This window comes from Micromonospora sp. NPDC052213, from assembly GCF_040679695.1.
GTDB lineage: Bacteria > Actinomycetota > Actinomycetes > Mycobacteriales > Micromonosporaceae > Micromonospora.
The window spans coordinates 1-57,671 of record NZ_JBFAVI010000017.1; the positions used below are offsets into that span (position 1 = coordinate 1).

The window sequence follows — 57,671 nt, forward strand, 5'->3', positions numbered from 1 at the left end:
GGGCGGTCGGCCGTAACGGCCGACCGCCCCGAAGCTCGGCCGTCGCCGCCAGCACCCAACAGCTCGCCGACTTCACCGAAGCCGTCGCGGAGCACGACCTGACCAGGCCGCTCGAGTACGCATGAATGGCGGCTCTGCGCTTCGGCCTCGATGCGGGGGGCGTCGGGTCAGGTGACGTCGCGGCGCATGGGGATGATGACGGCGATCAGTGAGGCGGCGAGCGCGTACGCGGTGAGCAGTGGTGCGCCGGTGGCTGGTGGCAGTAGTTGGACGGCTCTGCTGCCGACCTGTTCGGACATGGCGTCGGCGAGGTATGTGAAGTCGGTGAGGGAGGCGGTGGCACCACCGGGCAGGACCGGATAGAGCGCGTTGATGCGGGGGATCATCATGAGCAGCGTCTCGCCCAGGTACAGGTAGCCGATCACGACGCACAGGGCTGCGACCTGGTGGCGGAGCAGGGCGCCCACGCCACGCCGATCAGCAGGTACACGACCATGGCCAGGCCGATGCGGGCCAGCAACGCCAGCACCGTGCTGGCCGGCAGACCGAGCGCGACGCCGCGGGCGGCGGCGACCGCGAAGAGGGCTGCGGCGGCGGTGCCGGCGAGGATCAGCCCGTACGCCAGTCCGGCGACGCCGTACGTGGCGAGCTTGGCCGCCAACACCTGCCACCGGCGCGGCGCGAACAGGAACGTGACGGCGGCGGTGCGACACCACCATCCCGCGCCGGGCGCCCCGCGCCAGGCCCGGCGGGTCGGCCACAACGGCCACACTCCGCACCGCGGTGACGGGGACAGCCAGCCGCGCACGCCCGATCCAGAGCCGGGAGGCGGACAGGTGTGCCCGGCGCGCGCGTGGGTACCCGTCCGGCCGACCCGGAGGAGACTGCGGTGACGGACGAGGCGCCCGACTACTTCCAGCCCGAGCGCGGGCTGGTGCTCACCCACCTGTTGATCGTGCGGGACGTGGACCGTTCGCGGGAGTTCTACCGCAACGTGCTGGGAGCGACGGTGGTGCGCGAGCGGCAACCGGCCATCCTCCGACTGCACAACGGCTACATCGTGATCAACGACGAGGGCGGTCCGACCGACGACAAGCCGACCGTCCGGGCGCAGGCGCCGGCGGACCCGAACGTGCTCAGCGGCGCGCTCAACATCCGGGTCACCGACGTACGCGCCGTCTACGAGCTGTGGCGTTCCCGCGGCGGACAGTTCCTGACCGAACCGAAGGATCACGGGGTGGAGATCCGCTGCTACCTGCGTGATCCGGACGGCTACCTCATCGAACTCGGTCAGGGCACCGGAATCCTCGCTGAGATGGGACGATCGGCCCCCACCCAGCGGTGACCCTCACGCGTCGACTTCCAAGCGGACGGTCTGGGTCGAAACGCCGCTCGGTCGAGACACAGCCCCGCGGACCTGGCTGCGGCGGTGTGCCGCCGGGCGCGGGGATGGCTATCCCGTCGTCAGGCCGACGATGAACGGGAGCGTGGCGATCGAGAGTAGCGTCTGCGCGCCGGTGATGGACGCGATGAGGTGCGTGTCGCCGCCCATCCGCCTGGCGAGGACGTAGGCGGATGGTGCGGTCGGGACAGCGCAGATGATCGCGATGCTGGTGAGCGTCGCGCCGCTGACGCCGAGTGCTGTGGCGATGGCGACCGCCGCGAGGGGCAGGGCGACGAGCTTGAGTGCGGATGTCGAGAGGACGTCGACGACATCACGCCGCCGCAGGCGGAAGGTGATTGCCGCACCTGCCGCCAGCGTTCCGCACACCAGCGCGGGCGCGGCGAGCATGTCGAGGGTGGTGGCCAGGAACGCGGGCAGATCGATGTGGAGCAGGCTCAGGGCGAGGCCGGCCACGCAGCCCTGGATGAGGGGGTTGCCGAGGAGTTCGCGCCAGAGCGTGGGCGGGTCGCGGTCGTCCCGGTCGCCGTGTTTCGACAGAACGCTCACCGATATGACGTTGACGAGCGGGACCATGACGGCGGCGGCCAGGGCGAAGGCCGCGACGCCTTCCGGGCCGAAGGCGGCGGACGCGAACACGAGCCCGATATAGGTGTTGATGCGGATGCTGCCCTGGACCAGCGAGGTCAGTTGCGGGCCGTTCGCGCGGAGCGGGCGACGCAGCGCGATGACGAGCACGGAGACGACGACGACCGGTACGGCCAGGCTGGGCAGCAATGCCGCTGGCGAGGCCGCGGTCAGGTCGGTCGCGGCGATCGAGGTGACGAACAGCGCGGGCGTGAAGACGCGATAGCTCATCCACTCGATGCCGCGCCAGAATCCCGGGTCGGTCACCAGCCGCCGGCGCAGCACCGTGCCGAGTCCGAGCAGCAGCACGATCGGAACGACCGCCATGACGACGAGATGCATGTCAACGACTGTGTTGCAATGGGTCAGTGCAGTTCAACCATGACAACATGACCGGGGTCCGGCTCGCCGCCGATCTCGCCAACCTCGTGGTCGAGGGCCGGCCCGGCGTGGGCGGGATCGGGGCGGGTGAGATCGAGGCGGTCCTGCGTACGCACGAGATCCGCCGACCGGCGCTCACGGCCCGGCAGGCTGAGATCCTGCGGGTGTGGGGTGTGCGGCTGCGAGCCGTGTTCGAGGCGCCCGGGACCGACGAGCGCTGCGCGGCGATCAACGCGCTGCTGGTCGAGGGGACTGCCGGGGCGTTTCTGACCACCCACGACGGGCTGCGTCCTCACCTGCACTTCACGCCCGAGGACGATGATGTCGCCGGCCGGGTCCGAGCGGTCACGGCCGGCGGTCTGGCGATCTTCGCGGTCGAGGCGGAAGGGCGGCGTCTGGGCGTCTGCGCCCGGTCGACATGCGTGACGGTGTTCGTCGACACCAGCCGCAACGGGCGTCGCGAATACTGCTCGACCCGGTGCGGCAACCACGACGCTGTGCATCGCCACCGGACCCGGCACCGAGCAGGCAGGTGATCGACGATCAGACCACGCACCGGGCGGCAGGACCCCCGCGTCGGCCGGAACCTGCCCTCATATCGAGAAAAGCGCAGCTCTCTATTGCGTCCGCCGTCCGCGCAGGTCAAGATCCTCGGAAGCAAGAGTGGTCCGCTCCCCGAGCGTCACCAGCGCTCTTCTGCGCCCCGCTCGGTGGTCGGTGGATCCACGAGAGGAGTTACGCGTGCACGTGAATACGAAGTCGACGATCCTTCGATCCCGCGGGGCCCTGGCCGCCGCCGTGACGGCCGCGCTGGCCGGTTCCCTCCTCACCGCTCCGGCCGTCTCCGCCGCCGCTCCCGAGGGACCGGGGCAGGGCAGCTGCAAGATCGCCGAGGACCCGTCCTGGTCGGGCTGGAGCAACCACGAGCAGGTCGGCGACCAGCTGGCGCAGATCGAGCGCACCAGCGGCGGCCGGGTGGACGTCGAGGTGGTCGGGCACTCGCCGGAGGGCCGGGAGCTGTACACGGCCCGGGTCGGCACCGGCGACAAGGTGCTGCTGGTCACCAGCGCGATCCACGGCAACGAGCGGACCGGCACCGAGGCGCTGCTCGGGATCCTCAAGCGCCTGGGCAGCGCCGGTGACGCGCAGACCCGACAGATCCTCACCGAGGTCACCTTCGTCGCCATGCCGATGGTCAACCCCGACGGCGGCGAGCTCAACCGGCGCATGAACGTACGGTCCTGGGACGACACGGTCGCGGAGTTCCCGCAGCTGGCCGGCGCCCCGCGCGCCTGGTACCACCGGCTCAACGGGGACGGCATCAACCTGCCCGGCTACGACCTGAACCGCGACTTCAACCCCGACCTCGACTACGTGCCGCGCGCCGCCGACCTTCCGGGCCGCGACACCGACGCCGGGTTCTTCCTCTCCCCCGAGTCGCGGGCCATCCGCGACGTCTACGTGGGTCTGCGGGCGGAGAAGGGCGCCGTCGACGCGTACATCGACCTGCACCACATGGGGCCGTGCGACCGGATCACCGGCGGTGAGCAGGACGGCAACCTCATCTCCGTCTCGCTCGACTACCCGCCGCTCGGCGTGCAGGACGGCGCCGCGTACAAGGCGACGTGGCCGGCGCTGGACCAGGACAAGTCCCGCCGCTACGCCCTCACCGTGGCCAACGGCATGACCGCGAAGTACGGCGACCAGTCGAAGCTCGCCGCTATCGGCCGGTACTACCACCCGGACAACCGGGAGTACGCGGGCCAGGGCCGCTCGGCGTTCGCCCTGAACGGCACCGGCACGGTGCTGTTCGAGGTGCGCGGCCAGCAGGACGACCTGGGCCAGAAGCAGCACGGCATGCTCGTGCAGAGCGTGCAGACCGGCGTGGAGTCGCTGCTCGACGGCTTGGCCGACGGCACCGTCGACCGGGTCGACGGTGACGACTTCTTCGACCTGCCCGACTACGGCTGGGACACCACCAACGACTGACGATCATTGACGGCTGGCGGCCCCGGGGCAGGAGCTCCGGGGCCGCTGGCGTCGGCGGGATGGTGCCCCGTTCCAGGCCGAGTTGCTCGTCTGGCCGGTGACGGGGAGGTGTTGCTGGACCGCGCGGGCCACGCAGATCCTGGCGTCGAGGCGGGGCCCGGCCTCGTAGAGCATGTAACTCACGCCGCCGTCGGTGCCGAACGTCGGTGCCGCGACGCGGCCGTTGTCCGACGCGATCGGCCGGTGGAACACTCCGAGGTGGACCTCGCGGTCGAAGTTGTTGCCGATCTCGGTCAGATACATGTTGCCGCTGTTGCCGTGATACGCGAGATACGCGGTGCCGTTGTGTTTCAACAGGTGCGCCGCGGAGATGTCGGTGAGCCCGTCGCCCGACGGTGACACCAGCGGGTTCGGGTCGAACTGCCAACCGCTCCAGCCGTTCGGCGACCAGCCCCAGAAGATCTTCCGGGCGCCCGGCCCGATCGTGTGGAGGCCCATGAACACCATCACGTAGCGGTTGCCCTTGCCGGCCACGGAGTGCTCGAAGACCCGTGCGTACGAGGTCTCGGTGGTGTTGGGCACCAGCCTCGTCGACAGGATCGGCGTCTCGTCGGTGAAGTGGATGCCGTCGGTCGAGCGGGCGACCCGGGTCGTGTAGTTCTCGCCGTGGAAATACAGGTAGAACTGCCGGGTCGGCGCGTCCCATACCACGTGGGGCGACGACACGTGGCTCACCGTCGTGGTCGGCAGCACCCGGTCGATGATGGGGTTGTTGGCGTACTCGGTGTAGGGGCCTTCGAGCCGGTCGGCGTAGGCGAGGCAGATCCCGCCGGGCGCGTCGTGTGGCGCGTAGTAGAGGTAGTAGCGGCCGAGATAGCCGCTGACGAACGCGGCCTCGCCGTGCACGGCGACCCCCGAGCAGACCAGGGCTGCGCCGGCGTCACCACCGGCAGTCACGCAGACACCGCCACCGGCGGTTCCGCTGCCGATGAGCAAGGACGCGCCCGCTCGCCGCCGACGACGACGCGGAACAGGCACGCGCTGCCGTCCGACGCGAGTCCCGGCTGGTGCCGGACTGACCGGGCTGGTTGCCGCGGGTCGTCCCGTCCGGGCCGGTCCGGTAAGGCACGTACGGTCACGTCGTCACGGATCATCCATGAGCGGTTACGAGCGTGATGTAGCCGGTGGAGTATACGGTTGTCGCCGCGTTCGGTCCGAGCGTGACGCGTCCCGCCGGCACCTTCTTGGCGAACACGACGAAGTGGCGCTGGTCCTTGTCGTTGGTGGTGATGATCATGTCAGTGCGTTTGAAGCCCTGCTGGTTCAGCCACGCCGGCCACCAGTTGTACACCTCCGGTGCTCCGCGTCTGTCGAAGGCGACGTGCACGGTGGCGTCGCGTGCGACATCGAAGACCAGGTAGTCCGCCGGGGAGGTCAGTCGCTTGTCGTCGCTGGCGCCGGGGATCAGCACTGCTCCGGTGAGGGGGTCGGGAAGGCTGGTGAAGACGGGCGACCGGTCGACGAAATGCTTGGCACCTACTACCGCGGGTCGGACCGTCGTCAGCTTCGACGGTTTGTGGACCTGGACGTTCTCCAGTTTGAGCATTGGCCGTTTGCTCGGGATGTTGGTTTCGGGCGTTGCTCTGGGCGCCTGCGGCCGTTTGCTCGGGGTGTTGGTTCCGGGCGTTGCGCTGGGCGCCGGTGTCTGGTCGCTCGGGGCGTTGGTTCCGGACGCCTGTGTCTGGTTGCTCGGGGCGTTGGTTTCGGACGTTGCGCTGGACACCTGTGGCTGGCGGCTCGGGGCGTCGTTCCCGTACACGAGCGCTACGCCCAGCAGGCCGAAGACCGCGACCAGCGCGACGACGACGCGCGCGTTCGCGAGCCGTGACCACCGCCGCCGCGCCGGGGGCGGCACGTCCGCCGGGTGGGTGTCTCCGGCAGGGCCGCTGACCGGCTGTGTCGGCTTGGCCGGCGGCTGCGCCCGGTGCTTCGCGCCGCGCTTCGCCTTGAGGGCTGGCGCGCCCGCGGGCGCAGGCGTGACCGATCCGGGTGCTGCGTGTCGACTAACAACATGGTGCTCGCCGCTGTCGCGTTTGGTCGCCGCGGATGGAGTGCCGGTTCGGGCCGCCGTGGTGGTCGGTGTGGTGGGCGCGGACCGCCGGGGTGCCGGGATGCCGTGCGCTGTGTGGGTGTCGGAGCTGAGCATGGCGGCGCCGAGCGCGACCGCGTGTTTCGGGTGGGTGTTGATCAGGACTGGTCGGCGTAGTGTGTCCCGCAGCAGCTGGGTGACCAGGGGGATCTGGGACGATCCGCCGACCAGAAGCACGGCGGTGAGGTCCTGCAGGGTGATGCCGGCGGCGGTCAGGGTCCGCCGGAACGTCTCCATGGTGGTCTCCACGGACGGCGTGATCATCTGCTCGAACGCTTTCCGAGTCACGGTCACGTGCCGGACCGAGCCGGGTAGCGGCACGGTGATGTCCGCCTGCTCGCGGGTGGACAGCGCCTCCTTCGCGAGCATGCAGTCGCGCTGCACGGTGGCCAGGATCGAGGCGGTACCGGGATCGGTCGGGTCCAGCGCGGTGATCGCACCGTCCAGTTGGCGGTCGACGTGGTCCATGATCGCCTGGTCGAAGTCGGCGCCGCCGAGCCATTCGATGCCCTCGGGGGTTCCGACGATCTCCAGTCCGTCTCGGCCGTTGCGTACCACCGCGCTGTCGAATGTGCCCCCGCCCAGGTCGTAGACCGCGAGCAGGCCGTCCGGGGGCAGTGGCTGGGTGGAGCAGTAGTAGGTGGCCGCGGCCACCGGCTCCGTGGTGGTGATGACGGTCGGGCCGTCCGACCCGGCCACGGACCCCGGCTCGGCCTGCGGGCGGGGCAGGCCGGCCAGGTGCGGGATGGCGGCGAACTGCTCTCGCCGGTACGGGCCCCACACCGCCGGGTGGGTCAGCACGATCCGGTCGGGCGGGCCGCCCTGCGCCTGGCTGACGGTGTCCACCACGGAACGGAGCAGGGCGGCCATCAAGGCGGTGGGGGAGTACGGCGCCCCGTCCAGGATCACGGGGGTGGGATCACCGAGGCGGCGCTTGAACTCCCGCGCCGCCCGGCTGGGATCCTGCAGACCGAGGCGGTCGGCCGCCTCACCCGTCAGCAGCGCGCCCTTCTCGTCAACGCAGGCGACCGACGGGGTGACGACCGCCTGCCCAGCCAGCGGCACCATGTCCAGGGCCCAGGCGGAGGCGGTCGCTGCGGCGGTGAAGCTGGTACCCAGGTCGATACCCACCCCGTACATACTCAGAGTCCCCTCGCCGAGCCCGCCGCCGTTACCATGCACAACGTTGTAGCTGGTTGACGGCGCCATCACGATACGCCGCCGTATTCGGGGTCACAAGATCGTCGGTGTTGACATCGGGAGGCCAGAAAGTGGACGTTGCGGTGGCCGACGACGGCGCGCTGTTCCGGGAGGGGCTGCAACTGCTGCTGTCCGCCGCGGGGCACCAGGTGGTCGGCTGCGTGGAGGACGGCGACCGACTGCTGGAGTTGTTGGCCCGTACCCGCGTCGACGTGGCCATCCTGGACATCCGGATGCCGCCAGGCGCGGACGGCGGACTGCAGACCGCCCAGCGTATACGGGCGAGACACCCCGACGTCGGGCTGCTGCTGCTGTCCCAGCACGCCGAGGCGCACTACCTGTTCCGCCTGCTGGAGATCGGCACCGAGCGGATCGGGTACCGGCTCAAGGACCAGGTAGCCGGGGTGGGCGTGCTCGCCGACACGCTGGTGCGCATCGCCGCTGGTGAGCTCGTGATCGAGCCGGCGCTGGCCGCCAATCTGGTGGACCGGCCGAGTCCCCCGGTACGGAGTGTGCTGGCCGATCTCACCGAGCAGGAACGCGCCGTGCTGCGACTCATGGCGGAAGGACGGTCGAACTCCGGGATCGCGACGGGGTTGTTCCTGTCGGTCAAGACGGTCGAGAAGCGTATCGCGAGCATATTCACCAAGCTGGACCTGCCGGGTGAGCCGACCGCGCACCACCGGCGGGTCCTGGCGGTGCTCGCGTACCTGCGCTCGAACCAGATGGCGGGCTAGGGGCCGTGCCCCGGACCGCAGGCGGCGAGCTGGCGCACCCACCCCGCCCAGCCGGGCCGTTCACCGCCCTGGTCCGGCTGGCGTCCTCGGGTGCGCTGCCCGCGCCGGCCGGGCCGCAGGACCCACTGGGCGGATACCGGCCGATCCTGCGCACGCTGCTGCGCGAGCTCGCCCGGGCCCACGCGGTGCGCTACGCGGCGCTGTGGCTGCCGGCAGAGACGGCACCCGGCACCGGCACTCCATCGTGGACATCCGCGATCACGTGGCGGTCCCGGCGCTGGGTGCCGGGATCGCTGCCGGACCCGATAGCCGACCCGGACCTGCTGCTGGGCACGGCCGGTGTGGTCGCGACCGCGGATGTGACCGACGGCGGGGCCCGGTACGGGGTCCTGGTGCTGGCACACCCGGAGGAGTCCCGGTATCCGCTGGCCACGGCGGCGCCGCTGGGCGAGACGGCGGTCTGCGTCGGCCTGCTGCTGCGCCAGGCGGGCCACCGCGCCACGTGCACCGCCGCGCGGGCCCGGGCCGACCGGGCGGTACAGCGGGTCAGCGCGACCCAGCTGGAGCTGCTCACCGTGCAGGCGGTGGAACGCGACCGGCTCGCCACCGCGGTCACCGCGACGCCCGGCCGGCAGCTGCGGGCGATCCTGGACCGCACCGCGGACCTGGAGCGGGCGCTGCGCGCCGGCTCACCGCAGGCCACGGCGATCGCCGGCGGCATCCGGGCCGGGCTGGGCGAGATGATCGAGCAGTTCCGGTCCGTTGTCCGCGGGGTGTACCCGCAGGTGCTGCGCAGCGCCGGCGTGCGCGCGGCGCTGGAGGAGGTCACCGCGGCGCTGCCGGTACCGGTGGTCCTCCGCGGCGAACTGGGCCGGCGCCCGGGCTGGGAGGTCGAGTCCGGGCTGTACCAGGCCGGTGCGTCCGCGGCGGCCGCGCTGGGCGCCAGCGGCGGCGAGCAGCCGGTGCACCTGGAACTGGGCCGGTCCCACGGCGTGCTGACGATCCGCGCGCAGCGGATCGACGCCGAGCCGGCCCGGGTCGCCGCGGCGCTGCGGGACGACTCCCGGCGGCTGGCCGCGCTGGGCGGCCGGCTGCGGGTGGAGCGGGCCGGTCGGGGCGCGGCGACCGTGGTGGACATCCTGCTGCCGGAGCGGCTCGGCGGCGGCTGGCCGGAGCCCGCGCGTACCGCCGCGCCGGAGCCGGCAGGGCCGCGGCCGGGCGAGGCCGACGCCGCCGCACCCGAGCTGTTGGTCGGTGTTTCCGCGCGCCGCCTGCTGACCCTGCTCATGACCAGCCGGGAGGCGCCCGCGGACAGCCCTCCGCTACGGGTCGCGGTCGACCGGCAGGACGGTCAGGCCCGCGTGGTGGTGGTCGGGGTCTCGGCACCCGAGTTCGTGTCGGTGCTGTACGGGCCGGTCGGTACCGCCCGATGGGAGCCGTCGGTCGGGATGGTCCCGCCGACCGGTTACCAGTACCAGCCGTACCCGCGGATCACGCTGGACCCGGCTCGCGGGGCACCGCCGTGGCGGCCGGTCCGGCTGCCCGGCTGGTCCGGCGCCGCGTGGCCGGGCGCAGCGGTCGGGGTGGACCGGATCCTGGTCGAGGGACCCGTGGACGCGCTGCGCGGGCTGCGGCTGCTGCACCACCGCGACCGGGTCGACGCCGACCTCGCGGCCCGGCTGCGCCGCTGGTCGGGTACTGCCGATGGGCCCCCCGACGCGGTCGTGCTGGTGCTGTCCAGGCCGCCCAGCGCGGCGGAGTGGGAGTTCCTGACCGCCCTGCGGGCGCCGGGCGGGGACGGGTTCTCCCCGGTGGCGATCTGTGCGCTGGAGGAGGGTACCGCCGCGACGGCGGGAGTACAGCAGCGGCTGCGGCCGATGTGCGACACGATCGTGGACTGGCGTGCGGCCCCGGGCGGCGGTACCGCGGTCGAGGCGGCGCTGCACACCGGGGTACGCGCCTGGGCGGGGGTACTGGCCGCCCGGTGGGCGCTGCGCGCACTGGTGGCCTGCCTGGCCGCCGGGCAGCTGGACGACCGGTTCGGCCGGGCGGTGGAGGCGGCCGTCGCGGGCGCGTACGAGGTGGCCGAGCTGGACCTGTTGCAGGCGTTGCAGGGCCGACGGATCCGGCTGCCGCGCGGGCGCGAGGAGGCGTTGCGCCTGCTGGGCGCCCACGGTCCCGACTCGCGGTCCCGGCTCGGCCTGACCGGTGACGCCGGCTCCGGGGAGGTGACCCGGGCCGCGACCCGGGCGCTGGTGTTCTGGCGGAACCAGTCCATGGCGCCGGACTCGGGACCGGCCGGGCGCAGTGCGTGCGCGCTGCTGGTACGGGCGTGCGAGCGGCTGCTCAACGACGGCGTCGAGTGACCGGCGCGAGGCGCGGGTGGGCGGCCCGGCGGTGCCGGCAGGCCGGCTCAGACCGCCACGAACCCGCTGACCCGGGTACCGGTGGTCGGGCTCGACGCTACTGTCAACGTGCCGTCGACCGAGGCCAGACGGGCGGCGAGCTGGCGTAGCGGCATCCGCCCGTCGGTGTCGAAGCCCGGCCCGGTGTCGGCCACCTCGAAGCTCAGCCCCCGGGGGGAGGTGCGCAGCGTCAGCGTGACCGCGGCGCCCGGGGCGTGCTTGTGCGTGTTGCTGACCGCCTCCAGGCAGGCCAGGTAGACGGCGGTCTCCACCTCGGGCGGGTACCGATGGCCGGCCAGTTGCGGGTCGATGTCCAGGGTGACCGTGTCGAGCGTGCCCAGCCGGGCCGCCAACGCGGTCACCAGACCGTGGTCGGCCAGCGGTGCCAGCAGGCCGGTCGCGGTGGTGTGCAACACCTCCTCGGTGCTGGCCAGCAGCTCCCGCAGCCGGTCGAGGTGCCGGCCCGCCTCAGCGGCGTTGCCGGCGCCCAGTTGGTGCTCCACCATGGCCAGCGACATCTGCAACGCGACCATGTGGTGCTGGGCGCCGTCGTGCAGGTCGCGCTCCAGTTGGTGCCGCTGGTGCTCCATCTCGCCCGCGGCCCGCAGCCGGGCGTCGGCCAGCAGCAGGTCGCTCTGGCCGATCAGCCGCTCGGCGCTGCCGGTGACCAGCTGGGCCTGGATGTCGCTGACCAGCAGGCGGGTCACCGCGTGCAGCTCGGGCCACCGGCGCAGCCGCTCGGCCGCCGCCGGCGGCTCGACCACGAGGTCGGCCAGGACCTGCGCACCGTCGCACAGCCGCACCGGCGTCGTCTCCGCCGCGGGTACCGCCGCCTCGGCGTCGGCGGCGGGCCAGCGGTACTCCTCGACCGTGTGTTCGGCCGGCGCGTGGGCGTCGTGGCTCGCCGGCAGGGGCAGCCACAGCGCGATGGTGACCGTGGCGGCCTCCAGGCATCCACCCAGCGCCCGGGCCAGGGCTTCGGCCTGCGCTCCCGGCAGCGGCCGACCCGGCAGGCCGTGCACCGCGTCGACCACCCGTGCCACATTGTCCGACGGGCCCGGCACCGGGGATGGCCCGTCGGCTCGCTGCGTCGAGCGGCGCATGCCCGCCACTGTAGGCGGCTCCGGTCGGGCCGGCTGCCCCGGCTCGCGCACCGCGACGGCCGTCCGCCACGTCGCGTCCAGGGGCTCACGCGGCGCAGAGCAGGTGGCCGGAGGTCGCCTTGCGGGCCGCCCGCAGCGCGTAGTGCAACCGACTCTTGACCGTGCCGACCGGCACCCCGAGCGTCGCGCTGATCTCGGCCGCGGTCCGGCCGTTCAGGTACGTCTCCACCAGCGCGGCCCGGTGCTCCGGCCACAGCCCGCGCAGCACCTGCTCGACCAGCAGGGAGTCCACCACACCGGCCATCGGGTCCGCCGTGGACACCTCGGCGGCGTTCTCGATCTCCACCTCGGTCGGCCGGGCCTTCCTCATGCGGTACCCGTCCATCACCAGGTTGTGCACCACCCGACGCAGCCAGCCCAGCACCGACCCCCGATCGGCGGTGAGCTGGTCCAGGTGCCGCCACGCCCGCAGGAACGCCTCCTGCACCACGTCCTCGGCGCGCCCGGTGTCGCCGTCGGTCAGCCGCTGCGCGTACCGCAGCAGCGGCTGCTGGTAGGTGTCCATCAGATCGCGGAGGCGGGAATCGCTCTCCAGCGCGTTGTTCTGCCGCCTGCTCTGTGCCCGTTCGCCCATGCCCAAGACAGTGCCGCCGCGGGCCGGTCGCTCGACATGGTGCGGCCCCTGTTCCTGGGGGGTGCCACCCCGCGGGTTGGGGAGGGTTGTCCCTACGCCCCGCCCGGGACCTGCGGCTACGTCGCGCCGGGCGACGGCTCGCGGAACGCCCGGTGAACCCGACGGTGCCGTGGTGCCGTGACCCACGTGGACGCCCTCGCACCCGACGGCGGTACGGGCAGGCGGCGCGTGGCCGTCCGGCACCGCCGCGACGACCGGTACCACGGCCGGGCGGTGGCGGCCCCGAGCGACGGCGCCGTGGCGCCCCGACCGAAGAGGTGGGCATGGAGGAGACGGACTTCCCGACGGTGGGCATCGGGGTCACGACGCACAACCGGGGCGTCGTGCTGCGTACCGCCCTGGAGGCGATCCGCAAGTACGCGCCGAGCGGCGCCGCGATCGTCGTGGTCGACGACGCCAGCGACGAGCCGGTGGAGGAGGCGACGTTCCGTTTCGACACCAACGTCGGTATCGCCCGGGCCAAGAACAAGTGTCTGGAGCTGCTGGTGGAGCGGGGCTGTACGCACCTGTTCCTGTTCGACGACGACTGCTGGCCGATCGTGGACGGCTGGGAACGGCCGTACATCGAGAGTTCCGAGCCGCATCTGATGTACATGTTCACCGACACCCCGATTGGCCGGCTGACCGACTCGATGGAGATCTACCGGGACGCGGAGCTCCGGGCGTACACCCATCCGCGCGGCTGCATGCTCTACCTGGAGCGGCGGGTGCTGGACCGGGTGGGCGGGTACGACACCCGGTACGGCCGGTGGGGGTACGAGCACCTGGACCTCTCCAACCGGATCTACAACGCCGGCCTGACCTCGTTCCGGTTCGCCGACGTGGTCGGCAGCGGAGACCTCATCTTCAGTTGCGACGAACGCACCGGGGTCGGCTCCAGCGTGTCCGACATCGAGCGCTTCACCCTGGTGCGCAATCTCAAGACTCGGTCGGAGGCCAGCTACACCTCGACCGAGTACCGCGAGTTCCGCACCGTCCCGGTCGGTGCGGCGGCGACGCGGAACGTGGTGCTGACCACGTACCTCACGGCGCAGGCCGACCCGCAGCGCGGCGTCGCCTGGACACCGAACTACGCCGACCTGGCGGAGCTGCGCAGCTCCGTCGAGCGGCACGGGCAGCGGTTGGTGGTGCTGCACGACTGTTTCGACGACGTGCCGGACACCGACCTGGTCACGCACGTGCGCGTGACACCGGGTGGGGAGGGCGGCTCGCCGTACTTCCACCGCTGGCTGTGCTGCTGGCGGTACCTGCGCGAGCACCCCGAGATCGAGCAGGTGTGGTGCGTCGACGGCACCGACGTGGAGATGCTGCGCGATCCGTTCCCGGAGATGGACGACCGCCTGTACGTGGGCGACGAGCCGGCGCCGCTGTGCATCCCGTGGATGGTGTACCAGCACGGCGGCAGCGCCAAGCTGGTGCAGTTCCTGTCCGACAACCGGGGTACCCAGCTGCTCAACGCCGGGCTCGTCGGCGGCCGACGGGAGACGGTGCTGGAGTTCTGCCGGGACCTGTTCGAGTTCTGCGTCACCAACGCCCGGGAGGCCGGCCCACTCGACATGGGGCCGTTCAACTACGTGGCCCGCACCTGGTACGCGGGAATGGTCGTGCACGGCCGCCAGGTCAGCACGGAGTTCCGTAAGGACGACCGGACCAGCACCGAGTCGTGGTGGCGGCACAAGTAGGCGAATCCGGGCCGGGGCAGGCGTGAACCCTGCTGGCGCGCGGGGCGTGCCACAGATGAACCCTGGACACGGCGAAGGAGGGCGGTGACCGTGGACACGGACCTGGACGTGGCACCGGAGGTGACCCGGGACGACGACCGTGACGGTCAACGTGACGAGTCGATGCACGCGTTGCTGCTGCGCTTGGCCGGCTCGCTGTCGGACCGGGTGCTGACCGACGCCCGGGACGCGCTGGCCGCCGGCCGGCGGCTGGACGTCGTACAGGCGGTCGCCTTCGAGGCGGTCTCCCAGCCGCTGCAACTGGACGCCGACGAGATCGCGGCGCTGCGCGAGGAACTGGCACTCAGCGGCGGGGACGTCGACCTCGGCATGGCGCTGGAGGAGCTGCGCGGGGAGCGTCCGCCGGCACCGTGGCAGTTCCTGTCCGACCTGCCGACCACCCAGGAAGAGCTGGCCTCGATGGTGCTCCCGCAGGACCGCACCACCGACCCGGTCGACCGTCTCGACCCGATCGACCGGGCGATGCTGGCGGAGGCGTCCGCGATCCCGACGGCACGCGCGGTGTGGCGGGCCTGGCGGATGCCGTCCACCGCCCGCCCCTGGCAGGACCCGGTACGGGTGGTCGTGGTCAGCGTGGACGACACCTCGAACTCCCTGCCCGCCATCGGCGCCCAGCTACGACAGGTCATGGTCGAGGCCGGGGACGACGAGGCCCAGGTCGAGGTCTGCTGGGCCGGGGTGGAGGCGCCGTTCTACCAGACCCTGGCCCGCTCGTCCGGCTCCCTGCTGTGGGCGGCGCGGCCGGCCGCGCCGGTGGCCACCGCCCGGCTCTTCGACGGCGTCGATCCGGAGCGCGGCCCGTGGTTCGCCACCAACCGGCCAGTGGTCTCCGATGCCACGGAACGCGGCGACCTGCTCGAAGCACTGCGCGGGGGGGTGGTCATCGCGTGGAGCAGCGCCGCGATGCCCGACATCCTGGCCCCGGACCGGGGCGACGTGGTACCGATGCACCTACGTACCGACGGGACCTGGCTGTGGAGCGAGGCGGTCGGTTACTACCTGGAACACTACGGCCTGGCGCCGGACCCGCAGTTGGTCGCGCACCTGACCGGGGACGAGCCCGTCGAGCCCCTGGACGAGATCTCCGTGCACCGTGCCCTGGTGCACCTGTGCCGACCGGACGCCGAGGCGGTCGTCTGGTCGCCGTCCGGTGCCGACGACGACCCGGTGGCACCGGCCGACGCCCCCTCGCCCGACCTCCCGTCGCCCGACGGCGTGGCGCCGGCCCACCCGGAGCGGCCGGACGTGACACCCGAGGCAAGGCCGGAGGCCGGTACGCCCCGGCCGGTGTCGCCGTGACCGAAATGCTCGCCCTGCGGCAGTGGGCACCCCTGCCGTCGTCCTGGACGGTGTCGCAGCAGGCCCAGGGCGAACCGGTCGGGAGGCACGTGGCGCGGTACCTGCGCCAGGCGTCGCAGGCGGTGGGCGCCGCCGTGGCGCGCATCCTGCCGGACGCCGGTGCGCGGGTGCCGGTGCTCGACCCGGGGCCGTGGGAGGCACCGGGATCGGTCACCCCCGGTCCGGCGGGTTGGTTCGCGCTCGCGGTCGAGGCCGGCCCGTCCGGCTTCCGGCTGGACGGCCGGCCGGTGGCCGCCGCCGACCTGGCCCGGGCGATCTGGCACTGCCCCCGCTGGCGGGGCCGGCCGGTGCTGCTGGTCACCCAGCGGTCCGCGTCGGCCGACGGGGTCGGACCGGTGCTGCACCAGCTCGCGGCCGACCTGGGGGCCCCGGTCTACGCCTCGGACTCCGGGATCCGCTTCACCTTCGGGCGCGCCTCCGCGAACGGGCTGTTCTGGTGCTGGCATCCGGGCGGCGGGGACGAACCGGAGCCGGCGGGCAACGTGCTGCCCCCGCTGGGGCCGGTTCGCGTCCGGCCCACCCCGACCGGCCGGGTGCCCGGCCGCAACCACCAGCCGCCGTCCCCGGTGCCGTCCCCCGCGACCCCCGGACCGGGGACCGCCCCGTCGCCCGCCGCCCCGGCAGAGGCCACGTCACCCGCTGCGGCACCGGAATCCGGGCCCGAGCTGCCTTCGCCGGTGGAAGCGGCGTTCGAGGTGCACAGCCTGGCGCTTCCGGTGATCGAGCTGCCCCGGCCCGACCTCAGCGTCCAGCGCATGGTGCTGACGGAATTCGACGTGCCCCGGCTGGAGCTGGACACCTGCCGGCCGCTGGTCGCCGCCCCGGATGCCGCCAGCCCGACCGGGTCCGTCCCGGCTGCGGCAACGCTGACGTCGTCCGTGCCGGCTCCGGCCACCCTGACGGCGTCCGTGCCGGCTCCGGCCACCCTGACCGCGGCCACGCCGGAAGCCACGGACGCTCCGACGACCGGCCCGGAGAGCACCGATGCCTCGGCGAACGGCGCGGGCGGCGGCCCGCCGGCGTCACCCGCCAACCGGGGCGCGGCGTGGTTCGGGGTACGGGCCCGCACCGACGAGGCGGACCGGGAGCGGCTGCGTACCGTGCTGGGCTGGAAGTTCCAGGCCCACTCCCGGACGGTGGCCCGGGCGCTGTCGCTGCACCCGGGGCTGCGCAGTGCGGTCGGCGCGCACGACGTGACGGCCGGGCTGGTCACGGTGCTGGCTCTGCTCGACGGCGTGGGCGAGCGGGTCAACGACGCGTTGCGCGGTGGAGGCACGCCCGACGAGGACGTCCAGTTGCTGGCCCGCTGCGCCCGCGCCGGTCTGGAGCAACTGCCGGCCGTCGGGGGACCCGTCTTCGCCGCGGTACCCGCCGGACTGGACGTCGGCCGGTACCGGGCCGGGGACCTGGTGGTGGAGCCGGCGTTCACCACGGTGTCCTGCCACGGCGGCACCCAGGGCGACGCGGGCCGGTACGCGATCTGGTCGGCCACCGCGCGGCGGCTGGACCAGCTGGGTACCGCCGACGGGCCTGGTGTCCGAGCCGGGCGGGCCATGTTCGCCGCCGGTTCCCGCTTCGCGGTGCTCGGCCTCGACGAGGGGCCGGACGGCGCGCCGTACGTACTGCTGCGGGAGGTCGTCTCCGAGCACCGCGACGGCGCACTCGACGAGCGGGTGGCCGGCAAGCTGCGCGACGCGCTCGCCGCCCAGCCGCAGCGCGCGGCGCCCGCGCCGCTGCCGTGGCTGCTCGGCTTCGCGCCCGGCGACCGCCCGTTCGCGCTCGAACCCGGACCGGGCGGCGCGTGATGTACGAGGAGACGATCCCCGGCTTCCTCCGGCCCGGCCCGGCCCGCCCCGCGCCGGCACCATTCCCGGTGGCGACACCGCCGGCGGCGACAGTCAGCAAGGAGCGAACCCTTGACATCCTCCCCCGCCTAAAGGTGGGGGATTCCCACCCTCGCGGGTTGGGGTTCCTGGTTCACCGCAGACCGCACGGAAGGAGGTCCTTCGTGTCTGACGTCCGCTCCGCAGGCGTTTTGTGTCTCGACCAGCCCGGCCGCGACGGCGATGTTCTGGGCGGCGTTGACGTCCCGGTCATGCCGGGTGCCGCAACCCGGACACGCCCAGTGGCGTGTGCCGAGGGGAAGCTGGGCGAGCAGGTGCCCGCACGCCGAACACGTCTTCGACGACGGGTACCAGCGGTCCACCACCGTGAGGGTGCGGCCGTCGCGGTGCGCCTTGTAGGTGAGCAGGGTACGGAACTCGGCCCAGCCGGTACGCGAGATGGACCTGGCCAGGCAGCGGTTGCGGACCATGTTCGCCACCGCCAGATCCTCCACGGCGATGGCGGCGAACCGGCGCACCAGGGCGGTGGACTGCTGGTGGAGAAAATCCCGGCGCGCGTCACGCACCCGCGAGTGCGCCCGCGCGACCTTCCGTTTGGCTTTGGCGCGGTTGGCGGAGCCCTTCTGTCGGCGGGCCAGCATCCGCTGATACCGCTTGAGTCGGCGTTCGCGCCGTTCCATGTGCCGCGGGTGGGGGATGCGTTCGCCGGTGGACAGCACCGCGAAGTCGGTCAGGCCGAGGTCCACGCCCACCGCCTCGCCGGTGGGTTCGGGTGCGGTGGGTGTGTCGATGTCGAGGGCGAAGGTCACGAACCAGCGGCCGTCCGGGTCGCGGGATACCGTCACCATCGTCGGGTCCAGCCCGGCCGGGTCGATGTTCGGCCAGGACCACACGAACCGCAGCATGCCGGGTGTCTTTCCCAGCGTCAGGTTCCCGTCTCGCAGGCGGAACGCCGACCGGGTGAAACTGGCGGACTGGCGGCCGTGCCGCGACTTGTAGCGCGGGTACCGGGCTCGTTTCTGGAAGAAGGCGGTCATGGCGGTGTGCTGGTGCCGCAGGGTCTGCTGCAACGGCACCGACGACACCTCGCGCAGGAATGCCAGGTCGGGCTGCTTCTTCATCTCGGTCAGTGCCCGATCCGTCTCCGCATAGGAGGTGGATTTCCGTTCGGTGTGCCAGCGGGCGTGACGGGCGGCGAGGGTGCGGTTCCAGACGACGCGCACACACCCGAACGTGCGGTTCAGCACTGCCGCCTGTTCCGGGGTCGGGTATGCCCGACACCTGTACGCCGTCCGCACAGAACCAGTCCTACCAGAAAGGACGATCGTGGTTGACAACGTGTCCGCCATTCCTCCCCGCCCTGAAGGACGGGGCATCCTGGCGGTGATCCGGTGACCACCAGCGTGCTGTCGGTGTCGGCCAGGGACACCGGATGCCTCACCGACATCTCCCGGGCACTGGAGTCGGCGGCGCCCGGCGACACCGTCGCGGTACGCCCCGGCGTGTACCGCGAGGCGCCGCTGTTCCGCCGGAACGTCGTCCTGGTCGCCGAGGACGGACCGGGCACCGTCACCATCGAGGTGCCCCCGGGCGGGGCCATCCTGGCCGCCGGGGGCGAGATCCTGATCCAGGACATCGCCATCCGTGGCGGCGACGAGCGGATGCCACTGCTCCAGGTGGCGGCCGGCCGGGTCCGTCTGGAGGCGTGCACCGTCGACGCCACGGCGGCGGCCGCGATCCACGTGCGCGGGGGCACCGTGGAGATGCGCGGCGGCGCGATCAGCAACTCCGGCGGGGCCGGCGTGGTCCACGAGGCCGGTGCGGGCGAGTACACCCGCGTACGGATGAACGGCATCGCCAAGTGCGCGATCATGACGGCCGGGTCGAGCGCCCCGGTGTTCCGGGACTGTACGTTCACCGGGGTCGCGGAGGCGGCCCTCCTGGCCGTGGGCGCCAGCGCCCCGCGCCTGGAGGACTGCCGCATCGACGAGGTCGGCCAGTACGCCGTCGTCGCGCAGCAGACAGCCCGGCCGTATCTGACCGGGACCACGGTGTCCGGCGGCGAGGTCGGGCTGCTCGTCAGCGACCGGGCGACCCCGGTGCTGGAGCGCTGCGAGATCCGGGACGCCCGGGTGCACGCCGTGGTGACCATGGGGCAGGCGGCGCCCGCGCTCTCCGACACGCGCGTCACCCGGGCCCGGGGCCACGGCCTCGACTGCCGGGACGCCTCCGCGCCGACGCTGACCAACTGCGAGGTGCGCGACTGCGGCGCGGCCGGGGTGGTGGTCAACGGCACGGCGACGCCGCACCTCACCGGCGGTGCCGTGGCGGACTGCGCCGACGCGGGTGTGTTCCTGACCGGCCGGTCGAGGGCGCGGCTGGACGGGGTCGGGGTCCGCGACGTCCCTATCGGCGTGGCGATCGAGCAGGAAGCCGACCCGCACCTGCACGGCCTGACCATCGAGGGCGTCCGGTACGGCCTGCACGCGACCGGCGGAGCCGGCCGGTTCTCCAACGGCCAGGTCACCGGGGCGCGGACCGCCGGGGCGAAGCTCGCCGACAGCGCGACCACCGTGTTGTCCAACTCCCGGATCACCGGCTGCCGGGTCGGCGTGGAGGTGGCCGGGAACGCCCGGCCCACCCTGTCCTCGATGGCCGTGGAGGAGTCGGGTGGGGCGGGCGTGCGGACCGGCGGCCCCAGCGCGGCCACGCTGTCCCGCAGCCGGGTCAGCGGCAGTCGCGGTCCGGGGATCCGGGCCGGCGCCGGCAGCTCCGTCACCGCGACGGACTGCGAGATTGTCGGCAACCAGGGCCCGGGTGTCGTGGTGGAGACCGACGCGCCGGTGCGGCTCCACGGCGGGGTGGTGCGTGGCAATGGCGGCGTCGCCGTGGACGCGCCGAGCCCGACCGCCGCAGTCGAGTTGTCGGGAGTGGACACCGGCCACAACGGGCGCCCGATCTCCCTCCCGCCGCCCGGGGCCGGGCGGCCGGACACACCGGTGGCCGACGCCCCGAAGTCCGCTCCGGCCCCGACCGGAGGCACCGGTTCGGGCGTCACCCCGCCCGGGAAGCCGGCCGGTGCCCGCCCGTCGGGTCCCGCGCCGTCCGACGTAGGGTCTCCCGCTCCGGCGGTCCCCGCCAGCGGCGGCCCGGGTTCCGGTGGCCCCGGTGCCGGCGTCCCGGGTGGCGGCGGGGAGGCGGACGGGCCGGTGGCCGCGCTGCTGCGCGAACTGGACGGGCTGGTCGGCCTGGCCGGCGTCAAGCACGAGGTGGCCACCCTGGTCGGGCTCAACCAGATCGCCAAGCGTCGCCGGGAGGCCGGGCTGCACGTACCGCCCATGTCCCGGCACCTGGTCTTCGCCGGGCCGCCCGGCACCGGCAAGACCACCGTGGCCCGCATCTTCGCCCGGATCCTGACCACCCTCGGGGTGCTCTCCAGCGGGCAGCTGGTCGAGGTGTCCCGCAGCGACCTGGTCGCCGAGCACGTCGGCGGCACCGCGGTGAAGACCACGGCCCGGTTCGAGGAGGCCCTGGGCGGGGTGCTGTTCATCGACGAGGCGTACACGCTCTCGACCGGCGGGGGCAGTGGCCACGACTTCGGCCGGGAGGCCATCGACACCCTGGTCAAGCTGATGGAGGACCACCGGGACGAGGTGGTCGTGGTGGTCGCCGGCTACACCCCGAACATGCGTACCTTCCTGGCCGCCAACCCGGGTCTGGAGTCCCGCTTCGCCCGTACCATCCAGTTCGACAGCTACTCCGACGACGAACTGGCCGAGATCGTCGAGCGGCTCTGCCGTACCCACCACTACGCGCTGGAGTACGAGACGCGGCAGGCCGTGGTGCGCCACTTCAGCGACATGCCCCGCAACGAGACCTTCGGCAACGCCCGGGTGGCGCGGCAGGTCTTCGAGGACATGCTGGGGCGTCAGGCGTACCGGCTGTCGAACAACCCGCAGGCATCGGACCTGGAACTGGCCCGGCTGCTGCCGGAGGACCTGGGCGAACAGGCGGCTGCGCCGTCGGCGGCGGCCGGCGTGGCGCAGGCCGTCCAGGACCTGCTCGGGAAGCTGAACGCGATGGTCGGTCTGGACGCGGTCAAGCGCGAGGTGACCGACGTCATCGATCTGATCGCCTCCACCGAGGCCCGGACCCGGGCCGGCCTGCCCGCCCCGACGATCTCCCGGCACCTGGTCTTCGCCGGGGCGCCCGGCACCGGCAAGACCAGCGTGGCCCGACTGTACGGGCAGCTGCTCAACGCGATGGGTGTGCTGCGCACCGGGCAGCTCGTCGAGGTGTCCCGGGCCGACCTGGTCGGCGAGTACGTCGGACACACCGCCGTCAAGACCACCGACGTGTTCAACCGGGCGCGCGGCGGCGTGCTCTTCATCGACGAGGCGTACGCGCTGGCCGGCCAGGGCAACGACTTCGGTCGGGAGGCCATCGACACGCTGGTGAAGCTGATGGAGGACCATCGGGACGACATCGTGGTGATCGCGGCCGGGTACACCGGGGACATGCGCCGGTTCCTGGCCAACAACGTGGGCCTGGCCTCCCGGTTCAGCCGGCAGGTCCCGTTCGAGTCGTACACCGCCTCGGAACTGGTGTCCATCGTGCAGACGTTGGCCCGCGACAGCGGCTTCGACTTCAGCAACGACTGCCTCCCGGTGCTGTCGGAGCACTTCGACAGCCTGACCCGTGACGAGAGCTTCGGCAACGGCCGGTACGCCCGCCAGCTGCTCGAACGCACCATCACCAAGCAGGCCAACCGGCTGCGCCGCGCGGCCGCACCGACGGTCGACGACATGCGCCAGCTGTACGCGGCCGACGTACGGGCAGCCCTGGCCGCCTGACCCAGTAGCGACGAGAGAAGGTGCCTGGAGATGCCGGCAGTGAGTATGAGCGGTACGTGGCGGATCACGGTGGTGGGCAAGGAGTCCCTCTACGCGCAGCGGCTGGTGTTCTCCGGCGACGTCCAGAAGATCCTCGAACTGGAGGTCGGGACGTCGGCGTCCGCGAGTGGGCGGCGCTGGAGGCTGCGGTTCGAACACAACCGGGGTGACGGCGTGTGGCGGCCGAACGTCTCGGTGGAGGCGGGGGCCATCGTCCGGTGCGGCAACGAGTTCCAGCGGTTGATCGCGACGAAGGACGTGTATTGGACCGGTGACCGTGGACACGACGACCTGAAGCTGCTGCTCACCCGGCCGGCGTCGGCGGGTGACCCGGAGGAGGGAGCGGCCGGGGTGCCCTTCGCCGTCGACGTCAACCTGCACGGGCTGCCGGACATGCCGGTGCTCCCGGCGATGGACGGCGCGGATGCGACGCCGGAGAGGTTGCGGTCGTACGGTCGGCCGGGGTCGGCGGGAACCCCCCTGCGGAGGCGGTCGTTCTGATCGCCCGCGGGCCCGGCCCGCCCCACCCGGCCGACGGCGTCTCCGCAGTCTCGCGGTGCGGACAGTATCGATCCCGGTCCCGGTCAACCCTTTCCGGCCCGCAGCCGTGTAGGGAATGTGAGCACCAGACCTTTCCGGCGGCCGGCCCGCCGCAACGGACCCGAGCTGCCGCACGGCGAGATCACCCTGCAGGAGCCGCCGGTCGTCCCGGAGGTCCAGCCCGCCGGGTTCCGCTCGCTCGGGATGATCCTGCCGAGCCTGCTGATGACCGGCGGGTTCATGTTCATGATGATGAGCAACTCGCTCAGAGGCCCCATGGGCATGGTCATGCTGGTCCTGATGGGCGGCGGCATGCTGGGCATGGCCGTGTTCCAGATGACGATGGCCGGCGGCAACCGCAAGCAGCAGATCAACGGCGACCGGCGCGACTACTTCCGCTACCTGTCCCAGACCAGGGCGCAGGTCCGCCAGTACGCGGCGGAACAGCGGGACGCGCTGGCCTGGCGGCACCCCGACCCGGAGTCGCTGTGGTCGCTGGCGATGACCAGCCGGCTGTGGGAGCGCCGGCCGACGCATCCGGACTTCGGCGAGATCCGGGTCGGCACCGGTGCCCAGCGGCTCGCGGTGCGGATCACCCCGCTCGACACCAAGCCGGTGGAGGACCTGGAACCGGTGTGCGCCAAGGCGTTGCGCCGGTTCATCAAGGCGTACACGACCGTGCCCGACCAGCCCGTCGCGCTGTGCCTGCCCGGCTTCGCGCACGTGCGGATCAGTGGCGACCGGGACGTGGCGCGGGGCATGGTGCGCGCCATGCTCGCCCAGTTGGCCGCCTTCCACGCCCCGGACGAGCTGCGGCTGGCCTTCTGCGTCGGCGCCGAGCAGGCCGGGCAGTGGGAGTGGGCCAAGTGGCTGCCGCACGCCAAGCACGCCACCGACGTCGACGTGGCCGGGCCGGTACGCCTGTTCGGCACCACGCTGGAAGAGGTGGAGCGGCTGCTGGGCGGGGAGTTCGCGGGCCGCTCCCGGTTCGACGACGACGCCCAGCCCTCCCGCGAGGAGCCGTTCGTCGTGGTGGTCTGCGACGGCGGCGTCATCCCGCCGGGCGCCCGGCTGACCGTCTCCGGGTACCGCAACGCCGTCCTCGTCGACTTCGACGGCAGTGGCCTCGCCGACGGGGACAACGTGCTCAACCTGGAGGTGTCCGCCACCGACGTGGACATGATCGAGAAGGATCATGTGGGCCGGGAGGTGCGCACCCGGCTCGCCGCACCCGACCACCTGGACCTGCCCCGGCTGCGGACGCTGGCCCGGATCATGGCCCGGCACGCCACCAAGGTCACCGGCGAGCAGCCGGCCAGCGGGCTCAGCGCCGTCCTCGACCTGCCCGACCTGCTCGACATCCCCGACCTGGACACCTTCGACCCGCGCGCCCGGTGGGAGTCCCGCTCGCCCGCCGACCGGCTGCGGGTGCCCATCGGGGTGGCCGCCGACGGCTCCCCGATCGAGCTGGACATCAAGGAGTCCGCCGAGGGCGGGATGGGGCCGCACGGCATGCTCATCGGCGCCACCGGCTCGGGCAAGAGCGAGCTGCTGCGCACCCTGGTGCTGGCCCTGGCGGCCACGCACTCCTCGGAGACCCTCAACTTCGTGCTGGTGGACTTCAAGGGCGGGGCCACCTTCGTCGGGCTGGACCGGCTGCCGCACGTCTCCGCGCTCATCACCAACCTGGCCGACGAGGCCGCGCTGGTCGACCGGATGCAGACCACCCTCCAGGGGGAACTGGTACGCCGGCAGGAACTGCTGCGCAGCGCCGGGAACTTCACCTCGGCGCGCGACTACGAGAAGGCCCGCGCCCAGGGTGCCGAACTCGACCCGCTGCCCACCCTGTTCGTGGTGGTGGACGAGTTCAGCGAGCTGATCGCGGCCAACCCCGAGTTCATCCAGCTGTTCGTGATGATCGGTCGGCTCGGCCGTTCGCTCGCGGTGCACCTGCTGCTGGCCTCGCAGCGCCTTGAGGACGGGCGCATCCACCAGTTGGAGGGCCACCTGTCGTACCGCATCGGGCTGCGTACTTTCTCCGCGATGGAGTCGCGGGCGGTCATCGGCGTACCCGACGCGTACGAGCTGCCGGGCGATCCGGGCAACGGATACCTGCGCTCCAGCGTCACCAGCATCACCCGGTTCCGGGCCGCGTACGTGTCCGGCCCGCACCGGGTGCGTAGCACCGGGCTGCACCGCGAGGTGATCGCCAGCCAGGTGGTCGCGTTCACCGCCGGGGCCGCCGCGCCCGCCGTCCCGGCCCCGCGCCCGCCGTCGGAGCCGGCGCCGGACGAGTCGACCGACACCGGCACCACCGTGCTGCACGCGCTGGTGGACCGGCTGGTCGACCAGGGTCCGCCGGCACACCAGGTGTGGATGGCGCCGCTGGAGGACGCGCCGACCCTGGACGACGTGCTGCCGCCGCTGCTGCCCGACCCCGAGCACGGGCTGCGTCCGATCGACGCCGGCCAGCAGGGGTACCTGCGGGTGCCGGTCGGTCTGATCGACAAGCCGTTCGAGCAGATGCGCGACCTGCTCGTGGTGGACCTGTCCGGGGTCGGTGGGCACGTGGGCGTGGCCGGCGGACCGCAGAGCGGCAAGAGCACCCTGCTGCGGTCGCTGGTGTGCGGGCTGGCGCTGACCCACTCGCCGCGAGAGGTGCAGTTCTACTGCCTCGACTTCGGCGGCGGTTCGCTGACCGGGTTTACCGGCCTGCCGCACGTCGGCGGGGTCGCCGGCCGGCACGAACCGGAGCGGGTGGGCCGCACGGTGGCCGAGGTCCGCTCGATCCTGATCGAGCGGGAACGGCGCTGCGCGGAGCTGGGCATCCACGGCCGGGACGCCTACCGGCAGGCGCAGGCCGACGGGCGCATCTCGGAGGACCGGTTCGGCGACGTGTTCCTGGTCGTGGACGGGTGGTTCGTGCTGCGCCAGGAGTTCGAGCCGGCGGAGGAGATGGCCCGGGACATCGCGGCCCGTGGCCTGAACTACGGGGTGCACGTGATGATCACCATGGGCCGCTGGTCGGAGCTGCACATGTCGATGCGGGACAAGGTCGGAACGCGCCTCGAACTGCGCCTGGGCGACCCGGTGGAGTCCGGGATCGACCTGCGCGCGGCGGCCCAGGTGCCCCGCCGCCCGGGGCACGGGCTGACCGACGCGAAGCTGCACTTCCTCGGCGCGCTGCCGCGCATCGACGGCGTCCAGTCGGCCGAGGGGCTCGCCGCGGCCACCGAGCACCTGGTGTCCGCGGTGGCGGACAACTGGACCGGGGAACGCGCCGCCGCGGTACGCACCCTGCCGGCCTCGCTGCCGATGGCCGAGCTGCCGGCGCCGCAGGGTGCCCGCATCGCGCTCGGTGTGGACGAGGACCAGCTCGCGCCGGTGTGGCACGACTTCCGGGCGATGCCCCACCTGACCGTGCTGGGGGACACCGAGAGCGGCAAGACGAACCTGCTGCGCCTCATCGCCCACGCGATCGTCGCCAGCCACGCCCCGGCCCAGGCGCGCATCATGGCCGTCGACTACCGGCGGCAGCTCTTCGACGACGTACCGGCCGAGTACCGGCTCGGCTACTCGGTCTCGCCGGACAGCACCCGGGACACCGCCGCCGAGGCGCTGGCCGGCCTCCGGCCGCGGGTTCCCGGCCCCGACATCACCCCGGAGCAGCTACGTGCCCGCGACTGGTGGTCCGGCCCCGCGCTGTACGTCCTGGTCGACGACTACGAACTGCTCGCCGGGCACGAGAACCCGTTGGCCCACCTGATCCCGTTGCTGCCCCAGGGCGGCGACATCGGCCTGCACGTGGTCGTCGCGCGGGCCGCGGCCGGGGCGATGCGACTGTCGATGGACCCGCTGCTGCGGCGCATCCAGGAACTGAACACTCCGGACGTGGCGCTGTCTTGCCCGCCGACGGAGGGCCCGCTGCTGGGCAACATCAAGCCGCGCCCGTTGCCCCCGGGTCGGGCGCTGCTGTGCACCCGGCGCGGCGGACGGCTGGTCCAGACGGCACTGGTACCCGCGCCCGTGGTGCCCACCGGGGCCGGCCGATGACCCGCACCGCCACCCGCCCGCGCCGTACGCCCACCCCACCGGCCCGCACCGCCAGGCCGGTGGCGGCGGTCGGGCCCGCCGAGCCGGTCGAGCCCGCCGGACACGCTGCGGCTTACGCGGCGGTCGGGCCCGCCGAGCCGGTCGAGCCCGCCGAGTCCGCTTCGGCATATTCGGCGGCTGAGGAACTGGCGCGGCGGCTGCGGGCCCTGGCCTGCCTGCCCGGACCGTCCGCCGCGCCGACCGCCTGGCCCTGCGACACCGGGCTGCTGGACTGGCTGCGCCGGATGACCTACCCCGCCCTGTACACCTGGGCGGCCGAGGAGAACCTGGCCCGCCGCTGGATCGGCGGCGACGTCTTCGGCTCCCGCCGGCTCCCGCCGGCACCGGCGTTCCTCGCCGGCACCGACGTACGCCGTCTCGCCCCGCACCTGGTCGCGCCGCTGTTGCGGCGGGTGAGCATGACGCGTCCGGCCCCGAGCGCCGCCGACCTGGAGCCGGCGGCCCTCGCCGCCGACGCCGGCCGGGTCAGCACGTTCCGGCGCGACGGGGCCGCCCGACTCTGGGGTCAACCGGAGCACACGCCGCCGCTTCCCGACACCACCGCCATCCCGCACGTGGTGCACGGCGTCTGGCTCGGCCGGCCGCTGCCCGAGTCGAACGGCTTCTGGGCCAACTACGGCGCGGCGGCCGACAGCTACGCCGGCCAGGTCGACTTCGTGCTGTGGACGGACATCCCACGGGCCCGCTTCGACGCGGCCCGCGCTACCCCGCCCGCCCCGGCCGGCCAACCTGATCCGCTGGCCCCGGTACGCGCCCTGCTGACCTGGGCCGACACCCACGGCATCCACCTGGTGAGCGTGGCCGAGCTGTTCCACGCGAACGCGCCGATGACCCTGCACAGCCCGTACGCCCTGGAGCTGAACCGGGGGCTGCCGCAGGGTTTCGCGGCGGCCAGCGACCACCTACGGGTCGAGGTGGTGCACCGGTTCGGCGGCCTGTACGCCGACGGTGACCTGCACTTCCTCCCGGACGTCGCGCTCCCGCCGGACGAGCCGGCCGACAGCCCGGCGGGTCAGGGTGCCGAAAGCCCGCCGGGCGGTGGGTACCGGCTGTTCCGGGGCCGGTGGCACGGGCCGCCGGAGGCCGACGGGCCGGCCCGGTTGCCGGAGCTGTTCGACCGGGTCGCTGCGTCGACGCACGGGTTCACGCTGCACGCGCTCACCGACGAGATCGTCCTCAACGATGTCATCCTGGCCCCGGCGGGGCATCCCGCGCTGGCGTTGTGGCTGGAGGGCGCGCGGTACAACTACCTGCGCGACCCGCGCGACGTGTACGCCGCCGACACCCCCCAGCCGGCTGGCTCGGACGCGCCGGCCGGGCCGGATCCATCGCCCACCTCGGACCCGCGAGCCGGGTCCGACCCGCCGGTCGCGGCGGCGTCGGGGTGGCGCGGGGAGCCGGCCTCCTGGACCTGGGCGGTTACCGCCATGCGTACCGGGCGGGTGCACCACTGGCTGCTGGCCCGGCTGGGCATCGGCGCGGCCGACCTGGTCAAGCCGGCGCCGGCGGTACGCGGGCACAGCGAGCTGAGCTGGCTGCCGCCGGTCGACGGCCAACCGCCGGTCGCCTGCCCCGACCCGGACCCGCTGCCGACCCTGATCGCCTGCGTGGACCTGCTGCGCTGGCAGCACCTGTCGCGCTCCGGGGACCTCTGCCTCACCGGGGTCGCTCCGCTGGTGCGTGGACTGCCCGAGCCGGACACCGCGTGGACCGCGCTGCTGCTCGCGTTCGGGCACCTCTCCACCGACCTCGGCCCGGTCACGTCGGTCACCGACCGGCGGCGCAACCAGGACCAGACCCTCGACGTGGTGGTACTGCCACCCGAGGCGGAGGCACTGCTGGACCGCACCGCGACACCGGCCACCTGGTTCGGTTCCGGTGCCCACTCCGGCGATGCTGACGGAGCCGGAGCGCAGGCCGCCGGCCGGGAGTACTGGTTCCTCGGCGAGCGCACGGTCCCGGCCCGACTGCTGCCCGCCGCCCGCAGGCAGCAATCGGCGCGGACGAAAAACTTGTGAACTCCCGTGACCGTGCACACGTGTTCGGGATATGAGCGCCGAGCGCGGGGAACTCTGCCGGCTGCTGGTCGTCGGACCGACCAGCCAGGTCGACGTGAGTCTGCCCACCCACATCCCGTTGGCCGACATGATGCCGGCCCTGCTGAGCGCGCTGGGACCGGACCTCGCCGATCGCGGGCTGGAGCACAGCGGCTGGATCGTCCAGCGGCTGGGTGGGCCGGCCTTCGACGAGTCGCGCACCGTCGGCGATCTCGACCTGCTCGACGGCGAGGTCGTGCACCTACGCCCGCGTACCGACCAGATCCCGCCGCTGGCCTACGACGACCTGGTCGACGGCGTCTCGGCCGGCATCCGCAAGCGGTCCGGGCTGTGGCGTCCGCAGACCACGCGGATCACCGCCCTGTTGCTCTTGGCCGCCTGGCTGACCGCCTGGCTGGCCGCCGCGCGGATGTGGCCGGCCGAGTCCCGGAACCCGGTGCTGCTCGCGGCGATGGCGGTGATGTGCTTCGTCGCGGGCTTCGCGGTGGTGCGCAAGCTGGCCGACCGGGCCACGGCCGGCATCCTGGGGGCCGCCAGTGTGGTCGGTACGGTGGTCGCCGCGCTGGAGGCGGTCGCCGGTGCCTCCGTACCCCGGTTGATCTTCTTGGGTGCCACCGCCGGCACCGTCGCCGCGTTGCTGGTGGCCGCGTTCGTCTTCCCGCGCACCGGCTGGCGGCAGGTCACCGTCGGCCTGCTGGCGGCATGGCTGCTGGTCGTCGCCGCGTTCGCACTGCACACCAGGGCCACGCTGGACTGGACCACGATCGCCGCGATCACGGTCGTCGTCACCACGGCGCTGCGCCCGGCGGTACCGTCGGCCGCCTTCAAGCTCGCCGGGCTCGCCCTGCCGGAGATGCCCGTCGAGCCGGCGGACCTCCAGAAGGACATCGACCCGGAACCGGCCGCCGGGGTGCTCACCCGGGCCGCCGCCGCCGACCAGTTCATGACCGCCCTGTACGCGGCGCTCGGACTGGTCTCCGGGGCCGCGATGGTGTGGCTGGCGACCTCGCCCGGCTGGGCCGCACCGCTGGCCGCCTGGCTGGCCGCCGTTGCCCAGATCCTGGTCACCCGCCCGATGACGAGCATCTGGCACCGGGTGGCGCTGGCCGGCCCGGCGTTGGTGGCCATGGCGGCCTGGTGCCTGACCGCGCCCACGGACCGGAGTCCGCTCGCCGCCCAACTGGCCATCGGCTGCTGCCTCCTCTTGGCGGTGGCGTGCGGGGTGGCCGCGCGGATCCCGGTCGGCCGGCGGTTCAACCCGATCTGGGGCCGGATGGGCGACCTGGCGCACACCGCGATGGTGGCCGCCCTCGGGCCGACCGTCGTGGTCATCACCGGCCTGATCGACGTGATCCGGGCGCGGGTGGGTTGACATGTCGTCGCGTCGTGACCAGGTGGACGCCCAGCGGTACATGATGACCCGGGTGACCGGTGCGCTGGTGCGGGCCGAGCCGGAGACCGCCGAGTCACCGACCCGCCGGGACCGCACCGGCACGCTCGCCGGTCTCGTGCTCGGGATCCTGGTGCTGGCCGGGGTCGCGATCTGGGCGCTGATGCCGGGATCGGGATCGACCAGTTGGCAGCAGCCGCGGATGCTGGTGGTGGACTCCTCGACCGGCGCGCGGTACGTGCTGGTCGACGGTCAACTGCGCCTGGTCAACGACGTGGCGACGGCCACCCTGCTGGCCGGCGGTCGACTCACCCCGGTCACCGTCTCCTCGTCCAAACTCGCCAAGGTGCCGCAGGGCCCGCCGGTGGGTACCCCGGCCGGGCCGCAGGTGCTGCCTGCGGCCAACCGGGTCAACCAGGGCGTGTGGCGGGCCTGTAGCCGGGACACCGGCCGGATCGTGCTCGACGTCGACGTGCCGGCGGCCCCCGATCCGCTCGGCGACGGGCATGCGCTGCCGGTCACCGCGGGCGGCAAGACCTACCTGCTGTGGGGCGGGCGACGGCTGCTCCTTCCCCAGCCGTGGATGGCCGACGTGCTGGGGCTGGGGCTGCTCGCTCCCGTACCGGTGGCGACCGCCTGGCTGGAGTCGATCCCGTTGGGCGGCACGGTCGGCCCACCGAAGGTGGCCCGGGCCGGCGGCGCCGGGCCGAGGGTGGCCGGCCGGCCGACGTCGATCGGCCAGATGTTCGGCGTGGACCTGGGCAACGGCACGGTCAACCACTACCTGATGACCACCGACGGGCTGGCCCCGCTGACCGAGACCGAGTACCGGTTGCAGCGGGCCACGCCGGGCGGGGCCAGGGAGACCGCCATCACCCCGGCCGATCTGGCCGCCGCCGGTCAGCGCAGCCCGGTGCGCCCGCTGACCACGCTGCCGGCCACCCCACCAGTGCCACCGTCCATGCCCGAGGACGCCGTGGTCTGCGTGGAGTACGCGGGCCGGGCCGACGAGAAACCCACGGTCGTCCTGGTCAGCGGGACCGGCATGCCGACCGGCGGCAGCGGCGGGAAGACCGCAGTGACGGTGCGGGTGCCGTCGGGCGGGGGAGCGCTGCTGATGCCCCCGGCCGACGCCGAGACCGACCGGTGGCGGCAGCAGGGCCTGCTGGTCAACGAGCGGGGGATCGCCTACCCGATCATGGGCGGCGACGTCACCACCCTGGGCTACTCCCTCGACCAGGCGGTGGTCATGCCCACCCCACTGGTCGCCATGCTGCCCCCCGGGCCGGCACTGGTCCGGCCGGAAGGGAGGTGAGGCCGCGGGGTACCCGAACGTCCCGCCGCCGTGGCCCGCCCCTCGGACGGACGCGACAGGCCGCGAGCACATGTCCCACCTATCGCAACAACACGACCGATAGAAGACAAGGAGAGTCATGCCAGTCAACCGGCAGGGAATTGTCGCCGATGAGGCGACCATCAAGGGCATGGTCATGGCGTTCGGCCAGGCGCAGGCCGAGGCCAAGAACAGCCAGCAGGCCGTCACGGCCGCCAGCAGCAACCTGTCCGCCCAGTGGCAGAGCGACTCGGCCGCGCCGCGGTTCCTCCAGGCCGTCCAGCAGTGGCTGAACGGCTTCCAGAAGGTCCAGGCGGGCCTGGACATGCTCAACCAGAACATGCAGCAGTACGCGCAACTGACCACCACGACCGAAGACGACAGCGCGATGCGGGCCGGCGGCTGGGCCGTCGGCTGACCGCCGAACCCTCACCTGTGGAACCCGGACCGACGAACGACAAGGAGGCCGAGAATGGCCAACTACAGCATTAATCCCGCTGCGGTTCAGGCCGTCGCCGACGAGATGGCCAGGGAGACCCGCGAGCTCGACCAGTCGCTGGCGAACCTCCAGACCTCGGTGGCGAGGTTCACCGCGGCCAATAACGGTCAGGCGCCGGAGGCATACAAGGCCGCCCAGGCGCTGTGGAACCAGGGCCAGCAGGAGATGAGGGCGGCCCTGGCCCTGGGGCAGCAGCGCCTTCAGGAGATCAACGTCAACTACCAGCACGGCGACAACCGGGGCGCGGCCATCTTCAGCTAGTACCCCGCCGAACCTGACCTCGCACGAGGTCGGGACGGCAGTTCCGCCGAGCCGATACCGGGTCAGGCGCGCTGCTCCGCCGCACCGCCGGGTGGACCAGCGCGTCTGACCCACCGCTGTCCACGGACTCGCCCGGACCTCGACCCCGGCCGGGTACGGACAGCCGAGTCCCGCTGGCCCGTCTCCATCCGAGAGGAACACACGATGAAGAACATCGTCATCAACGAGAGCTACCTGCGGAAGCTGCACGGCACCTACACCAAGCAGGTCGACGAGATCGATCTCATGTACGGCAAGGTCTACCCGTACGGCTCCCTGCCGGATTCGACTGTCGACATCACCAAGCAGTTCAAGCTGCGCCTCGGCGGGAAGGGCTTCACCGAGGCGGAGGACCTGACGGGGGCGATCGACGTCGTCCGGGCCGGCCTGGCCAACCGGCTCAAGGGCGCGCGGGTCGAGCTCAACAACCTGGAGCACGGCATCAAGTTCCTGCTGGCCGACTCCGACGCCGTCGAGCAGACGAGCACGCTGAGCGCCGAGCAGTTCGAGTACTTCATGCCCAAAGCCGGGGGTTAGTCATGGCGAACACCGCGACGTTCGAGGATGCCCTGGCGAGCATTCTGGGGCTGGTGCTCGGCGGTGGAGAGGGCGGGGAAAAGGCTTCCATCAACGACAACTTCCGACCGCGGAGCATCAAGGGGCCCGGTTACTGGCTGATCACCCAGACGAGCACGCTCAAGCACACCGGCAGTTGGATGCCGGAGTACAACAAGGACGCGGTCACCTTCTACCGATGGAAGCAGAGCGGGGCGACCAAGCACATCACCCGGGTGACGGTGTGGGTGGGCGTGACCAGCAGGGACGACACCCAGGGGCAGAAGGGCAACTCCACCGACCCGGGAAACTCGACCAACGCCGACGGCAACCCGGTCGTCTCGCTCGGCAACGCGTGGGAGCGGATGATCGCGGACCTGCCCAAGGTGGCCGGGCCGAACAAAGCGTTCGATCCGGACTCGATCGGGTCGGTCCGCGAGATCCTGGCCAACCTGGCCACCCATGCGCTGGGGATCTCGAGCGAGCTGACCGATCAGGTCAAGTCGGTGAACGCCAAGAGCCCCGACTTCAAGGGCTCCGCCGAATCGGCCTGGCGGCACCGGGTGCAGGAGGCGAACAAGTACCTCGCCGACATCATGCCCCAGGCCAAGCAGTGGGACACCACGCTGGCCCAGGTCGAGCAGGCCATGAGGGACTTCATCACGGCGGTGGCCGACACCTTCGAGAAGTGGTCCTCGATCCACCCGGCCGGCACCTGGCAGCACCCGTACCGGGTCATCGCCACGATGTTCAACGAGAGCACGCTCCAGTACGGCGACCTGCACGACGGCCAGTCGAACGCCTGGGACCTGGGTCAGCAGTACGCCGACACCGGGGACCAGGCAGGATTCGACCGCCAGGGAACCAAGTTCGGTGGCTCGGACGCGGGTACCGTCATGTGGACGCCGCCCGCGTGGGTGAAGTACCACTCGTTCGACGCCTTCAGCATCCCCGAGTGGAACAAGCTGGACCAGCATCTGCGCCAGATGTGGGCCGACAACGCCCTCAAGACCTTCGAGCCGGCGGTGCTCGCGGCGAAGAAGTTGGTGTCGGTGTTCGCCGAGGCGCGCAACCCGATGAGCATCACCGACCCGAAGCCGGTCCCGCCCAATCCGATGCCTAACGACGTGGGGATGCCCAACGGCGGCTTCCCCAACAACCCGTTCGGTAACATGGGTAACCCCTTCGCCAACTGGGGAAACCCGTTCGCGAACATGGGCAATCCCTTTGCCAACGTGGGTAACCCGTTCGCGAACGTGGGCAATCCCTTTGCCAACGTGGGTAACCCGTTCGCGAACGTGGGAGCGAACTTCGGCAACCCGTTCCCCAACGGCGGCGGCCTGGGTAACCCGTTCGCCAACGGCACCGGTGGCGGTGCCTTCTTCCCCACCAGCCTGATGCCCAACTCGGGTGCCGGTGGTGGTGGTGCGGGTAATCCGTTCGCCAATGGCTTGGGTGGTTCCTTTGCTGCCGGTGGCGCGGAGAATCCGTTCGGTGGTGGCGCCGGCGGCGGCCTTCCCACCGACCTGAAGGTCAAGTCGGGCATGCCGTCCGAGGGCGGTGGCGCGGGCAATCCGTTCGCCAATGGCCTGGGTGGTTCCTTCGGTGGTGGCGCCGGCGGCGACCTTCCCGCCAGCCTGATGCCCAACTCGGGTGCCGGTGGTGGTGCGGGTAATCCGTTCGCCAATGGCTTGGATGGTTTCTTTGGTGGCGGCGCCGAGAATCCGTTCGGTGGTGGCGCCGGCGGCGGCCTTCCCACCGACCTGAAGGTCAAGTCGGGCATGCCGTCCGAGGGCGGTGGCGCGGGCAATCCGTTCGCCAATGGCGGCTTGGACGCTGTGGTTGGCGGCGGTGGCGCGAGCGGCCTTCCCCCCATTCCGGCCCCCAAACCGGTCACCCCGTCTGCCGGCGGTGGCCTGGAGAATCCGTTCACCGGCGGTGGCGCGGGCAGTTCCCTGCCGACCAGCAATCTCGGGCTCAACCGCAAGCCGTCCGGGCCGCAGTCGTTGGGCGACCTGACGCCGTCCCAGTTGGAGCAACTGGACAAGGCCGGGCTGCTGGACGATGTGCCGCTGACGGCTGAGCAGGCTGACTACCTGCGGAAGAACGGTCTGTCGCCGGGCGGTGCGACGAATCTCGGTCAGCTCAGCCCGGATCAGCTCGACGCGTTGGATCGCGGCGGGCTGCTGGACGACACCCCCCTCACCAACGACCAGCGGGCGAAGCTCGGCCTGAACGGGCCGCAGTCGTTGGGTGACCTGACGCCGTCCCAGTTGCAGAGGCTGGACGGGGCCGGGCTGCTGGACGATGCGCCGCTGACGGCTGAGCAGGCGGACTACCTGCGGAAGAACGGTCTGTCGCCGGGCGGTGCGACGAATCTCGGTCAGCTCAATCCGGATCAGCTCGACGCGCTGCAACGCGGCGGCCTGCTGGACGATGTCCCGCTGTCGCCGGAAGAGCGGGCGAAACTCGGGCTGCCGCCCAACCCGTCGGGGAGTTCCGGCGGGGGTGGATCCGTGCCGGGCCTGGACGCGGGCAGGTTGCCGTGGCCCGACACCGGGCCGTCGGCACCAATAGACCGGAATGCGTTCCCGACCACGGTCGACGGTAAGAACGTGTCACCGAAGCCGGGCATGACCGGGAGCATCACCACCCCTCCGGCACTCGGCGACGTCACGAGACCCGGCTCGGCCAGCTTCCCGCACGTTCCCGGGGTGCAGGTCGGCACCGGGGGCCTGTCGGCGGTGCCGGGCGTATCCGGCTCGTCCGGGGCGCTGAACCCGGACAAGCTGGGGGTGCCCGTCGGAGGCCCGGTCGGGACCAACCTGAATACAGGTCCGGGTGCCGGTCCTGGTCTCCCGCAGCCCGGCGTGGGCGGTATGCCGGGCGGTGGGATGCCGTTCATGCCCCCGATGATGCCGGGCATGGGTGGCGCACCCCAGCAAGGGCAGGACCGTGACCGCCAGCGCAGCACCTGGCTGAAGGAGGACGAGAAGGTCTGGGGCACCGACCCCGACTGTGCGCCCGCGGTGATCGGCCGGCGCGGTCGGGACACCCGGGTCGAGGAGGACGAGTTCGGCATGCCGATCGACGAGCGTCCCGGCAGTCAGGACGAACGCCGCCGCTACCGGGGCCGTTGACACTGCTGGCACCGGCCGTTGAAGACTGTTGCACCGATGTGAACCCGGTGCCGCAGATCAGCCGTGGAAAGAAGAGGAGGTAGTCGGGATGAGCATGTTGGGCGACGAGGAACTGTTGGCCGAGATGCGTGCGGCCCTGAAGGACATCGACGAGGCGGCCGAACGGGTACGCCGGCGCGTGGCCCGGGCGCAGACCACCGTGGAGGACAAGAAGAAGCTGCTGTCGGTGACCGTGGGTGGCCACGGCGAGCTGACCCGGATCACTTTCAACGGGGACGCCTACCGGCGACTCGCGCCAGCCGAGCTGGCCGACCTGATCGTGACGACGGCACGTACCGCCCGCGAGAAGGCCCAGCGCAAGACGATGGCCAGCACCGCCGAGCTGACGCGTCACCTCACCGGCCTCGACGACGCCGCGCAGTCGGCCGGGAGCATCGAGGAACTTGTCGAGGGCATCGCCAGCATGGTTTCCGGCGGTGCCGACCGGCGGACCGGGCCGGCGGCGTCATGAGTGGGCAACGGATCGAGCACCACGGGGATATCCTGCTCCGGAATGTGCCGGCGGTGCTCCAGTTCAAGGACCACCTGATCGGCACGGTGGACCCGGTGCGCCAGATCGCCGAGTGCCGGTGGGCGGCCGGCGTCCCCGCGGACGACGAACTGAGCCTGCAGGCCCGCGCGGCCGTGCAGCAATTGATCGCGGGCATCGTGCTCATGGCGTACGCCAAGTTGGCCGACGCGGCCGGATTCCAGGGCGAGAAGTTGAACCACGTTTTCCGTGTCGGGGAGAACACCGAGGCCACCATCAACGAAATGGTCCCGGACATGAGCGGTGGCACGCGGGGTTGATCCGCGGAGACGAGATGGCCGAGGGCTGGGGCGGTGGTCGGCGCCGCTGAGTGATGTGCACTGAGTGCCCCTGATCGGGGGCGGGAGGGGGCGTTGGCGATGGGTGAGGTCGCCGTTCCTTCCGTGGGGCTCAGTGAGTCGTCGAAGCGGGCGTTGGAAAATTTCACCGGGATGCGGTTGCACCGGTCGAATCTGCCGGTGTTGGCGTACGACCTGAACGCGCTGGAGGTGCTGGCGGATCGGGTGCGGACCCTGTTGGTTCCGGAGCTGATCCAGGCGATCAAGGCGGTTCGGGCGGCGGGGGAGGGCGAGGTCTACGACCGGTTCGTGGCGCAGACCGCTCCGTTCGTGGAGTTGCTGGACCGGGTCGCCGATCTGAAGGTGAACGCGGCCCAGGCGATGCGGGGCTTCCTCAACCAGATGGAGCTGACGGATCGTCAGGCGCTGGTCATGTTCATCTTCATGATGACCGAGCTGGCGGTCGCGTTCGCGATGGCGTTCTTCCTGCCGGTGGAGGCGGCGGCGCACATCGTGAAGACCCGGACGATCATTCAGACGATCCTGCGGTCGTCGATGGTGCGGTCGGCGGCGAGCAGCACGGCGATCCAGATGTTGTTCATGCCGGGGTCGTCGCTGTTGGCGCAGATCAGCATGCTGGCTGATGGTCTGATGCCGGGGATCGACTGGGCGCAGGTCGGCAAGCAGGCGCTGTACGGGTTGGCGGTGGCGGGTGTCACCACGGCGGCCGGGCCGGCGATGGGCCGGTTCGCCGGGGTCGTGGGTGGTGGTCTGGCGAAGTTCGGGGTGTCGGATGCCACGCGTGACCTGTTGACCCGTCTGTGGATGGTGCCGGTGTCGGAAATCGGCCTGGAGGTGGTCGGCGACATCGCCGCCAGCTACATGGTCGACGGGACCTACGACCCCAGTGGTCTCGGTATGGCCGCGATTTCCGGGGCGTTGTCGGGGTCGGGTGAGCTGGGCGCGTCCGGGGCCGGGGCCGCTGCGCGTCGCGTGGCTGTCGGTTTGGGGTTCAATCCGACCCGGCCCCGGTGGAACATGCCCGGTGGCACCGGTTTCACCGCCGACGGCAAGCCGGTCGCTCCGGTCACTCCGGACCCGTCCACGTATCAGCCGGAGGTCGACGATCCGGCGGGTGCGGGCTCCGGCGGGCCGGCCCCGGTGCCCGTCCCGCTGGTGTCGGCACCGTCGCTGTCGCCACCGGCACCTGCGGCGCCTGAACCGGTGCCGCCCGTACCGGCGTGGTCGGCGCCGGACCTGCCGGTGCCGTCGTGGTCCGTGCCGAACCTGCCCGTGCCGGCTGCGCCGACGGTGCCGGTGGCACCGGTGCCGGAGTGGGTCGCGGTCGCCGGCGCGCCGGTGGTGGAGCAGTGGCAGCGGTTCCAGCGGGAACTGGTGGACCAGTACGGTGGGCTGCTCGCCGGGACGGGGCAGGCGCGGCAGTTCCTGGCCGCGCTTCCCGTGCCGGTCGAGCAGGTCTTCACCGAGTGGGCCGACGCCCGGCAGAACGACCCGACCGTCCCCGCCTTCCTGTCCCAGATCGGCCTACCCGCCACCGCGCTCACCGAGCGGTACCTGTTCGGTGTCCGGGACCAGGCCGTCGCCCACATCACCGAAGCCCTCGCGGGGCAGATCCCGGCGGGCGGGCAGATCCCGGCGGTGGTTCGGCCGGAGCAGGTCGTCGCCGCGCTGCCGGCCGAGTTCGACCGGCAGGCGTTGCGCGCGGCCGTGCACCTGGCCGCCCAGCACCACATCGACCAGTACCTGACCGCCGGCACACCGACGCCCGCCCCCCTGCCAGGCGGCGTGGTCCTGCCAGGGGTCGCTCACGTGCCGGGGGCCGCTGGCGTGCCAGGCGGCGCCACCCTGCCGACGACCGTCGGTACGCCTGGGGCCCCGGGCCTGCCGGGCGGCGCTGGCGTGCCGGGGGCCGCCGGGGCGGCGGCGGTGCCATCGGACGCCGTGCGTGCCGCGGTCGCGCGTGAGGTACGGGTCCACGTGGACCGGAGCCTCGACGCGATCCTCGGCACCACCCCACTACCCACCGCACCACTCACCGTGCCTTCGGCTGCGGTGGCCAGTCCGGGCGCCGCGCAGGTCAACGCCGTGGCGGACGTGGTCCGGCAGGTGGTCACCGACCTGCCCGCCCGTTTCACGGCCGCGGTCATCCCCGACACCACCGGACCGGACACCACCCCAGCCAGCACGGACACCCCGGCAAACCGGCGCCCCGATGTGCCGACGGTGCCGGTGACCCCGGAGCAGCACCCCGCAGCAGCGACCAGCCTGGCGGAATCCCAGTTCAACGCCCTGGCCAACCAGTACGGCGTCGTCGATCCGGCCGACGCTCTCGCCGAATCCTTCCGACAGGACTGGGTCAACGGATACCACCAGGTACTCGCCCAGGCCACCGGCAGCGCCACGCCCGCCACCTCCAGCGTGCCGGGCACGTCGGGTATGCCCAGCGTGCCGGGCACGTCCGGGGTGCCGGCCACGCCCAGCGCGCCGGGTGCGCCGGGCACTCCGGATCCGGCCGGTGCCCGCAGTACGGTGCCAGGTGGCGCTGCCCCCGGCACCGACGGCACGCCGAGCGCCCACAACACCAGCGACACGGCGTCGGACAGTGACCCGTCCGGCTTCAGCGGCGACAGCAGCTTCAACGACATTACGACGGTCAGTGATCTCTCCTCGCTGGACGGGTCGACCAGCCGCGACGACAGCATGACGGTCAGCGACCTCTCTTCGCTGGACGAGCCGATCAGCCGTGACCCGGTCAAACGCGACTTCGTCGACGGGGATTCGGTCAGTGGCGTCTGGTCGCTCGAGTCGGACAACGGTGAAGCGGCCAAGCGCGAACTCAGCGACACGGACCCGTTCAGGGACGCCTCCTCGCGGGACGGGTTGATCAGCGGCGACCCGGTCGGGCGCGATTTCGGCGGCAGGGATTCGTTCAGCAACGTGTCCTCGCTGGACGAGCCGGTCGGTGATGACCCGGGCGGACGCCGCGAGCCGGCCAGCACGGCACCGGAGCCGGCGGTCGCGGCGACCGGGCAGCCCGTCGCGGCGGCCGAGTCCGCGCGGCGGGTCGCCGACTGGGTCGAGCAGACACCGGTGGGCCCCGACAACAGCCGCGACCCGTGGTGGTGGTGCGTGCAGGCCACCCTCGACGCCTACACCACCGCGTACGGACGGCCCGGAAACCGGGCGGTCCTCGACGACCGGATCATCGGACCCGACGGCCGACTCGCACCCACCACCGGCTGGCCGCAGCTCCTGGACATCCTCGACGCGACACCCGAGCAGGTCGCCCACCCCGACGGAGTCGCCCCGGAGGACGTACTCGCCGCGCTGCGAGCGGCACCGGGATCGATGGTCGTGGTCAGGGTCGCACCACCCAACGAACCACAACACGTGTTCGCCCTCCACAGCCAGCCACAACCATCCGGACCGCCGACCATCAAGGTGCGCGACGGCCTGGTGCCCGGCGCCGAGGACCGACCCGAACCGACCGATCCGGTACGCGACCCGTGGCTCCGGCACCTGTTCGCATCGAGCACCCGGCTCGCCGCGTTCGACAGCACCGGGCGACCCACCACGATCGCCGACCTTCTTCCCGACCGCACCACCGCACACCCGCAGCCGACCACCACGACCAGCATCGACCCCAGCGCCATCCTGCTCGCCTCCACCACCCCGCCACGCGGCCCGTCCCAGGCGATGCAGGCGGACGCCACGTCCCCCGAGCCGTCCGGCTCCCCCTGGCAGCCGTCCGACCCAGCGGAGATGGACGATGCGCCTGGCAGCGGCCCCGCGTTTGTTGATCAGGGATTCCAAGACCCGGACCCGGATCTAGACGCGCTGGATCTGAACACACCGGCGCTACCCACGGACTGGGAGCCGACGGGGGGTGTCGAACCGGTCGAGTCGGACCTGCTGGCAAGGGACGCGCTCGTGCCGGAAACCCCTGCGGCGGTCGAGCCGTCGGCCGTACCCCCGCAGCAGGTCGCGCCGACCCCGCAACCACCGGCCACGGCCGCCGACGACGGTCAACAGCAGGTCGTCCCGCTGGCCGCGTCCCCGGACGCGCCGCTGGTCCTGATGGCCGAAGGGCTGCCGGACGACCTGCGGCTCCAGCGCGCGGTGGGCGGCGTGCTGCTGCACGACACGGACGTCGTGCCCGGCCCGATCAGCTCGCGGGTGTTGCCCCCGACCGGCCCCGGCCCGGCCATCCTGCTGCACTCCTCGGTGCTCGACCCGGACCGTCTCGGCGCCGCGCTGGCCGGGTTGCGGGCGCAGGACGCCACCATGGCCGTCCTGCACTGGCCGCAGGACCAGCCGGTCAGCGTGGCCCGGGCGCTGGAGGTCACCGCGCAGGCGCTGGGGCCGCAGTCCTCGGCCATGCTGTCGGTGCCCCGGTCGGCCCTGCGGGACCGGCCGACGCCCAGCCCGCAGATCGTGCCGCTGGACGCCAACGGCGAGGTGACCTTCTTCAGCGGGCGGCCCGAGCGGTACCTCTTCCTGCCCGAGGTCACCGGCGCACCGCGCCGGCCCGCCCCGTACGGCCTGCCCGAGCAGTCGCCCGGCGTGTACGGGCTCGGCGACGGCTGGGTGGTCTGGGACGGCGGTAGCCACCTGTGGATCGGGCCGGAGTCCGAGCTGGACGGGGCGCGGCGGTTGCTGCCGGACACCGGTGGCTGGCTGGCCGAGCCGGTGGTCTTCCTGGGCTGGAAAGCGACTGCGCTGCCGGTCGAGGTGGGTCACCGGGTCGGTCGGATCTTCGGGGGCATGCCCGCTGCGGCGCCGACGAACCTGATCACCTCCGGGATGGGGCTGGACCGGCGTACTCTCGTCCCGTCGGAGGTGTCCGGCCTGCCGGCCGGCGTCCAGTTGAGCCACGTCTCGGGTGGGGTGCTCGCCCACGCCGGTCCACGGCCGCCGGCCGGTGCCACGACCCTGAACTGGACCGACCTGACCAGCCCGGACCGGCCCCGGCTGGTGGTGGACGAGTCGGTCGGCGACCCGGTCGCCGTCGTGGAGGCCGTCCGTCGGGGGCTTCCCTCGAACGCCGGCCCGCTCCAGGTGTTCGTCGCGCCACCGGCCGCCGGTACTTCGGGCACGCCGTCCGGTGCGGTGGACGCTGCCCGGGTGGCGGAGGTGTTGCGGGAACGGTTCGGCGGGCGGCTGGAACTGGTGCTGCCGGTATCCGTGGTGGGCCGGCAGCCGGCCGGTGCCGACGAGCTGGTCCCGGTCGACGCCCGGGGGCAGGAGACCTTCCCGGCCGCCGCGCACGCCTGGCGGGTGCCGCTGCGTCCGGCACCGCCCCGGCAGCCGGGGCCGCTGGGCCTGCGATCGGCTGCCACCGACGGGTACGAGGTGTACCGGGGTTGGACGGTCCGGGAACAGACCGGGGTCGTCCTGTTCGCGCAGAACGGCACCAGCCCGAACACGCTCTCCCCCGACGCCCTGGCGGCCCCCGCGAGCGGGGTGGCCGTGCTGGTCCAGTCCCGGGGCGGTCCCATCCCGCGCGAGGTGGCCGACACGGTCGCCCGGCTGCTGTCCGGTGTTCCGGAGGCCGACCGGGACGTCCGGGTCTTCGGCAACGCGGCCAGCGCCGGACCGGCCGCACCCGATCCCGGCGGGTCGTCCGCGTCGGCTCCGGCGCGACCGGCTACCCCGGACCGGCGGGCGCTGGCGCTCGGCGATCCCAAGGCCAACCTGCCGGACGTCGACCGTATCGAGCAGGGACTGCGCGCGGAGGTGGCCCGCCGGGGCGTCACCGTGCGGGACAACGAGTGGGAACAGTTGCGTGAGCGGCTGCTCAACAACTACCCGCAGGTGGTCTCCGAAGACGGGCACCTGTTCACGCTGGGCGGCATCGAGGTGCGGGCCCGCCTGCGGCCGGAGGACCCGCAGCTGGTGTCGAACCCGGCCGGCTCGTTCGACACGGAGGCGCCCGGTCCGTCGCTGGACGACACCGAGGGCCGGACGAGCGAGGACGGCCGTTTCCACGCCAACCAGTTCACCCAGGGTGTCTTCCAGACCGGTGCGCACAGCCAGTCCGACGGCACCACCACGCGGGCGATGCGGTTGCGGGGTGACTTCAACGTCGACGTGCCGCTCGGCCCGATGACCCACTGGGGGCCCCGCTTCAACGCCACCCTCAACAAGGTCGACCAGAAGTCCGCCTACCTGATCGACGCGGAGAAGGGCCGGGTGCTCGACACCCGCGCGGATTCGACGTTCTACTCGTACGAGCCGGGGTGGTTGATCGAGGCACGCGGCGACGGGCAGCCGTGGCAGGCGGTGGAGGTGCCGGAGCCGCCGGACGGGCAGGAGGCCGCCCGGCTGGTGGTGGCGATCCCCGACCACCTGCTGGAGAACGCCGGCGAGCAGGTGGTCGCCGACCTGCCCGAGCACCTGCGGGACAACCTGACGCGGGTGCCGGAGCTTTTCTCCGCCAGCAACATCGCCGGTCTGAACGAGCTGTACGACCAAATCATCGACCGGCTGCGCGTCGACGGCTTCGACATGTCCATCGAAAGCCCGATGCGCAACGAGTTGCAGCGCAAGCTGTGGAACCTGGAGACGCACTTCGACGAGGCGGTGAACAACCGGCGTACGCCGGAGACGGATGGCGACGCCGGCGCGCTGACCCGGGGCTACGCGTTCACCTTGCACGATGACGGGCACGCGGCGGCCAGCATCCGGGTGTACGCCCGTCGTCTCGGCGGCTCCGTGCAGGTGGGCCTCGGCGGCGGCTCCACGCGGGTGGGCGCCAGCAGCGACAAGGCCCACATCGAGCAGGTGCGTACCGGCATCGTGGGGCAGGGCGGCGAGTTCACCCTCGGGCAGTCCGCCGGGCTGTCCCTCGGTGGCGCGGTGGACCTGCCCTTGGCCAGGCGTCTCGACGATCCACGGGTGTACAAGGAGAACGCCAAGCTCGGTCTCTCCGCCCGTGCGGGGATGAGCTGGACCAGCAACGACGGTGGTGGCGTCACGGTGGCGTCGCTGAACGTCGTGGTCGGCCGGTACACCGGTCAGACGGTCGGCCACGAGGTGCCGTTCGAGTTCCACGCCGAGGTGGCCACCTCCCGCCGGCCGCGCGAGTGGCCGCATCCGACGCCGGTGGTGAACGGGTCGGCGGTGCTCCGGATGTCCGAGCCGGACGCCTTCGACCACGGGTTCAGCGTCGACGCGGACGCCTTCGCCCCCGATCCCGTCCCCGGTCTGGCGGACGGTGCCCTGGCGGTGGTGCCGGCAGGCGGACGACCGCGGGCGGTGCCGCACGACCAGTGGCGGCCGCGGTTGCGCAACACCGGCGTGCACCCGGAGGACACCGGCGGCAACCTGCTGCCCCGGCACGTCATCCAGGGGCGGGGTCTGCTGGGTCAGGCCCTGCCGAGGATCGACAAGCCGGCGGTGCGGCGGCTCCGGGCCGGTCTCATGCAGGTGCTGGCCGGTGAGGGGTTCCTTCCGGCGGACGGGGACCGGCCGTGGGCGCACGGGGAGCAGACCCGGCCGGCGACCCCGGATCCCGGTACGCCCATCGAGGAACGGCCGCTGCTGGGTCGGGTGGTCGACGGGGTGCGGGACGCCTACGACGAGGTCGTCCACCGCGACACCGACGCCGCGATCGACAATCTGGACCTGTTCAACAAGATGGTGAGCGGCGACGGCCTGGAGTCGCATTTCGACTCGCTCGTCCAGGACGGCGCCGCGCTCGTCGACGACCCGGCCGCGCCCGCCCCGGAGGCGGGCATGTCGTTCACCCTGCACAGTTGGCGCAACGGGGTGATGCGTACCGCCGAGGTGACCGTCTTCGCGATCCCCCGCATCACCGCGGACGTGGACGCGGACGGCAACTCGGTGCACTTCGAACGGCTCAGCGACGAGGTGAGCACGGTCACCCTCGGGATGTCGCTCGGCATCGCCGGCCAGGGCGCGAGCGGCAACCAGGGCTGGTCGGTGGAGGGCGGGGTGAACACCGCGCTGCCGCCGAGCGTCAAGGATGTCCGGTCCGTCGGACTCCTCGGCGGGTCGGTGAGCCGCAACGTCGGTGCCGCCGAGCGGGTGACCCGGGTGGTCAACCGGCCGGAGCTGAAGGAGTACGGCGGCCGGGTGATGTTCGTCAACGCGCCGTACGACCTGGGCTACGTGGTCCGGATCAGCGACCGGGACGCCCCGATCGTCTCGCCGGCGCTGATCCCCGCCAACGTGCACGCCGCGCTGCTGAAGTTCAACACCGACCCGGCCACCTTCAGCGAGGTGGCCCCCGGCGACGTCGCACCGTCGGCGCTCCACCAGGGCATCGTGTACTTCGTCGACGCGCACGGCCTGCGCGCCGCGGCGCAGAACCAGTTGCCGCGGGACCTGACCCTGGCCGGCCGGCCGATGACCGGGCCGGTGGCCAGCCTGACCAACCACGTCACCTTCCAGGCGCGGTTCAAGGAGGCCGTGCTCGGCCAGTACGGCGCGACCACCCTGGTCGAGCCCGGCTTCTGGGCGAACACCAACGCCGCGCTCTCGGTGAAGGTGCCCCGGATCCGGGGGGCGCGGTTCGTCGGCGCCACCCCGGACCAGTACGTCACCGGTCTGATCGAGCTGTACCTGGCCGAGACCGTCAACGTCGCCAACCGGTCGTTCGCGAAGGCGTTCAACCTGCCCAACATCGGCCTCGAGCGCAAGTTCGGCCCGCTGAACGTCGGCTTCGGCGAGTCGGCGGGCGTGCGGGTCAGCGAGAGCGAGTCGGCGGAGACCAAGCGCGTCGGCGGCCTGGAGATGCTCAAACTGGCCTTCGGCCGGGGGTACGCCTTCGAGGCGGAATTCGACGCCAACGTCCGTGCCGGCGTCCGTACGCAGGTCGGGTTCGTCGTCAGCCGGGTCAACGTGCCACCCGGCGCCGACCTGCGGGGCCGCACGATGCTGTTCATCCTGCCGGAGGCGGAGGCCCTGGCGCAGTACGCGGCCGGGGAACTGCCGGTCAGCGATGTGCAGCTGGTCGACGCGATGGGCCGGTGGTCCCGCGGTGAGTTGGTGCTCAGCGGCAACACCGTGGCGGGGGTGCTCAGCCGGTGGCGTGGCGAGCTGGCCGACCGCGTGGCCGGCGGTCTGCCCGACCTCGGCGCGTACCTGATCCAGCACCGGGTCCAGACGTGGGCGCTGACGCTCGCCGACCGGCACGTGGACCTGGCGCAGCGCGGCGCGGTGCTCGACCCGCGCCGCCGCGAGCGGTTCGCCACCGAATTCGGGATCACCCTGGACCCGGACGTCAACCCGTTCAGCGCGTTGACCCTGCCGCCCTACCTGACCCGGACCGGTGACCGGACGCTGGGCCACGCGGGCGTCGACGAGCTGGTGCTGTTCACCGGGCCGGCCCCGGCGGACGGCGGGCCGCGCCCCACCACGACCGTGCTGGACGCCGTTCGGGAACTGGTGGACGCCGGCCGGCCCGGGCTGCTCGGGGCCAGCCACGACAACTGGCCGGGGGCGGGGAACAGCTGGGGCGTGCTGATGGTCTCGCCCGACGAGTCGGTGGTCGGCGCGCTGCCCGGCGGCCTCGAAACGCTCCAGTCCACGCTCGCCGGCCAGCGCGCCAACATCGTGTTCGCCGACATGCTGCACCGCTACAACGGCGTGACGTTCTACCTGGTCGACCAGCGCAACCCGGTGGCGGCCCGGATGTTCAAGCTGAAGGTCTCGGGCACGCTGGGCGGCCGGCCGCGGTACACCGGTTGGAGGGCCGACTACGGCATCGAGAACTACGAGCACGCCTACGGCGCCACCGCTCGCATCATCGGACAGGCGCTGGGCTGGAACCTGACGCCGGCCCGGTTCGGCTTCTCGGTTGACGGCGTCCCGGTGTCCACCGCCGGGTCGCTGTCGTTCGCGCCGGGGGGAGGGCGCGGCGTCAAGGGCGCCGCGCAGGTCGTCCGGGAACGCACCGTCTACGACTGGACGGGGAACTACGAAGCCGAAGACGACATCGGCCTGACCATGGAGCTCAGCCGGGTGCAGATGCACGGCTGGCAGCCGAGCTACCTGGTGAACCACGTGATGACGGGTCTGAACAACGCGGCGGACTGGGCGTTGCACCGCGCGCCCGCCGGTTTCGCCGACTGGATCTCCCTCGCGCCGGTGGAGCCGGTGCTGACCCGTCACTACGAGGGGCGGATCGACTTCAAGGTGCCCCGAGGGCTGGCCGAGGCCACCCCCGTCCCCCGGTCGCCGCAGCTGGACCTGCGCGCGCTGCCGTCGCTGCCCGGCGACGCCTACGTCAGCGGCGCCCTGCTCGACGACCTCTACCCGGCCGCCCGGCACCTCATGGGCAACGTGCTCGGCCCGCAGGCCAACGCCCCGCTGTACCGGGGCAGCGTGGCGCTCGACGGCCTGCTGTCCCGGCTCAACGTCGACAACCACCTCTCGGAAGGGCTGGACGATGGCGGATACCTGCTCGGCTCGCACCTCTTCGTCGCCGGCTCGTCCAACAACCGGGTCGCCATGCGGATGTACGTCAAGCTGCACTCGCTGGAGATCATCAGCGAGCTCGCCACCACCGGCACCGGCCGGTACGCCAAGTTCGCGTTCACCACCTCGGCCACCCAGTCGCGCAGCCGGTGGCGGCCCAACCTCGACGCGGAGATGTCCTATGGCGCGCCGATCGCCACGACGAACATCGGCGTGCAGGAGGACAAGGCGGTCGGCGGCCGGATCTCCACCGGCGCGAACCGGACGGCGCCGGCCAGCCACAGCGCCACCTTCGACGACACCAAGCGGCTCGAGAACCACCTCAAGATGCAGGGAGTGACGTACCTGGTCCGGCTGCGCACCCAGGCCCGTTTCGTCGCGGTCCCGCACCGGCACAGCGTGTTCGACCGCGACGCCGGCCTGGCGCCGATCGAGCCGGCGCGGTTCGAGGCCGACGACGCCCCCGGCACCGGTTGGATCAGCGGCGACGGGTTCTACGAGATGTTCGCCGACGAGGTACACGAGCTCCAGCGCGCGCTCTCCGAACGGTACGACTGGAAGGCGAACGACCCGGACGACTGGCCCGCACCGGCGGCCGACGCGCCCACGATCGGCCTGGAGGGCCTGCTGCAACGCGCCACCCCGGCGGGCATGGCCGCCGCCCCGGTGGCCGGCCGGGTCATCGACGCCGGCACCTTCGACCCCGACCAGGCGCCCCAGCACGTGGCTCTGCTGATCCGTGACCAGCTCGGCAACCACTACGACCCGGTCAGCCCGCTCCGGCTCACCGCCAGCGCCGCCGAGCAGACCCGCCTCCGGTACGAGGTGGTGCTGGACTGGGCGGTGGGCCACCTCCAGCGGCTCAACCCCGTGCAGCAGGCCGCCGCCGGCCTTGCCGAGCTGACCGCCTGGAGGAACCGGGTCGGCAAGCTCGCGGTCGGCGCCGTGCTGCCCGCCACCGACGTGCGGCAGTTCGCCGAGCGGATCCCCCAGATCGTCGAGCGGGTACAGGCGGTGCTACCGCCGGGCTCCGCGTCGGTCACCCCACCCGAGGAGGTGGAGCTGCTCGCCCAGGACCCGCGCACCGTGGCCCGGGTGGTGGCGTTCGAGCTGAAGACCCACCTCGACCTGACCGTCACCGACGACCAGGGCGCGGCCAGCCGGTACCGGATCGACCCGCAGGGCTGGATCGTCGAACTGCGGGAGCGCCCGGACGGCACGTTCGCCCCGGTCACGGCCCCCGAGGTGATCTTCGACCTGGACCGTGACCTGAAGCTGCGGGCCGACGCGGCCGGGATCCGCCTGCGACGGCAGATGGCCCTCTACCACGAGCTGCTGGGCCGTACCCCGGTGCAGATGGACGCCGCCGCGGAGCTGGGCCCGGAGCTGGAGACGCACATCCCCGAGGCCCGCGCCGACGCCGACGACCGGGCCCGTGAGTGGATCACCGAGGGCCTGCCCGCCAGACCCGCGAACCCCCTTGCCGTCCACACCGCCCGGGACGACACCGACACCGCCGGGACCCGGGCCGGTCAGGCGCGGCGGCTGCTGGCCCCCGTCCTGCCGCCGGGATGGACCACCACCGGGCCGCTGCCCCAGGCGCCGGACACGCTGCGCCCCGGCACCCGACTGTGGATCACCCGCCCCCAGGGCGCCGCCGCGGTACGTGTCGACGCCGACGGCACCTACCGGCTCTACGACCCGTTCGCCCTCGGGACGGCCGAGCGGACCCTCGACGCCCAGCAGTTCCGGGACGTACTCGCCGGGGCGCAGGCCGTCACCCTGGTCGAGCCCGACGCGCTGACGAGCTGGCTGCTCCACGACGGCAACTGGGCGGCGTCCCGACAGTTCGCGGAAGCCAACCTCCCGGCGCTGCGCGCCGACCCGACCGCGGCACGGCTGACCCGAGACCAGCAGCAGGCCCGCCAGACACCACCGGCCGCCCCGCCGGCCCAACCCGACACGACCCCGGCACCGTCCGGGAATGCGGTCCTCGACCGGCATCGTGCGCTGCTCGACGCGATCCGTGCCGGACAACTGACCGCCGCCTTCGACTACCTCGACGCCGCCGACGCGGCGGCCCGCCACCGCGTGCTCGCCGACGCGGTGGCCGCGGTGACACCCACCGACCCGACCGCCCCGGCCGGGCTGCGGGCGCTGGCCGACCTCGTCGACGCCGACCCCCGGGTCACCCGGCCCGAGCCGGAACGGGAGGCCGTCTCCGACGCGGGCATCCTGCGGGCCGTGGCCGACATCCTCGACCCGGCCGTCGGCGCACTGGGCACCTTCCGGGCCATCGCCTCCGCCGCGTGGACCATCAACCCCCCACAGAACTGGCCGGACACCCTGCAAACCCTGACCGAGCTGCCCACGGCAGCCGGCCGGGACGCGGCGACGCTACGCGACGCGCTCGACGTCATCGAACGGATGCGCTACCACGACGTCGCCAAGCTGCTCGGCGACCTGACCCCGGACGACGCCAGCCGGGTCGCCGCCGCGGTGACCGCGTCCGGGACGACCGCGACCGACCTGGCCCACGCGTGGCGGGACGCCTCCACCCCCACCGACCTGATCCCAGCACTACCCGCACCGGCCGTCACCTGGACCGGGACGGCGGACACCCCACTACCGCCCGCCCACGTCGTGCACCATCCGACGCCCCCGGCCACCGCCTCCCTCGACCCGTGGCTCGCCATCGGCGACTGGCACGACTCCCGTGCCTTCCTCGACGACCACCGTACGGACCTGCTCTCCGACCGGGCACACAGCGCCCTTCAGATCCGCCGGGCGGGGCTGCCCCACGACGTCGACCTCGCCGCCCGGGACGCCCTGCTCACCCTGGCCCGCTACGGCCACCTCGACGACGGATACCGGTACCTGCTCGGCCCCACCCCACCGACGCCGGCAGCGGCCGGGACCCCGGCCCCGCTGCCAGGGGCGCCGACCGGGCGGCAGGAGTTGCTGACCAACCTGCTGGCCCGGCCGGACGTGGCCGACCCGGCCGCCGTGTCGGCCCTCGGCTACCTGGCGGCCACCCTCGACGGTCCGGTCGACGCCGTGGACGCGGCGATCCTGCGCCTGACCGCCGACGCGCTCGCCGGCCTGAACGTTCCCGATGCCGCCGTCACCACGGTGGTGCAGGACGCGCGTCAGACCCTCTCCGCGCCGCAGCGGCAACAGTGGGCCGCGACGATCCGCCACCTCGCTGACACCGCCACCGGCACCCGTGGGCCGGCACTGCGTCACCTCGCCGACCGGCTGTTCACCACGGCACCGGATCCCGATCCGGCCCCGGACGCTTCGGACGCTTCGGACGCCGAGGTGGCCCGGGTGCGGCAGGTGACGCGGGAGCGCCTCCAGCAGGCCACCCAGGAACTCCAGCGCACCATCGACGACCTCGGCCAGGCGCGCCGGAACGAACAGATCGCGCAGGATGCTCGGGACGCCGCGGCGGCGTCGCTCGACGCCGCCAGGAACGCCGTCACCGCGGCCGAAGGCGAACGTGCCCGGCTCGCGGAGAACATCGACCACCTCAACCGGGCGATGCCGGAACTCGAAGCGGAAGTGGCCCAGCGGATCGAGCTGGAGTCAGCGGCCCGGCAGGCGGTCGACGACCTCGCCACCAGTCAGGACGAGCCACGGCTGGCCGCTGCCCAGGTAGAGCTTCTCCAGGCGCAGCGGGAGCTGGACACGGCCCGGACGGCGCTGGAGAAGGCCACCGGCGACCTCCGGGACGCCGGACAGGATCTCGACCGGGTCCGCGCGGAGCTGCCGGATCTGCGCCGGCAGGTCGAGACCGCGAGCGAGGAATTCCGGGCCCGCGATGTCTCGGCGCAGGCGCACACCAACACGGTACGGATGCTCGACGAGGCCAGGACGACCCGCGAGGCCGCCCGGGACGCGGCGCAACAACAGGTGGACGCGATGGCGTTGCCGGTCCCGCCGGTTCCGCGCAGCACCCCGGTCGTGGACGTGGACGCGGCGCTGGCCGAGATCGCCCGTTCCGGCCACGGTCGGTCCGTCGTCCCGGAACTGGAGCGCGCGGTACGCGCCGAGCACGGCGGCACGGTCCCGGCGCGCGTGGTGCTGAGCACCGACCCGACCCGGCAGGCCGACAACGCCGCGACCGCCCCGGCGGACGAGACCGCCGTACACGAACTGGACCGGGTACAGCTCGCCCGGGACCTCGCCGCGACCCTGGCGGTTCCGGTCGAACTGCGGGTCGGCGGCGGCACCCCCGCCGAGTCGCCGTACCTCGCCTACCCGGGTGGAGAGGTAGTGCGGCTGGACATCACCGGCCGCCCGGAGACCCTCGACGACGCCGTGCGGCGGCTGCCGCAGCGCGTCCAGGACGACCTGGCCGCCCACCGGCACCGGCCCGACGTGAACTCCCGGCTGGAGATCCTGCACGAGGCGGAGATCGAGTCGCGGCAGGACTTCGCCACGGCGGTGACCGGCCTGGTGGAGAACCTGAACCGACACCAGGGGTACCTGGCCCACCGGTGGGTCACCCAGGCCGTCCCGCCGGTCGACGCCGCCGGCCTACGAGCCTTGGCCCATGGCCTGGACACCAGGGCCTGGCCGGAGCCCACCAGCACGCCGCCGGCCGGACCGTTGGAGACCGGCCGCCCCGACGCCGTGGCCGCCGCCTGGCTGGCGTACATCCCGCAGCACCGCGCCGACATGCTCGCCGACATGCTGGACGCCGTCCCCGGGCTCGGGTTCACCGTGAGCCGACCGACCCGTGAACTGCCGGCCGACCAACGCCCGGGCGCCCGGGTGCTGGCCGTGGCCGGGTCCACGGCCGCCGCCGGGGTGGTCCTGCCCACCTCGCAACTGCACTGGTACGAACCCGCCCGCAACCAGATCCACACCGGCAGCATGCAGATGCTCGGCACCTGGGCCAAGGGCCGGGCCGGCCAGGGCGCCCGACCGGACGACATCTGGTACATCGTGCTCACCCCCACCACACCCGACGTGCCGACCGACCAGTCGACCCTCGAACACCACACGGACGGGGCAGCACCGGTTCCGTCCACATCGACCCCGCCACACCAGCAGCCATCCCCACCGGATGTGGCTGGTGAGGCGGGACGCGGGGATGTGCTGCTACCGAGTCAGCGCAGTGCCGGCCGAGCGGCAGAAGACGTGTTGTTGCCGAGTGACATGTCGCCCGCCGAGGTGTCGGATTGGTTCCCGTGGCTGGGTGGGGTGAACCCGTACCGGGACCGGGGGAAGCAGTTCGCGACGAACTGTGTGTTGGCGGCGATCGGCACCGACATGTCGTTGGCGGACGGGGTTCGGCACCAGGTGCCGCCGGAGGCGCATCTGCCGGTGGCGTGGCTGAAGCGGTACGCGGGTCGGCCGTTGGTGGAGGCGGCCGACTACGCCGCGGTGGCGGAGGCGATGAAAGCCGCGGATCCGGGGGCCCGTGGAGTGGTGGTGGTGACGGATGAGGGCGACCGGATCTCACACGCGGTCAACGTGATGCGGACCGATGACGGGAACGTGGTGTTCCTGGACGGTCAGCGGGGTGGGCTGGCCCGGGGGCCCGCCCGACCTGGTCGGGTGCGGTTCGTGGCGACGACGGATGGGGTGGGTGTTCCGCGGGCGCCCTCGACGGCGGGAGACGACGCGACTGCGACGGTCCCGGCCGAGTGGGACCTGGCCGGTGCCGGCGGGGGAATCGCCCCCGCGTCACCCACGGCGGCGGCCAGTGTTGTCGAGGGTGGCGACGTGGAGGCGACGCCGGCCGGGAACACGCCGGAGGCCGAACGGCTGACCCGGGAACTGGCCGGCATCCGGGGCACGACCGCTGCCGTCGAGAGCTACCTCGCTGCAGCGCGGAGCGAGCTGTCCTCGGCGCGGGATGCCGTGGCGCGTGAGGTCGAGGCCCGCGCGGTCGTGCCGCCGGCCCCCGCCGCGCAGACGTCGGCCAACGCCGATCAGACGCCGGCCAGCGGTGACGCGGCGCAAGCGGCGGAGCGTACGGCGTGGGAGCGGCTCACCAGGGCCCAGGACCGGGTTGCTGAGCTGGAACGGCAGCGCGGAACAGCGGAACGGCGCGGGCACCAGTTGCTGGAGCGGGCCGTGCGGGTGGCTGACCGGAGGCGGCAGGCGCTGGAGCGGGACGTCGCCACCCGGGAGGCGGACTGGCGGACGACGGTACGACAGTGGACGGACGGCCTCCAGGCGTTGCAGGCCGGCGGGGCGGCGGCGGCGGACCGCGCGGCGGAGCGGATCCGGCAGCGGGACGCGGCCCGGGTGGCTGCCGAGCAGCGCGCGGCCCAGCGGGCCGGCGAGCGGGAGGTGGCCCGGCAGGAGGCAGCCACCCGGGCGGCGCAGCGTCTGGTGGCGGGTCAGGAGGCACGCGAGCGGGCGGCGGCACGCGAACAGGCCCGGAAGGACGAGCAGGCGCGGTGGGACACGTGGCAGGGCGTACAGCGGGCGCTGGCGGTCCGGAACGCGGTACGCGATGCCGCGCAGGCAGAGGCTGACCGGCAGGAGCAACGGCGCCAGGAGCGGGAGACACGGGCCGCGGCGGATGAGGCGCAGCGACAGCTGGCGGATCAGGACCCCGGGCAGGAGCACCTGGCGGCGGAGCGGGAGCAGCATCGGCGCGCGGCCGCCGCGGCAGCGCAACGGCGCACCCGGGAGCGCGAGCTGGCCGCGGAGGCGGCGAAGATCCGGCAGGACGAGCAGCGCGCCGACGACCAGTTGGCCGAGCAGGCGCAGCGGCGGTGGGCGGAGGACCGGCGGGAGGCCGAACGGGTGCGGGCGGACGAGGACGCGCGACGGCAGGAGGACGAGCGGCAGCGGGCCGACCTGCGGGCGGTCGAGGCTGAACGTGAGCGGGTCGAGGCGGAGCGGCGGGACGCCGACAACGCGGAGCGGCAGTCGGAGACGTGGCGTCAGGCCGAGCTGAGGGACGCGGTCGACGCGGCGGCGCGTACGGCGGATCGGACCCGGCTGGAGCGGAACGTCGCACGCGACCAGGGGCGGCTCGACCGTGCCCGGAATGCGGCGGCCGACGCGCGTACGGCCTGGGAGCGTGCGGTCGGGGAGCGGGACCGGGCCGACGCGGCCCGGACCGGGGCCACGGGAACGGCCCGGGACGTCGAGCCGGCGACGCCGTGGTACTTCGCCGCCGGTGCCCTCGGTGAGCTGAGCGTCTCGGCGGTGCGGCACCTGACGCCGCAGCAGGTGACGGAGACCGTCGCGCAGTTGATGGACGACCTGCCGTCCGGGTGGCCGACCGGGGCAGCCGACGACATCGAGATGGGCACGACCGACCGGCTGGATCTGGGCACCGCCACCCAGGAGGCAGCCATCCGCGCGCGGGTGTCGGCGGCGCTGCAGACGCTGCTGACGGCGCCGGATCCGGCGGACTCCAGTGCCGTCGAGGAACACCGTGAGCGCTGGGAGCAGGCGCTGTTCTCCGGGGAGACGCTCAGTGCGGGCGGCCGGCTGGTGTGGATCCGTCCCGTGCCGCACGAGGCGCGACCGGCGCCCGCCGGGAATGCCGGCGGCCCCCGGGTGTTCGGAGTCTCCTTTGGGTCGACCAAGGTCGGCAACGACACGTCCGTGTCCAGTGGACGGGAGTCCGACGGCGGGCTGGAGGAGACCTTCGACATCTCGACCGGGCGTGCGTCCAGGTTGATCGCGGGCATCCCCACGCTGTCGATCAAGGGCGATCGCCAACACGCGATGTCCCAGGAAACCCGGGTCATCTGGGGCCGGAAGATGTTCGTGACCCAGTCGACGTCGTTCACCGGCGGGGTGTCCCTCCAGGTCTTCGTGAACGGCGTCGAGTGGGGACGGCCGTCGGTGCCGGCCGGGACCGGCCTCCTCGACATCTCCCTGCCCACCCTGTACACCGACGGCAGCGCCGCGCCGAACCCGGCGGCCCCGCTCGCGCCGTCGCCGCCCGGGCCACCGGCACGGTCGACGTCGCAGGCCCGGGACGTGCTCAACGCGATCGACCTGACCCCACTCGTGACCGGCTGGCACCAGGCACTGACGGCCACCCTGCCGGCCGACACCGCGGCGGGCGTCGCCGCGAAGGTCACCCGCCAACTGCTCAACGAGCGGACGACCCGTAACCGTAGTCGCTGGGTGCTGTCGAACGGGGACATGACGGACACGATCGATGAGCGGCTCACGGTCGGCAGGTTCCGCGGCTACGTCGACACGAAGGCGGTCATGCGGGAGTTGCAGCTGGTGGGGATCACCGAGGGTGTCACGGTACGGGACGACCTCGGGGTGATCGCGACCTCCGGCGAGGAGGTGTCGGACACGAGCGGCGCCGGCCTCGACGTGGACGCGGTGGTCCTCGGACTGACCCACGCGGCGGCCGACCCGGGTGGCCGGGAGGAAGCCGCCGAGAAGACGGCCGGTGCCTTCTCGTTCGGCTTCGGCGGCGAGTCCGAACGCGAGTCCGCGCTGGAGGTGGGCGGCAAGGCCCTGAACCACACGGTGCTGAACCGCAAGGCGGACCAGGCTCGTTACGGGGTGGTGTTCGACCTCACGGTGACCACGCACGGCGATTCCCCGGTGGCACCGGTGACCCGGCGGGTGGTCGCGGAGCTGGGCGTGCCGGTGAGCGAGGCCCAGCAGTTCGAGCGCAGCGTCTTCGGGACGGTCTTCACCCCGGAGTTCGGCGGGCCGGGCACGGGGCGGCCACGGGCGGTGATCACGCCGGTAGCCGCGACCCCGGCACCGGCTCCGGCACCGGCGGGCGAGATCGCCGTCCGGTTGTCGCCGCCGCTGCCCGGGGCACCGCAGGCGCGGCAGCCCTACGTGCCTCCCGCCGGCCCGGCCCCCCGCGAGCCGCTGGCGCTGGCGATGCGGCGCGGCCAGGGTCTGGGGATCGCGGCGAACATGCCCGGGTCGGAACAGGTCGCCGACCTGGTGGAGTCGGTGCTGCGACAGAAGTCGGGGCGCGCCGACATCGGCGCCGTGGCGCGCCGCACCGTCCTGGCGAAGGTGGGTCGGGCCGCGATGGAGGCCGATCCGACGCGGACGCAGGCCGGGAAGAAGCTCACCGTGCGGGTCGGCGGCGGGCGGTACCAGATCCTGGTGACCGAGCACCGGCGGGAACTGCTGGACAGTCCGGAGTACCCGATGACCGTCAACGCCCGGGCGTTGACCGGAGCCACCACGTCGGCCTCCCGGTCGACCGAGGGCAGCGTCAGCGGCCGGTTGGGCGCTCGGGTGTCGAACCCGGTGGGCACCGTCGAGCAGTCCGACCGGAACGGGCAGACGCCGGAGAGCGGGACGGAACACCAGGGGAGGGTGTTCTTCCCCCGGTTCGGCGTCGCTGCGGAGCACGCACGGTCCAAGGAGCACGAGCTCAGCCAGGTGGTGCAGGAGTACCGCCGGACCGAGACCGTCGGCGACGTCGTCGACCATCGCTACCGTACGGCGTTCGAGGTCGTGATCCGTGAGCAGACGGAGAGCGGCTGGGGACCCCGCGAGACCTGGTTGGTCGGCGCGGAACACGGCGCCGAGGTGGCGACCCACATCGCGGTGCCGGTCGAGCACGTGCCGCGTGATCCGCGCACCGGTGAGGAGCGGGCCGTCACGGCGGCGCAGCTCGACGGCGCGGGCGTGACCCGCGCGAACCCGCGACCCGACTCCGCGTGGGCGCCCGCCGGCCGACCGCCGCACCTGCCGTTGGACGTCCAGGGCAGCGCCGGCCTGTACGCGGCCTTCCGGTACGTGCCCGAGCTGCCCGCCACCGCGGCGCGGCTGTACCAGCAGGTAAACGGCCTGCCCGACGAGTGGTTCGCCGAGCCGATGAACTGGCCCGACGCGATCTTCGATCTCGGTGCCGGCTCGGAACTGGCCGGCGGGTTCCCGGAGGCGGTCGAGGAGCACGGGTGGGAGC

At 72.7% G+C, this 57,671-nt stretch carries 29 protein-coding genes (1 of these 29 running past the window's edge); 21 read left to right on the forward strand and 8 right to left on the reverse strand.

Annotated elements, in window-relative coordinates; genetic code table 11:
* Positions 1-167 precede the first annotated feature (167 nt).
* Positions 168-425: a hypothetical protein gene (locus tag AB0L34_RS07025; RefSeq protein WP_363702596.1), complete on the reverse strand. Its 258-nt coding sequence runs from the start codon at positions 423-425 to the stop codon at positions 168-170.
* On the reverse strand, positions 422-763 hold the full coding sequence (locus AB0L34_RS07030; protein ID WP_363702598.1) for a hypothetical protein: 342 nt from the start codon (positions 761-763) through the stop codon (positions 422-424). The genes AB0L34_RS07025 and AB0L34_RS07030 overlap by 4 nt, the downstream gene beginning before the upstream one ends.
* 126 nt (positions 764-889) lie before the next feature.
* Here AB0L34_RS07030 and AB0L34_RS07035 point away from each other — a divergent pair, with 126 nt between their 5' ends.
* Positions 890-1,345, forward strand: coding sequence for a VOC family protein (locus AB0L34_RS07035; RefSeq protein ID WP_363702600.1), 456 nt, complete (start codon positions 890-892; stop codon positions 1,343-1,345).
* 108 nt (positions 1,346-1,453) lie between these two features.
* Here AB0L34_RS07035 and AB0L34_RS07040 read toward each other — a convergent pair whose 3' ends face one another.
* Positions 1,454-2,371, reverse strand: a complete 918-nt coding sequence (locus AB0L34_RS07040; protein WP_363702602.1) for an AEC family transporter — start codon at positions 2,369-2,371, stop codon at positions 1,454-1,456.
* A 26-nt stretch (positions 2,372-2,397) separates the two neighbouring features.
* Here AB0L34_RS07040 and AB0L34_RS07045 point away from each other — a divergent pair, with 26 nt between their 5' ends.
* Together AB0L34_RS07045 and AB0L34_RS07050 are read left to right on the forward strand one after the other, a co-directional pair.
* Positions 2,398-2,946 (forward strand): CGNR zinc finger domain-containing protein, encoded by a 549-nt coding sequence (locus AB0L34_RS07045; RefSeq protein ID WP_363702604.1) that lies wholly within the window; start codon positions 2,398-2,400, stop codon positions 2,944-2,946.
* A gap of 205 nt (positions 2,947-3,151) precedes the next feature.
* A complete protein-coding gene (locus AB0L34_RS07050; RefSeq protein WP_363702606.1) occupies positions 3,152-4,399 on the forward strand; it encodes a M14 family zinc carboxypeptidase in 1,248 nt (415 codons plus the stop codon).
* Positions 4,400-4,402: 3 nt separating this feature from the next.
* Here AB0L34_RS07050 and AB0L34_RS07055 read toward each other — a convergent pair whose 3' ends face one another.
* Both AB0L34_RS07055 and AB0L34_RS07060 read right to left on the reverse strand, forming a co-directional pair.
* Entirely contained in the window at positions 4,403-5,356 is a 954-nt protein-coding gene (locus tag AB0L34_RS07055) for a hypothetical protein (RefSeq protein WP_363702608.1), read from the reverse strand.
* 193 nt (positions 5,357-5,549) lie between these two features.
* Positions 5,550-7,679 (reverse strand): Hsp70 family protein, encoded by a 2,130-nt coding sequence (locus AB0L34_RS07060; protein ID WP_363702610.1) that lies wholly within the window; start codon positions 7,677-7,679, stop codon positions 5,550-5,552.
* A 140-nt stretch (positions 7,680-7,819) separates the two neighbouring features.
* Here AB0L34_RS07060 and AB0L34_RS07065 point away from each other — a divergent pair, with 140 nt between their 5' ends.
* Both AB0L34_RS07065 and AB0L34_RS07070 read left to right on the forward strand, forming a co-directional pair.
* Entirely contained in the window at positions 7,820-8,485 is a 666-nt protein-coding gene (locus AB0L34_RS07065) for a response regulator transcription factor (protein ID WP_363702612.1), read from the forward strand.
* 5 nt (positions 8,486-8,490) lie between these two features.
* Positions 8,491-10,851 carry a hypothetical protein gene (locus AB0L34_RS07070; protein ID WP_363702614.1) on the forward strand — a complete coding sequence of 787 codons (2,361 nt, stop codon included), beginning with the start codon at positions 8,491-8,493 and terminating at the stop codon, positions 10,849-10,851.
* 47 nt (positions 10,852-10,898) lie between these two features.
* Here AB0L34_RS07070 and AB0L34_RS07075 read toward each other — a convergent pair whose 3' ends face one another.
* The gene (locus tag AB0L34_RS07075) at positions 10,899-11,993 is read right to left on the reverse strand and encodes a histidine kinase (RefSeq protein ID WP_363702616.1); all 1,095 of its coding nucleotides are present in this window, start codon (positions 11,991-11,993) and stop codon (positions 10,899-10,901) included.
* Between the two features lie 85 nt (positions 11,994-12,078).
* Positions 12,079-12,627, reverse strand: coding sequence for a sigma-70 family RNA polymerase sigma factor (locus AB0L34_RS07080; RefSeq protein WP_363702618.1), 549 nt, complete (start codon positions 12,625-12,627; stop codon positions 12,079-12,081).
* Between the two features lie 323 nt (positions 12,628-12,950).
* On the opposite strand from AB0L34_RS07080, the gene AB0L34_RS07085 reads away from it, so the two are divergent.
* The 3 genes from AB0L34_RS07085 to AB0L34_RS07095 all read left to right on the forward strand — a co-directional run bounded on the left by AB0L34_RS07085 (position 12,951) and on the right by AB0L34_RS07095 (position 17,593).
* The gene (locus tag AB0L34_RS07085; protein ID WP_363702620.1) at positions 12,951-14,369 is read left to right on the forward strand and encodes a galactosyltransferase-related protein; all 1,419 of its coding nucleotides are present in this window, start codon (positions 12,951-12,953) and stop codon (positions 14,367-14,369) included.
* A gap of 84 nt (positions 14,370-14,453) precedes the next feature.
* Positions 14,454-15,728, forward strand: a complete 1,275-nt coding sequence (locus tag AB0L34_RS07090; protein WP_363702622.1) for a hypothetical protein — start codon at positions 14,454-14,456, stop codon at positions 15,726-15,728.
* A complete protein-coding gene (locus AB0L34_RS07095; RefSeq protein WP_363702624.1) occupies positions 15,725-17,593 on the forward strand; it encodes a hypothetical protein in 1,869 nt (622 codons plus the stop codon). Before AB0L34_RS07090 ends, AB0L34_RS07095 begins: the two co-directional genes overlap by 4 nt.
* Positions 17,594-17,721: 128 nt before the next feature.
* On the opposite strand, the gene AB0L34_RS07100 is transcribed toward AB0L34_RS07095, so the two are convergent.
* The gene (locus tag AB0L34_RS07100) at positions 17,722-19,008 is read right to left on the reverse strand and encodes a transposase (protein ID WP_363702626.1); all 1,287 of its coding nucleotides are present in this window, start codon (positions 19,006-19,008) and stop codon (positions 17,722-17,724) included.
* 15 nt (positions 19,009-19,023) lie between these two features.
* On the opposite strand from AB0L34_RS07100, the gene AB0L34_RS07105 reads away from it, so the two are divergent.
* The 13 genes from AB0L34_RS07105 to AB0L34_RS07165 all read left to right on the forward strand — a co-directional run.
* Positions 19,024-22,485 carry an AAA family ATPase gene (locus AB0L34_RS07105; RefSeq protein WP_363702628.1) on the forward strand — a complete coding sequence of 1,154 codons (3,462 nt, stop codon included), beginning with the start codon at positions 19,024-19,026 and terminating at the stop codon, positions 22,483-22,485.
* Positions 22,486-22,515: 30 nt separating this feature from the next.
* Positions 22,516-23,025 (forward strand): hypothetical protein, encoded by a 510-nt coding sequence (locus AB0L34_RS07110; RefSeq protein ID WP_363702630.1) that lies wholly within the window; start codon positions 22,516-22,518, stop codon positions 23,023-23,025.
* Between the two features lie 117 nt (positions 23,026-23,142).
* Positions 23,143-27,117, forward strand: a complete 3,975-nt coding sequence (eccCa, locus tag AB0L34_RS07115) for a type VII secretion protein EccCa (RefSeq protein WP_363702632.1) — start codon at positions 23,143-23,145, stop codon at positions 27,115-27,117.
* Positions 27,114-29,195 (forward strand): hypothetical protein, encoded by a 2,082-nt coding sequence (locus AB0L34_RS07120; RefSeq protein WP_363702634.1) that lies wholly within the window; start codon positions 27,114-27,116, stop codon positions 29,193-29,195. Before eccCa ends, AB0L34_RS07120 begins: the two co-directional genes overlap by 4 nt.
* Positions 29,196-29,226: 31 nt before the next feature.
* Positions 29,227-30,606 carry a type VII secretion integral membrane protein EccD gene (gene eccD / locus AB0L34_RS07125; RefSeq protein WP_363702636.1) on the forward strand — a complete coding sequence of 460 codons (1,380 nt, stop codon included), beginning with the start codon at positions 29,227-29,229 and terminating at the stop codon, positions 30,604-30,606.
* Between the two features lies 1 nt (position 30,607).
* Positions 30,608-31,939, forward strand: a complete 1,332-nt coding sequence (gene eccB, locus AB0L34_RS07130) for a type VII secretion protein EccB (RefSeq protein ID WP_363702638.1) — start codon at positions 30,608-30,610, stop codon at positions 31,937-31,939.
* A gap of 118 nt (positions 31,940-32,057) precedes the next feature.
* Positions 32,058-32,375 (forward strand): WXG100 family type VII secretion target, encoded by a 318-nt coding sequence (locus tag AB0L34_RS07135; RefSeq protein WP_363702640.1) that lies wholly within the window; start codon positions 32,058-32,060, stop codon positions 32,373-32,375.
* Positions 32,376-32,429: 54 nt separating this feature from the next.
* The gene (locus AB0L34_RS07140) at positions 32,430-32,717 is read left to right on the forward strand and encodes a WXG100 family type VII secretion target (RefSeq protein ID WP_091644242.1); all 288 of its coding nucleotides are present in this window, start codon (positions 32,430-32,432) and stop codon (positions 32,715-32,717) included.
* A 204-nt stretch (positions 32,718-32,921) separates the two neighbouring features.
* A complete protein-coding gene (locus AB0L34_RS07145) occupies positions 32,922-33,293 on the forward strand; it encodes a hypothetical protein (protein WP_363702642.1) in 372 nt (123 codons plus the stop codon).
* A 2-nt stretch (positions 33,294-33,295) separates the two neighbouring features.
* A complete protein-coding gene (locus AB0L34_RS07150; RefSeq protein WP_363702644.1) occupies positions 33,296-36,451 on the forward strand; it encodes a hypothetical protein in 3,156 nt (1,051 codons plus the stop codon).
* Positions 36,452-36,539: 88 nt separating this feature from the next.
* Entirely contained in the window at positions 36,540-36,962 is a 423-nt protein-coding gene (locus AB0L34_RS07155; RefSeq protein ID WP_363702646.1) for a YbaB/EbfC family nucleoid-associated protein, read from the forward strand.
* A gap of 53 nt (positions 36,963-37,015) precedes the next feature.
* Entirely contained in the window at positions 37,016-37,300 is a 285-nt protein-coding gene (locus AB0L34_RS07160; protein ID WP_363702648.1) for a hypothetical protein, read from the forward strand.
* A gap of 123 nt (positions 37,301-37,423) precedes the next feature.
* Positions 37,424-57,671: the 5' portion of a toxin glutamine deamidase domain-containing protein gene (locus tag AB0L34_RS07165; RefSeq protein WP_363702650.1), read on the forward strand. 2,216 nt of this gene lie beyond the right edge of the window; the window shows 20,248 of its 22,464 coding nt (coding positions 1-20,248); its start codon is at positions 37,424-37,426; its stop codon lies beyond the right edge, outside the window.

Bases quoted from the DNA above. Each gene is read 5' to 3' on its own strand.
- AB0L34_RS07140 (WP_091644242.1), top strand. From the start codon at position 32,430: ATGGCCAACTACAGCATTAATCCCGCTGCGGTTCAGGCCGTCGCCGAC.
- eccB (WP_363702638.1), top strand. From the start codon at position 30,608: ATGTCGTCGCGTCGTGACCAGGTGGACGCCCAGCGGTACATGATGACC.
- AB0L34_RS07110 (WP_363702630.1), top strand. From the start codon at position 22,516: ATGCCGGCAGTGAGTATGAGCGGTACGTGGCGGATCACGGTGGTGGGC.
- AB0L34_RS07155 (WP_363702646.1), top strand. From the start codon at position 36,540: ATGAGCATGTTGGGCGACGAGGAACTGTTGGCCGAGATGCGTGCGGCC.
- AB0L34_RS07085 (WP_363702620.1), top strand. From the start codon at position 12,951: ATGGAGGAGACGGACTTCCCGACGGTGGGCATCGGGGTCACGACGCAC.
- AB0L34_RS07135 (WP_363702640.1), top strand. From the start codon at position 32,058: ATGCCAGTCAACCGGCAGGGAATTGTCGCCGATGAGGCGACCATCAAG.
- eccD (WP_363702636.1), top strand. From the start codon at position 29,227: ATGAGCGCCGAGCGCGGGGAACTCTGCCGGCTGCTGGTCGTCGGACCG.
- AB0L34_RS07120 (WP_363702634.1), top strand. From the start codon at position 27,114: ATGACCCGCACCGCCACCCGCCCGCGCCGTACGCCCACCCCACCGGCC.
- AB0L34_RS07040 (WP_363702602.1), bottom strand. From the start codon at position 2,371: ATGCATCTCGTCGTCATGGCGGTCGTTCCGATCGTGCTGCTGCTCGGA.
- AB0L34_RS07145 (WP_363702642.1), top strand. From the start codon at position 32,922: ATGAAGAACATCGTCATCAACGAGAGCTACCTGCGGAAGCTGCACGGC.
- AB0L34_RS07150 (WP_363702644.1), top strand. From the start codon at position 33,296: ATGGCGAACACCGCGACGTTCGAGGATGCCCTGGCGAGCATTCTGGGG.
- AB0L34_RS07100 (WP_363702626.1), bottom strand. From the start codon at position 19,008: ATGCCCCGTCCTTCAGGGCGGGGAGGAATGGCGGACACGTTGTCAACC.
- AB0L34_RS07080 (WP_363702618.1), bottom strand. From the start codon at position 12,627: ATGGGCGAACGGGCACAGAGCAGGCGGCAGAACAACGCGCTGGAGAGC.
- AB0L34_RS07075 (WP_363702616.1), bottom strand. From the start codon at position 11,993: ATGCGCCGCTCGACGCAGCGAGCCGACGGGCCATCCCCGGTGCCGGGC.